The sequence below is a fragment of the Aquimarina aggregata genome (assembly GCF_001632745.1).
GTDB classification, from domain to species: Bacteria; Bacteroidota; Bacteroidia; order Flavobacteriales; family Flavobacteriaceae; genus Aquimarina; species Aquimarina aggregata.
Window position 1 is genome coordinate 115,344 of the sequence record NZ_LQRT01000035.1, and the last position, 57,671, is coordinate 173,014.

Below are 57,671 nucleotides of genomic sequence, written 5' to 3' on the forward strand. Positions count from 1 at the left end.
TTAAAAAAAATCATTCTGTAGTATTCATAAAAAATCTTAAAACTAATTATGAAAATGCTATATTTGCTTTTAGTTCTTGTAAGAGGTATTTAATGAATCACGAATTAAAAAAAGACGGAAAATTTAGTTATCTAGACATAGGAGAAGGGTCGCCGCTAATCATTTTACATGGTTTAATGGGTGGTTTAAGCAACTTTGAGGGCGTTAGTTCCTACTTTCCTGTAGAAGGTTATAAAGTATTAATTCCTGAACTTCCTGTCTATACTTTACCATTGTTAAAAACCAAGGTAAGCACCTATGCTAAATACCTTAAAGATTTTATAGATCATTTAGGATATGGAGACAAGGAAGTGATTCTTTTGGGTAATTCACTTGGGGGACATATTGCATTGCTATGTACAAAAATGTATCCTGAAAAAGTAAAAGGACTTGTAATTACTGGAAGTTCTGGATTATATGAAAGCGCAATGGGCGAAAGTTATCCTAAAAGAGGGGATTATGAATACATTAGAGCTAAAGCTGAAAGTGTGTTTTATGACCCTGCAATTGCCACAAAAGAAATTGTAGATGAAGTTTATTCAACCGTTAACGACCGTAATAAATTAATTCGAACTCTTGCTATTGCAAAAAGTGCTATCCGGCATAATATGGCAAAAGATTTACCAAAAATGAATACGCCTACCTGCATTATATGGGGTAAAAATGATACTGTTACGCCACCAGAAGTAGCCGATGATTTTAACAGATTGCTTCCTGATTCTGATTTATATTGGATAGACAAATGTGGTCATGCAGCAATGATGGAACATCCGGACGAATTCAACAAAATACTGCACAGTTGGTTAGTGCAACGCAATTTCTAAATCATAATAAATTTTACTATGAAAATTAGTAGCGCTGAATTTGTAATGAGTAACAGCGACGTAGCTAAATGTCCAAAAGACAAGCTGCCAGAATACGCCTTTATTGGCAGGTCAAATGTTGGTAAATCATCATTAATCAACATGTTAACAGATCGCAAAAGCTTAGCAAAAACGTCAGGAAAACCTGGTAAAACTCAGTTAATCAATCACTTTATCATTAACAAAAACTGGTTTTTAGTAGATTTACCTGGATATGGATATGCCAAAGTATCTAAATCTGCAAAAAGAGTATTTCAAAAATTCATAACTGCTTACTTTTCAAAACGCACACAACTAGTTAGTGCATTTGTGCTTGTTGATTGCCGACATGAACCTCAAAAAATAGACCTTGAATTCATGCAATGGCTTGGAGAAAATCAAATTCCTTTTTCTATTATTTTCACTAAAGCCGATAAACTTACTAAAACCAAGTTACCTATCCAGATAGATGTTTATATTAAAGAAATGCTGAATTACTGGGAAGAAATGCCGAATTATTTTATTACCTCTTCGTCTTCTGGTTTAGGTAAAGACGACGTTTTAAATTATATTAACGAAATTAACCAACAACTAAAGAATTCTTAACCCATGTTTAGGCATCGATAATTAACCAAACAACAATAGAAACATTCTTTCTTTGATAAAGAATGTTTCTATTATTTACCCAACTTCTCTGCTAAGCTCTTCAACCAAACTTTCAACAGATTTTAGAGTTGTCAATTTTTCTGAATCAAAAATCAATTCAAGTTTTTTTTTGTTTTCTTCAAAAATAACAGGGAAGCTATACTCGTCGAGATTAGGATATGTTTCAAGAAAATCATTTTTATACATAAAAACGAATTCATGATCGGTATTCTCTCTAAAAATTCTCCACTCTTCTTTTTCAGAAAAGTTTCCATGAGTAAGACTACATAGACCACAAGCATATGTGCTGGGACTTATAATCTTATGAACCAAATCTATATATTTACTAAAAATATCAGACTTTGCATTGTACACAAAAATTATTTTTTTCTTCAATCTTCTAATTTATGTACTTAGTCTAGAATACTATAAAAACCTATCAATTATTGTTGTTTCAGTTCTAGTTTTTCTGCGAAATAATCACAGAAATCTTTCATTGTAGCTGTCATTTTTTCATCCTGAGTAGCTCTATGAAATGTATCACTCATTGCTACCAGTGTTTGATGAAAGAAAATTTTCATTTCGTCTACTGGCATATCTTTAGTCCATAAATCAATACGCAGGCTTTCTTTATTTTTACTATCCCAAACCGACAACAGCATCGCTTTAGTTTCTTCATCTTCTACACCTCCATCCTTAGCTGTCCATTTCAATTTTTCAGGAATGCGGTTTTCATCTAATGCGATATCTATTTTGATTTCAGATTTATGTTCAATTGCCATTATCTTGCTGGTTTATATTTTGAAGTATTAAAAATTGTTTCGGCATCGGCCAATAATAATTGTCGCAAAGATACATTGTTATTTTGCATATATGAAGTCACAATTCTCCAACCGATAAATTGCCCTACTCGATCTGGTGCTTCTTTATCAATTTCTTCTAAATAAAACTTTGAAAATGGCGCAGGATATAAAAATCTAGGCATTAATTCACTATCTGTGCTATACAAAAGTTGCTTATCTATAAAATATCTCCAGATTTGCTCTTCGTTAGCCATAACCCACTCATATTGTTCTTCTGTATATCCCATTTTTCTAGCTGCATCAGCTTTTGGCAATAGTAAATCCTTTAAATACAACTCTTTCCCAAAAGATATCAGGTTTCCTAAAAACGATCTATCTCTTATAGGTCCCACAAGGTTTTTAGCATAAGCCGAGGCTACATCGGGTACTATTTGATCTCTTTCAAAATTTTGTTTTAAATATTTTTGTATTGCCTCATAAAAATGATGATCCTTGCCCAAGTATGTATCTAAAGAGATAATCAATAGTCCTTTTGAAACTACTATTTTATTGCGATAATCTACATCTGAAGCTATTGTAATTATTCTTGGATCTTTTATTTCAGGAAAATAATATTTAAGATGCTGAAAAAGTGAATACAGCTCTTCTTTTTCCTTAGAAAGATCCGAAAATTTAGCACTTAATTCTTTATTAACTTCTAACTGAACAGTATCTTTTGTTCTATTAAGCCATATACTATCAGCATACTTTTCTGAAAACAGAAAAGGATATTCTTTCTTTAAATCGGGTAAATTCTCTTGCGTTAACCCGGCAAACAATTCATCAAAACGTTCAATTTCTAATTCGACTGGGATTTTAGCAATTTTCTTTTCAATTTCATTTTCTTTACCACATGAGTAAAAAACACAAAAAAGTATAATAAATTTTAATAATCTAGCACTATTCATTCTTAAAATATAATATGTCTCTAAATAATTTTTACATTTATAAAACGGCATCTTTTTTTATTAATTTTATAATTACAAAGATACTATATCGAGTTACGAATTACGAATTACAAATTGTCAATTACAAAACCACGAAGTAAATAATCTATTACAATATAAATCAATACATTAATAGAGATTCTTAAATTTCAAATCAGATACATTTGTCTTTCACTTTAGATAAAGAAATATTAAAAAATACAATATGCAGGTAGAAAAAACAGTCGATCATATCACCAATTGGTTAAAAGAATACGCAAACAATGCCAATATAGATGGTTTTGTTGTTGGTGTAAGTGGCGGAATTGATAGTGCAGTCACTTCTTCATTATGCGCAAATACAGGTTTAAAAGTACTTTGTGTAGAAATGCCAATACACCAGGCTCAAAGTCAAGTTAACAGAGCACAAGAACATATTGCGCAATTAAAACAGCGCTTTCCTAATGTTTCAGATGTTAGAGTAGATCTTACGTCTGTTTTTGAAGAATTCAAAAGTGTTGTTCCTAAAGTAGATTCGAGTGCACAACTTGATTTATCATTAGCCAATACCAGAGCCAGATTAAGAATGTCTACCCTATATTATTTTGCAGGTTTACATAAATATTTAGTTGCAGGTACTGGTAATAAAGTCGAAGATTTCGGGGTAGGTTTTTATACTAAATATGGAGATGGTGGTGTAGACTTAAGTCCAATTGCAGATTTATTGAAAAGTGAAGTATACGCTTTAGGAAAATCCCTTAACGTTCCCGAATCGATACAAGTTGCCCCACCAACAGATGGTTTGTTTGGTGATAGTCGAAGTGATGAAGATCAAATTGGTGCCAGTTATGATGAATTAGAATGGGCCATGAAAATGAAGGATGAAGGAAAAAATAGCAATGACTTTACAGGAAGAGAACAAGAAGTATTTAAAATTTTTATTCGTTTAAATACCGTAAATCAGCATAAAATGAAACCCATACCTGTCTGTAAAATACCCGTTGATCTATTATAATCAACATTTTATCGAGAAATTAATAAAAAAAAGTTTACAAGGATTAGTTCTTAGTAATTTTGCAGCAAGATTTAAAAATTACCCCTAACCGAGAAATGTTAAAACAAAAAAAGAAAAACTAACATTAACAATCGTAAACAAGAATGACAACCGTATTAATCGCTGATCATCATCCAATTACTAGGAAGGGGATCGTTTCTTTATTTCGCCACTCAGAAGATTATGAGATTACTGGTAAAGTAAGTAACGGTAACGAGATGTATGACATCTTAAAAGATAATACTCCAGATGTACTTATTATGGAGTTAGATCTGCCCCAAATTAATGGGATCATGGCATTAAGAACCATCAAAAAGGAATTTGCAGGAATAAAAGTTATTATTTTTAGTTCTCATCCAGAAGAAATGTACGCATTAAGTGCTATTAAAGCCGGTGCATCTGCATATTTATCTAAAACTGTCCCAACAAAAACGTTAAAAAAAGCAATAGAGCGTGTTGCTCGAGGAGGAATTTATTTAAATGACAATCTTACTCAACAATTAGCAAATGGTAATGCTAATGAAAATAATATGGTTGTTAAATACAAAAAATTATCCTCTAGAGAAATCGAAGTATTAAACCTTTTATCCTCTGGAAAGAGAAATAAGGATATTGCTACCACATTGTCAATTAACGAAAAGACGGTAAGTACATACAAGACAAGATTACTAAAAAAATTAAAAGTGGACAATCTTGCTGATTTAATCCATCAATCTAGATTATTGCATATTAGCTAGATCACTCGATTTAGTTTCCTGTATAGTAACTTTTTAAGAATTTGATAATCACGAATATCTTCTAAGACATTCATGTTATTTTCAATATTTTGAGCTTTCACTTCTTGTGAAAGCTCTTGTATTTTTTGATCGATTAGAAATCCTCTTAGGCTCAATATTGTAGTATTTACATATTCTGCTATAGTTTCTGTCTTTTGCTTTACATGTATTTCCATGTCTGCCCATCTATGCAACTCATAGCGTTCTTCATTCATCATAATTTCAGTAATCTCAGAAGCTATTTCTGGTGGGATTTTATTTATAAAATTCTCAACTTTAAATTCGTCAACTTGATTTAATTCTTCGATCAAAATAGCATAAACATCTTTAAAAACTTGATCTGTAAACTCAACTTCGTCATCCTGCAAGTCAAGATAGATTTTTTCAAAAACCTTTATCTTATGGATTTCAGGTTCTAAGACAAGTTCTCCTTCTTCATTTTCTTTCATTATCAGATCTTCAAACTCTTCTTCTTGAACACCGTACATTAATAAAGCCTTAATTAAGTGACGTTCTAAAACGTATTGCCTGTTTACTTTAGGTTGTTTTGGAGTTTCAGTTTTTACAACCTCAAGAGATTTTTGTTCCTTTTTTTGTTGTTTTCGCTGATCTTTTTCGCCTACATTACGTATTTGTGCTAAAGTATCAAATAGCACATCTTCAGAAATATCCATAATACGAGAACATTCTCGTACATAAATTTCTCGTTTAATAACATCTGGAATTTTTGAAATACTAGTCACCATATCCCTAATCAATTCGGCTTTCTTGATTGGGTCATTTTTTGATTCTTTCTGTAACAAGGATGCCTTAAAACTTATAAAATCTTGACTATGTTCTTCTAAATATGATGTTAATTCTTCTAATGTATTTTGTTTTGCAAAACTATCAGGGTCTTCTCCTTCAGGAAAGCTACATACTTTTACATTCATACCCTGTTCTAGAATGAGATCTATCCCACGAATAGATGCTCTCATACCAGCGGCATCACTATCAAAAAGTACTGTAATATTTTTTGTAAGTCTGTTGATTAATCGAATTTGATCACTTGTAAGTGCTGTCCCCGAAGATGAAACTACATTGCTTACTCCCGTTTGATTAAACTGAATAACATCTGTATATCCTTCTACCAAAAAGCAATTATCTTCTTTAGCAATTGCTTGCTTGGCATGATAAATACCGTACAAAACTTTACTTTTATGATAGATATCGCTCTCTGGAGAGTTAAGATATTTTGCTGCTTTTTTTTCATTGGTTAAAATCCTACCACCAAAACCGAGCACACGCCCCGACATAGATTGTATTGGAAACATGACTCTACCCTTAAAACGATCGAACTGTTTTTCTTCTTTTACAATAGTCAATCCCGTTTTTTCCAGATATTCTAACTTATATCCTTTTTTAATAGCTTCTGCCGTAAATGCATCCCATACGTCTGGTGAATATCCTAATCCAAACTTTTTAATAGTTTCATCTGTAAAACCACGTTCTTTAAAATAGGTCAGTCCAATAGCTTTACCTTTTTCTGTTTTATGTAAAGAGTTTTGAAAAAACGTATTTGCAAACTCGCTAACCAAGTACATACTCTCACGCTCATCGGCTTGTTGTTTCTGTTCATCGGTCTGCTCTGTTTCTTCAATTTCAATATTATATTTCTTAGCTAAATATTTAATTGCTTCTGGATAAGTAAAGTGCTCATGCTCCATCAAAAATGCTACAGCATTACCACCTTTACCACTAGAAAAATCTTTCCATATTTGTTTTACAGGAGATACCATAAAAGAAGGAGTTCTTTCTTCACTAAATGGACTTAATCCTTTAAAATTACTTCCTGATTTCTTTAACTGAACAAAATCACCTATTACCTCTTCTAATCGAACAGCCTCAAAAACAGCATCTATTGTAGATTTATGAATCATTTTCCAGTTACCTTTTTTATTCTTTTACCACCTTTAAAGGTTTTACTTGTATACTTCCAAATCAATTTTAAGATTAAGATTAAATTTTTATTCCTACTCTAAAACGAGTAAAATTATCATCTCTTAAAAAAGCATTTCATATGCGTTCTCAATACAAAAGTAGCATAATCAATAATAGTAGGCTAAACTACAATTTTCAATCAAAAAACACCTCATTTATGTATTGATAAGATTCACTTTTATCACTTTTTCATAGAAACAACTAATTATCATCAAAATAGAACAAAACCAAACATACTGTGGGATTCTTTACTATTTGATCGAAAAAATCTCACGAATTTGAAGTCGAAATATTCCTCTTTAAAGCCTTTTTTTCCTCTTCACATAGATTTAATTTAAAAACACGGTTTCCTGTCTTTTATTTGCTCAAAAATTAATCATATAAACATTAAACATAAAAAAATTGTTATGAAAAAGTTGAATTATTTATTTGTACTGGCTCTTATATTTATTGGGTGTAGTGAAGATGACTATAACTCTGACACTCCTTCAGAACCAAATCCTATAGCGAATGCTATTCAGTTAAAAAATGACGCTACCTTTGGGAGCATCATTACCGATAAAGATGGTAATTCTTTATATTTCTTCTCTCAAGACACTAAAAGTACTTCGAACTGTAGTGGTGGATGTATTAACGCATGGCCAGTTTTTTATACTGAAACCGTAACTCTAGATAGTGGATTGGACGCTGCTGACTTTGGAGAGATTACTCGTGAAGATGGTGCAAAACAAACAACTTATAAAGGTTGGCCACTATACTTTTTTGCAAATGACAATGCCGCTGGCGATACGAATGGAGATGGAGTCGGAAGCAATTGGTACATTGCAAAACCAGATTATTCTCTTATGATCGCTCAAGCTCAGTTAGTAGGGAGAGATGCTGCAGGAAACACAACAAATCTTACAAGTGATTTTACACCTGGAGACGAATTGACCTTTTACATCACAGACTCAAGAGGGAATACATTATATAAATTTGCAAATGACACAAGAGACAATAACAATTTCACCGCTGATGATTTTTCTAACAATGGTGTATGGCCAATATATAATACTGATCTAAATAGATTACCAAGTATTTTAAATGCTAGTGATTTTGGAACTATCGATGTCTTCGGAAGAACACAAATGACATTTAGAGGATCTCCTTTGTATAAATTTGGACAAGATGCTCAAAGAGGTGATAACTTTGGAGTAGGGTTTCCATCTGCTGGTGTATGGCCAACTGTAAATCAAAATACAGAACCTGCTCCAGAACCAGTTGCAAACGCAATCCAATTAGCAGAAGACGCCACTTTTGGAAAAATACTTACTGACAAAGATGGTAATTCTTTATATTTCTTTTCACAAGATGCTAAAGGTACTTCTAACTGTAGTGGTGGATGTATCACAGCGTGGCCAGTTTTTTATACTGAAGATGTAACCCTTGATAGTGGATTAGATGCCGCAGATTTCGCAGTAATTACTCGCGAAGATGGAGCAAAACAAACTACTTACAAAGGTTGGCCACTTTACTTTTTTGCAAATGATGCTACTGCAGGAGACACTAATGGAGATGGTGTTGGAAACAACTGGTACATCGCAAAACCAGATTACTCTCTTATGATTGCTCAAGCTCAATTAGTAGGGAGAGATGCGGCTGGAAACACAACAAATCTTACAAGTGATTTTACTCCTGGAGATGGATTAACATTTTATATCACAGATTCAAGAGGAAATACTTTATATAAGTTTTCAAATGATACAAGAGATACCAATAACTTCACTGCAAATGATTTTTCTAACAATGGTGTATGGCCAATATACAATACTGAATTAGTTAAATTACCAAGTATTTTAAATGCCAGCGATTTTGGAACTATTGATGTATTTGGGAGAACGCAAATGACATTTAAAGGATTCCCTTTATATAAATTTGGCCAAGATGAAAATAGAGGTGATAACTTTGGAGTAGGGTTTCCGTCTGCTGGTGTATGGCCAACAGTTAATCAAGACACAGAACCTGCTCCTGCAGCAGGTCTAAGTACAGATACTTATACAGGATATTAATAAACATCGTCGAGATTATTTTACCTGATTATTTATTATGTTAACTTAACATAAAAAGAAGAGGCTGTCTTTTTTAAGACAGCCTCTTCATATACTAATTAATATATACTATTTTAATTATTTACTCTTTACTAAACATTCTAGTTACAAAAGTCTCATCTTTTCCTGTAATTCTTGCAAAATATGTTCCTGTTGGGAAGGAACTAACATTAATTTGTGCTTCAGCTCCCTCATATACACGTTGACCATACATAGAGAAAATTTCTACATTTTGAATAGATTTCTTACCTACAGAAATATTTAATATATTCTTAGCTGGAACAGGATATATCTTAAAGGCATTATTCCCCGCATCAAGATCACTTAATGCATATGTTTCTAATCTCACTGTAGACGCTTCTACACAAAATGATGTAGCTTCGCTAGTAGTAAATTCACCACCAGAAACAATTTCTCCAGCACTGCTTGATAATGTATAAGATCCATTACCAAATGAGCAACAAATACCATCTCCAAAAGAATCAGAAATTGTAAATGTATAAGTTCCTGCTGCTAAACCAGAAATAGTTTCAGAAACTGTAGATCCATCAGGATTAGCTGTAGAATAGCTTTCAGATGCTACTGTTGTTCCTCCTGCATCAGTTACTGCCCAAGAAGTTTCTTGAGGGTAATTATCAAAAGTAACACTTAATGTTAAATCTCCTGAAGCACAATCTGATCCACCTGGTCCTCCAGCAGCCGTAAGAGAGATACTATCTATTGCCGCATCAGCTCGCCATGTGTTCCCGGTTACTCGATTAAATCGTAATTGAATTCCTGATCCTACATAAGCAGCTAAATCAACAGTACCTGTTTGCCATGAATTTCCTTGATTTCCATTTCTAGTCCAAAGACTTGTCCAAGTAGCACCTTCATCATTACTAACTTCAACATCTAACGAACCAAAATTTCCTGCTCCAAACATATGATATCTAAAAGAGAAAACAGCCGTAGTAGCACTATTAAGATCAAAACATGGAGAAGTAAGAATTGCACGTTTATTAGGGAATCCTGTACCATTTCCTGATGCTTCTACATAAACATATGTTGATCCATCATCGGCACTTGACGGTCCCGTATTGTTTGATGGAGTACCATTTGCATCTCTGGTCCAATCAAGATCATCACCTGTATCTTGAGTCCAACCTCCAAAGTCTGCTTCAAAACTTTCACTATATGGAAGTTCTGCTCCATTTAAACAGCCTGGTCCATTATCTAATGTAGTGATACGAATACTATCACTAGCTGCAGATGTATTTCCTGCCGCATCTTTTGCTGCAACGGTAAAAGTATATGTAGTTTGTGGAGACAATCCAGTAATCGTTGCTGTTGTTTCTGTTACGGTTGCTACAACTACACCGTCTTGAGACACATCATACTCTGCAACACCTACATTGTCTGTAGAAGCATCCCAACTTAATATGGTTTGTGTATTTGTAGTACCTGAAGCAGTCAAGTTAGCTGGAATTGATGGTGCTGTTGTATCTGGAGCATCAGTAGTAACGTTAATAGAATTACTTGCTGCCGACTCATTTCCTGCAGCATCTTTTGCTACCACAGAAAATGCATACGTAGTTTCTGCGGTTAACCCTGTTATTGTAGCTGTTGTTGTTGCTACGGTTGCTACCACAACACCATCCTGAGAAACATCGTATGCCGTAACACCTATATTATCTGTAGATGCATCCCATGTTAACGTAGTTTCCATATCTGTAGTACCAGATGCCACTAAGTTTGCAGGTGCAGTTGGTGCTTCAGTATCTGGAGTATCAGGCATTAATTTAAAAGCTACTACATGACTTTTTCTTACGCCAGCTCCACCACTTCTCATATACTCACCTATGTGCCAGAAAGTCATATCATCTAACGGATCTATTGTCATTTGAGCATAATCTCCAAAACGATTACCAGGTACTTGACTATCGCCATTTACAGAAACTTTCTCAGCAAGAGTCATCGTTCCTAATGGATCATTTGCCAATCGCCCAGTATATCTAATTGAAGCAAATACACTAGTACTAACTACATTATACGCAAGTCCAATATTACCTTGAGCATCTTGAGCAATACTACCACAAAAGGCGCTTAACCCATCTGGTTGCGCATAAGTTCCTTCTTGATAGATTGTCCAAGGTTGTCCATCACCAGTTTGTCGTAATTCGTACCAACGAATTCCAGCCAAATCATCATTTCCATCAAGATCTACTACAAAATTCATTACTACAGAGTTATGTGTACCAAAACGTCTGTAATTAGTCATATACATCACTGTAGCCTGTAATGCATCTATGTCTTGTCCACCTCCTGGTTGTGATAAATTAGAAAAACTTCCATTATCAAATACACTATCAAAAGGAGTTGTAGGAATCTCTATAGGTTGTGAAATTGTAGAACTACCTGGGTTTGCCCAATTAATATTGGTATTCCACATTTTTAAATGATCATTAGAAACTCCTGCCCAAGCATCATCCTGTAGGTAAATAATAGAATTCGAAGTTCCCACTGGAGGTAAAGTAGCCCCAGTAGAGTTAAAACTTGCAGGGCTATAGAAACCACTTGATGCAGCTCCAGCAAGTTGAAATCCAACAAATCCCGCATTAGGATCCCCTGTAAGCATCTTATCTCTTTCGGCAACATAAACTGTTTCTAAAGTTCCTAAACCACCACTTGGTGCTTTATTAGTTGTAAGATAATATCCATCACTCCATATAGAAAGTTTTTCATAATCAGGAAATTCATTAGTATTAAATCTATATGTGAACCATCCATCATTTACAGGATCTGGTCCTTGCCCCACAGCAATAAGGATACTGTTAGGAGTATTACTGAACTCCATGATAATAAAACGATCAGCATAATTATCATATACCACTATCGGGTCTCCAAGGTCTTCACCGGGAAATATTGTAGTTAGAGACGCTTCTGGTAATAATACATTACCTGCTCTATCTAAAATTCCGAATCCACGGTTAAATGCATATACATAATGATTCGGTCCTATAGCTCCCGTAGGGTCATTTAAAGGAGACCCCCCGAGGTGTGCATCAAAAGAAGCAACTTCTTCACTAAGTGTTGCTCTTATGGTATTATTTTTTTGTTTCGCCATTAAAGGATCACTCTGACCTGCAGCTGGCAAACCTTTACCTGGTATTACAGTATTACGACCGCTTCTTCTTACTGGTGCTGGTTGGTGTGCCATATTTTTAGCTGATAAAATATTATCCATCTGCGATAATGGAGGAATATTTTTAACATAAGCCGCCTTAGAAACTAAACTAGCTTTTTGAGGTGCTTTTTGAGCAATAAGCCCAAAACTACAAAACGTAAGTAGTGTTAAATAAATGAGTTTTGTTTTCATTTTGTGTGAAATTTTGGTTAATAGATTCTATTGTTTATATATAATTAGTATTAAGTTTAGTCTAGCTATTATTTTGTAGTAAAACACATGAATATTTTTACTTAATCTACAGGAAAGAACTACATTTATACAATAGACTAAATATAGAGCATTTGATCTGAAAATAAAAGTTCAAAATTCCTACAAATCATTAAAAACCAAATGATTACGTCTTAACCATAAAAATATTATGGATTTTTTATTCACCTATATATCTAACGGTAATTGATTTTTTGTAAAGTATTTAACAAGATTACGTTATACCCGTATTAAGTATATCGTATTTATAGGGTACTCATTATAATGCAAGGAAATCGCAATAATCATTAAAAAAAATGAAGTTATTTTCGAACCAAAAAGAGCTGCATATGTATGCAGCTCTCTTGGCTAAAATAAAAAAATAACACCTAATAATTGTATTGAAAACAGTTATATTAATTTTTTGTTAAAATTAACATCTTTGGTAATTCAGAGATCATCATAAGTCAAAACGTAGTCCAAGTGACACATTATTTTGTTCTATTATTGCATTTCTAAAAATTGGAGATAAATCATATTTGGCATATAACGTCATATCACCAAAACCTACATACGAACTTAAACCATAAATTAAGTCACTTGTATTATAATCTCTCTTAATTTTGTCTTTAATACGATTACCGTTTTCTTTAAATTTCAATTTCTGACGAGTACTTATGTTTACTCCTAAATAACCTCCAAATCCAATTCTAAATTTACGTGAAGTATCATATCTGATACTATTCTCTGTCTTTCTAACTTTTGATGCACCTAACTCTAAATGAACAGGGATAACCAAATTATCCATTCTAAACTTTGATTTATCTAACTCTACTCCAAATGTTTCTAAATTCGTTTGGTCTCCGTTTTCGACAAAGTATCGATTCTCGGTAGGTTTTAGTCCGTTTGATGTATATGAAATCCCATATTTAAACCGTAGAAGATTAGAGTTCTTAAACACTCTGGTTTTCCAAGCCCAGCCAAGTTCAAAAAATCTACTACCCCCAATTTTGTAATCCGAATCGTCTAATGACTGCCCCTCTACTATTGCGTTATTAAGTCCTACAGCTAGCACAATATTTGAAGTAGTTCTTTTATCATATTTTATCTTTCTCTCTTTTCCTGTATTTATTTTTAATCCAAGAAGAACATCTGCATTATCTTCTTCTGTAGTAAGCCCAATTACTATTCTTGGATCTTCCGTATTTATATTTTCTACACCATTACGTTCTAATAAAGCGATCTTATTATCTATTATCGCCAACCTATTTTCTATATTTAAAGCATGATTTTGAGCAGAAGCTTCTTTACGTTTTTGAGCCTCTTCTATTGTAATTTGATTTGCAGCTAATTTTTCATTTATTATTTCTACTTCTTTTTTCAATGCTTCTTTTTCGGTTGTAATTATACGTTCTTTTTGCCCTTTTAGTTTTTCAACTGCTCGATTAGTATCTTGTTCCTGAGCATTTAACAATTGGGCAATACATGTCATGGCCACAAATGCAGCAATTTTTGCTAATAACTTCATGTTTTTTTGATTTTTATTTGCAACCTTCCTCCTTTTTTGGAGGAAAATTGCAAGTGATGATTGATTGATGAATATTTTTAATTATCTCTTTCTACTACAGCTGTTCTAACTTTTTGGAAACCTTTTTTAAGTGCATCGAATACTCGTTGTTTAAAGCTTTCATCAAGTTCATTTTCGACATCTTGTAAGAGAGCCGAAGCACTTACTGCGCTAGATTTTATTATTTTACTGGTCGCTATTTCGCGTTGTGCATTCATTAATAGTTGATCAATTTCTGCATCAGTTACTTTTATATTATTTTTTTCCAGATCCTTAATTTGCGCTACTACAGTTGCTACCTTATCCTGAATTATTAAAGAATCAATTGGCAATACATTATCTGCTATACTTATAATGTCTTTATCATCTTGTCGTATTACTTCTTTTAATCGTACCTGATCATCGAGGGCGCTATTAATAGCTGTGTTACTTGAAGCCACATCACTAGAAGGTCTTACACTCTTAGAGCTAGTTCTTTCTTTATGTTTTTCTTTTGAAACGGTACTAGTTTTATTATCCTTGACTTGATTTGATAGCGTTGGTTTTTTTTCTTTTAGCAAATTTTCTTGAGTACTTTCGTTAACAATCCCGTTAATGTTTTCATTTTTAATTAACTCTTCATTATTTTCTACTATTTGCAGTTCGGGCTGCACTAATCCTATGGGTCTTTGATTTATAAATATAGAGGTTAGTAAGATTCCCACAAAAATAGCTGCAGCGCTGTATAGCCAAATCTTTTTACTTTGTTTTTTTTTGTGTTGAACGTTATCTAGCTCATTTGCTAAACGGTCCCACGAATCTTTAGAAGGTATTATAGCGCGTTGCTCTAGCTTTTCCTTCATCTTATCTTCAAATTTCAATGGCGCCATTATTTATATTATTTTGTTCGTTTAATTTTTGTTGCAATAGTTTTCTAGCTTTAAATAGTTGCGATTTTGATGTGCTTTCCGAAATCCCAAATGTTTTTGCTATCTCGCTATGTTTGTATCCTTCTATTGCATATAACACAAACACCATTCTATATCCTTCTGGTAAACTATCGATTAACATCTGAATTTGATCTACTTCTAATTCTGTATTAATATTATTCCACGATGCTTCTTGATAACCTGATATATCTTCTGTAAAAAAAATTTGTTTTTCTTTTCTTAAAAAAGAAATCGATTCATTGACCATAATCCTGCGTACCCATCCTTCAAAACTTCCTTCAAACTTAAAATTCTTTAAATTCGTAAAGACTTTTAAAAACCCACTAAGCATCACTTCTTCTGCAAAATGCACATCTTTAATATACCTTCTACATACACCTAGCATTTTTGGTGCATATGTAGTGTACAACTGTTGTTGTGCTTCTCGATGTTGCTTTGCCGCCTTTTTAATGAGTTGCGTTTCGCTTTTATAAAATTGAATAACTTTCAATATAAATAATTAAGTGATTAGATCTTCTATTAGCATAGACGATATAAAAAACAAAATAGTTGCCTAGAGGTTAAAAAAAATAAAGTTTTTATCTTTTTATCCAGTGATTACTATTATTTCTTTCTATCAATTACATAGTCGACCATCATTGTTAATGAAGATTTATAGTCTGAATCTGGGTATTCTGACAAAATTGATAGTGCTTCGTTTTTGAATTGATGCATAACGGTAATAGCGTAGTCTAGTCCTCCACTATTTTTTACAAATGCTATTACTTCTTTAACCCTTTTTTTATCTTTATTGTGGTTTTTTACAGAATTAATAAGCCATTTCCTTTTATCTTTAGATGCATGATTTAAGGTATAGATCAAAGGAAGTGTCATTTTTTGTTCTTTAATATCTATTCCTGTCGGTTTGCCTATTGCAGTGTCACCGTAGTCAAAAAGGTCATCTTTGATCTGAAATGCCATTCCGATTAATTCTCCAAATTTTCTCATTTTATGAACATCGTCTGAATCGGGTGAAACAGAACATGCTCCTAAACTACAACAGGCTGCAATTAAAGTTGCTGTTTTTTGACGAATAATTTCGTAGTAAACATCTTCAGTTATATCAAGGTTCCTAGCCTTTTCTATTTGTAAAAGCTCACCTTCGCTCATCTCTCTTACTGCAACAGAAATGATTTTTAAAAGATCAAAATCACCATGATCAATAGATAGTAATAAGCCTTTGGATAGTAAATAATCTCCAACCAATACTGCAATTTTATTTTTCCACAATGCATTGATTGAGAAAAAACCTCTTCGCCTATTAGAATCATCTACTACGTCATCATGAACCAGAGTTGCTGTATGTATTAGTTCTATTACTGAAGCTCCTCTGTAGGTTCTTTCGTTTACCTCACCACCTGAAACCATTTTAGAAACTAAAAACACAAACATAGGTCGCATTTGCTTCCCTTTTCTGTTTACTATATAATGTGTAATTCTATTTAGCAAGGCCACCTTAGAAGACATTGATTGTGAGAACTTCTGTTCAAAAAGTTCCATTTCATCAACAATAGGTAGCTTTATTTGCTCAACGACTTTCAATACGCGATACTAATTCTGATTTCTTACTAGGTGCGAAGATACTATAAATTGTTTTTTTGTAGACGGTTATCCTAGAATTATAGAAGATGAAAAAACGTTTTGGTGTACTATCATGATTTATTTGCCAATTGGCCACAAGCTGCATCAATATCCTTTCCTCTACTTCGGCGAACATTGACAACGATACCTCTTGCTTCTAATCCATTAATATAACTATTTATAGCTGCATCAGAAGCTTGCTGAAAATCTTTATCTCCAATAGCATTATATTCGATCAAATTTACTTTACATGGCACATAAGAACAAAATCTAATAAGTGCATCAATATCTTCTTGACTATCATTAATTCCTTTCCACACTACATATTCATACGTGATTCTACTTTTTGTTTTTAGGTACCAGTATTCTAATGCTTCTTTAAGGTCTTGTAAGGGGAATGTCTCATTAAAAGGCATGATAGATGTTCTTGTATCTTCTATGGCTGAATGTAACGAGACCGCTAGCTTAAACTTAACTTCATCGTCTGCCATCTTTTTTATCATTTTGGGTACACCCGATGTAGACACCGTGATTCTTTTCGGTGACATTCCTAACCCTTCAGAAGAGGTTATTTTATCAATAGCTTTAAGCACGTTATTATAATTCATCAGCGGTTCTCCCATACCCATAAATACGATATTGGATAAGGGCCTATTATGATACAACCTACTTTCTTTATCAATAGCTACCACCTGATCATAAATTTCATCCGGATTTAGGTTTCTCATTCTTTTTAAACGAGCCGTCGCACAAAACTTACAATCAAGACTACAGCCTACCTGTGACGATACACAAGCAGTTGTTCTTGTTGGAGTTGGAATTAATACAGACTCTACGATTAATCCATCGTGTAATCTTACAGCATTTTTTATAGTCCCATCTTTACTTTTTTGCATTTGATCAACCCGAATATGATTAATCACGAAATGTTCTTCGAGCACTTTTCTGGTAGTTAAAGAGATATTTGTCATATCTTCAAAATTATGAGCTCCTTTACTCCAAAGCCATTCATAAACTTGATTACCTCTAAATGCTTTATCTCCTATTTCTTCAAAAAAGGAACGCAATTGTTCTTTGGTTAATGTCCTTATATCTTTTTTCTTAACTTCCATGCTTTTACAAAAGTATAAAGATAATATGGTTCTTCACTGTCCATATACTCTCTTTATAAAAAATTAAAAACCCTGACATGATTATCAGGGTTTTCTTTATCAAGTTAATGACAATATTTTATTATATAAACTATTGTTTATTTCTTTATTCTTTTCCATTGTTGTGTTCCTCCGCTACCTTTATACTTCACATTAAGTATGTCTCGGTTATCAGGATCAATCCACATTTGACAATCAGAAACTTTACCATCTCTTATATTCGTAAATTTCCCGTTTGTATACCTGTCACCTTTTAGCTCTAATCTTTTAATAATTACAAGGCCTTCAATCTTTTTATTTTTATCATCTCCCTGGCATTCGTAACAAACAGCATCTCTTTCTGATTGACGTAACATTCTTTCTATAGCTCCAAACACTTTATTTTTTATAACATACAATTGTATTGTACTAAGAGCTACACCGGTCTTTTTATCTACCATTTTCCATTTTCCTAAGACAGGATTACCTTCGTAAGATGCTAAAAGACTTTCTTTTAATTCTGTATCGACTGGGTTTTCTCCTAACCAAATTTTAAATAGTGCATTTTTAAATTCGGTACTTGTCATTTTACCTAAAAGTTCTTTATTCTTAAATACAGAAAGATTACCTCCTTTTGTGTGTAAGATTCTAAAAATATCAAACTTATTAACTTGAGTAGGTAAAATATTGAGGAAATCTCTAATTTGATTTTCTAAAAGATAACTATTACCATCTGTAGCTACTTCTAATCCGTTTCGCACAATATCCTTAAGTTCTTGACTAGAGATTGATGAAGTAACTTTGATAGTGATAGCCATTGTATCATCTTTTTCTGCTACTTTTAGACCATCTTCTACTCCATTAACTTCAAAATCTAAATATAATGCTACTGCATAAAGTTTATCTCTAGTTCCGGCTCCATTAAGCATTAGCTCACTTTTACCAAACATATCCACGTCATTAAAATAAACACTCCCGACTTTGGTTTGAGAAAAGGAGCTGGCAGTAATAAAAAGTGCCATGTAAAAAATAACTTTTTTCATTGTATAATATAGGTTTAGTTCTTAATATCAATTTGGTTATACAAAAAACGATCCAATCTTTCAAAATATATGCTTAGTTGCACAATTTTAGTTGATTTTATCGATAAAAAACATTATTTACCGACATGTAACGTTTTGTATGTTACGGTTTACCCGTAATTTTTTTCGAATGCGAAAATAGCACTTTTTTAGAAAAAAAATAACTTAAATGCCTAATTTTTAGAAAATTATCATAAAAATCCCATTTAACAGCTAGCTAAATAGGATTTTCATATTTATGCGGGTTTCTTTACTTAATTCTTAGATAATTAACATTGCATCACCATAAGAATAAAATTTATACTTTTCTTTAACAGCTTCTTCATATGCTTTTTTCAGAAAATCATGTCCTGCAAAAGCTGAAACCATCATTAATAAAGTAGATTTTGGTGTATGGAAATTTGTAATCATGCAATTTGCAATACTAAAATCATACGGTGGAAAAATAAACTTATTAGTCCATCCTCTAAATTCATTTAGTGTATGTTCTGAAGACACAGAACTCTCTAAGGCTCTCATAACTGTAGTACCTACAGCGCATATTTTTCTCTTTTGAGTAATCCCATTGTTAATGATATTAGTTGCATGAGCAGTTATATACGCTTCTTCACTATCCATTTTATGTTTTGATAGATCTTCTACTTCTACTGGGTTGAATGTTCCTAAACCAACGTGTAATGTTACTTCTGCAAAATCCACTCCTTTAATTTCCAAACGTTTCATTAAATGCTTAGAAAAATGCAATCCAGCTGTAGGGGCTGCTACTGCTCCTTCATTTTTTGCGTATATTGTTTGATACCTTTCTTCATCTTCTGGCTCTGTATCTCTTTTGATATACTTAGGTAAAGGTGTTTCTCCTAAGTCGGTAAGTTTTTGTCTAAACTCATCGTATGATCCATCATACAGAAAACGTAAGGTACGACCTCTAGATGTAGTATTATCAATAACTTCTGCTACCAAGCTCTCATCATCACCGAAATAAAGCTTATTTCCAATACGGATTTTTCTGGCAGGGTCTACAAGAACATCCCATAGACGTGTTTCTGAATTTAATTCACGAAGTAAGAAAACCTCGATTCTAGCACCAGTTTTTTCTTTATTTCCATATAACCTAGCAGGAAAAACCTTCGTATTATTAACCACCATTACATCGTTGGGCTCGAAATAATCAATAAGGTCTTTAAAATATTTATGTTCAATGGTTTGCTCTTTTCTATTAAGAACCATTAAACGAGCTTCGTCTCTGTTTTCTGCAGGGTATTCTGCTAATAACTCTTGCGGAAGATCAAAATGGAAATGCGATAATTTCATTCGTGTCTGTTTTTTTGAAGGTGCAAATATACAATCTCGTGATAGGGGTTGTCAAGTAAATTGATATATAATTTCAATTCACTTCATTAAATTTCATTTGATTTCGAAACAAATCCACACAAAGAAACGATTATTAACAACCTACAAAACAATAAAACAATCTTTTAATTATGATGTCGTTTGAATGCCTAATCTATTCAAATCTGCCCAAAAATCAGGATACGATTTAGAGACAACATTAGCATCTTCTACATACAACGAAGTTCTAAGTGCTAATGGCGCAAAAGCCATTGCCATACGATGATCATTATAGGTTGCAATAGAAATATCTTTCTTAATTGAATTTGCAGGCATCAACCTAAGCGTATCTTGAGTAATTACAACTTGTCCGCCCATCTTTTCAATTTCTGTTTTTAACGCTTCTAATCTATCGGTCTCCTTAATTTTCAATGTATGAAGACCTGTTAAATAACAACCTATTCCTAATCCGAAACAAGTAACAACGATTGTCTGCGCAATATCAGGAGAATTAGACAAGTCTAACACTTCTGGCAACTTACAAGTGGTGCTTTTTGTATTTTTAAGAGTAATGGTATGGTTTTTAAAAGTGGTTTGAATACCGAGGTGCTTATAGATCTCAATTAATGATGAATCGCCCTGGTAACTTTCTTCTTTAAAGCTTCCTATTGTAATATCTGCATTATCAGATAATGCTGCTATACTATAGAAATAAGAGGCAGAACTCCAATCTGACTCTACGATTACATTTTTTGATAGTGCTTGAAGATTTGGTTGGATTGTAATTACGTTTTCCTCAAAAGTACCTGAGATACCAACATCTTTTAAAAGGTTTAGTGTCATATTAATATATGGTACCGAGGTAACTTTTCCTTCTAAAGTTATGATCAAACCGTCTGGTAAAGAAGCAGCAATCAGCATTAATGCAGAAATATATTGACTACTTACATTAGCTTGTAGTTTGACTTTGTTAGTATTTGGTTTTTTGCCAATAATTCGAATTGGTGGGTACCCCTCTTCTTTTTCATACGTAATTTCGCATCCTAATTGACGTAAAGCTTCTACCAGTATTTTTATAGGTCTTTCTTGCATTCTTTTACTTCCGGTAAGCACAGTTTCTCTTCCTTCTTTGACTGCAAAATAAGCGGTAAGAAATCGCATTGCGGTTCCTGCATGATGAATATCCACAATAGTTTCATTGCTATTTAATGCTTTTTGCATTAATACTGAATCATCACTATTAGAAACATTTTCGATTGTTATATTTGGATATAATGCACGGAGTATTAATAATCTATTGGTTTCACTTTTTGAACCCGTAATCTGTAAGGTAGTATTATCTATTTTAGAAATACTTGGTAATTTCAAATTCATGTTATCGATTTGATTTTCGTTTTCTTAATTCGAGGTAATACCCCATTATCATTCCATACAATAAGCCTCCAACTAGACGAGAAATTAAATATCGCACCCATTTTCCATTCTCGATTCGTTCATCATAAAAGGTATCCAAAGATATTCCGTATTGCATCATATGCTCTATTATACTATAGACTAATATAAAACCTATACCTATAAATCCAACAGTGAGCCAATATTTTTTTGAAAAAAGTATTTCTTTGAACATCTACTTTAATTTCTCATTATTATGATGTCTATCATGGTCTCTCTTAGTTTTAATATCCAACTTCTTATCAAAAGATTCTTGCAAATCAACTCCTGTTTGATTAGCTAAACACAACACAACAAATAAAACATCTGCTAACTCTTCTCCTAAATCTTTGTCTTTATCACTTTCTTTTTCACTTTGCTCTCCATATCGTCTTGCTATGATTCTAGCGACTTCTCCTACCTCTTCGGTAAGTTGCGCCATATTGGTGAGTTCATTAAAATATCTAACTCCATGATTTTTAATCCAATCATCTACAGCTTTTTGAGCATTTTGAATATTCATCTTATATTTTCTTTAAAACTACCTGTTGATTTTCTTTTTCTACAAGTTGATTATAAAACTGCTTTAATGTTAAATAAAAATCGGGAGTAATCACTGCTATATTAATCGTTTCATTAGCAATAATCTGAATAACTCCATTTGCAACATTGGATCTAAAAGTAAAAGCCCCCGTATCTTCTGGTAATTTAAATACTCCAGCCTCTGGTAATTCAGCTACTTGATACCCCTCTGGGATTTTAATATTTAACATATATGCATTGGTAAATCCATGTCCAAAATCAATTGGATAATCTCTTTTATCAGACTTAAATAAATTTTCTTTATCTCTTAAGAATAATAAAGGAGAAAAGTACATTTCATTTTCTATTAATTCTACTTGGTCATATGCTGCAAAGTTAAAACTTTCACTAATTCCTTTACCATATTGATCGATTCCTTTTACAGAATATTCTTCTATCTCATCAATTTCGAATTTTTTCTTGAATCTTTTTACTTTACTTTCATCATCCTTTTCAGAATGCATTACCCTAAAACGATGTGCAAGATAATCCATATGCCTTACATTAAATTTACCTTTTACCTCTCCTTCTCCATTAATTTCACATTGCATACTATATCTAATCAAAGAAGGTTTTTTGGGTCTGAGATCAACCCTTTGAGAAGTATTATTTGCTCCAATAACCCTACCTTCTCCTCTAGTGACTCTATCGGGCAGAATATTGGGTAAACCATATTTATCTGTGGCATCTAAGTAAATTAATTTACCATTTGATAATTTTACTCTGGTGATCACATAGTTAAACCCATCTAATGTTGGGAAAAGAGCAGTTACTCTATTACTTGTACTTACAAGTACTGGATTTGCATCAAGACCAGCAGATGTTAACATAGATGTAAGCATTAAATTGATTTCGGCAGCATTTCCTGTTTTTTCTTTATACGCTTTTTTTACACCAACAGTAGTACCAACTCGATACTTATTATTCCATACCATTCTATTTTTTACATAGTCGAATACTTTACTCATTTTTTCCTCTTCGTCACTTATTCCAGACAAGAGAGTTTTTAAATCTTCTTGGTAATAACTCTTTTTCTTTAATTCATCCCCAAAGTTATTACTAGCATAAATTGTCTTTACAACATCTTCCCAAGTTGTAGAATAATATTTGATGGGTTCACCAGGGAAATTAACAAAAGACAATTCATAACTAATCGCCGAAATATAGTTCTCTACATTTCCTGAAAAAGGTTCAACTACAAAAGCTGGAACATTACGTGAAAAGATTTTACTAGTATTCACAGAAAAATCTAATGAACTTTGAGAGCTCCTACTTTGAGAAGCTGTTCGTCGGCCGTAATTATCAACAGAGCCCCCTCCCGCTGAATTGGTAAAAACAATCCTATCACTTCGTTTGGATTCTTTAAGGTTTACCGGAAGATATCCTGTACTAAACTTTTTAAATGTAAAATACTCCGGAGATTCTACTTTTACATCTAAGCGTTTTATTGGGATCTCTTGTTGTAAATAAATCCTATCTATTCTAGAAAAGAATGGCGAGATAATTTTATACTTATACTCTATCACAGAACCTTCTTTCAATGCTGGCATGGTAAACTTCTGTTGTTCATAATTCTCTGAATATTTACTTTTAAAAATGCCATCTTTCTTAAGCTTTGTTTCTACAATCTTACCTTCTGACAAAGTATATGTAGTTCCTTTCAAATCGGTAATTCGTTCTTCATCACTACCTCTTTTGTATAAAAAAACCTCATCTGATGCATATTCAAATCCATCTTTATTGTAAAGTTTAATTCTTTTTACTACCTCGGTTATTAATTGAAATCCTTGCGATTTGATGTACTTAATATAGATGTTTTTGTTCTCATAAAGGATAGCTGCATTAGCGGTTTTATCCAGAGGGTATGCAGTCTCGGATAGTTCCTCTTTAGAAACTTTCCCAAATTTGTATTCTTGAGCAAAACCAGTTGCGATGAGTAACAAGAACACACCTAACAGTGCATTTTTAAAGTTTTCCATGTTTATTTGTATTATGGTTTTCAATTCTTGGCTTTATGTTGTTAGTTTTTGCAGTTACGACATCAAATGCCGTTTACTCTTTATACTTTTTTAAGCACTACCTGATCACTTTCTTTTTTGATTAATTGTCCATAAAACTCTTTTAATACAGAGTAATATTGTTCTGTTATTAACGGTGAACTTACAGTTTCACTAACAAATAACTGTATCATATCTCCAACAATAGTCATTCGAAACACAAAGCTACCCATCTTTTCTGGTAATTGAAACCCAACATCTTCAGGTTTTTCAGCTACGGTATACCCTTCAGGTATCTTTATATTAACAGAATAACTATTAGAGAATCCATACCTCAAATCTACGGGATATTTTCTTTCGTCAGATTTAAAAACATTCTCTTTATTTCTTAAAAATAGTAAAGGAGAAAAAAACATCTCATCTTCTATAACTTCGATCTCATCAGAAACTTCAAAAGCAAAACTTTCTGAAATTGCCTCACCTATGTTTTCAACATTGTCAACCTTATATTCCGAAATGTTTTGGATCCCATAAATAGACTTTAAACGCTTTATATGTTCTTCTTCTTTTTTGGATGCATTCTGTACTCTAAAATCATGTGCTTCATAAGAGGTATATTTCACTCTTTGTTTTCCCTTTATATTACCATCTTCTTCAATTTGACACAATAGGACATTTTGTTTTAGAGATACTTTAGACGGTCTAAACATTACCATATCAGAATCCCCTCTTTCTGTAATCAACCGTCCTAAACCCTGAACTACTCGATCAGGTAATACATTAGGCTCACCATACTTATCTGTTGCATCTAAGAAATAAACATCTTCATTTACTTTAACTCTGGCTACAACATAATCTAACCCTTGCAGTGTAGGAAATAATGACAATGCTTTATTACTTGAACTCACTAATATTGGTTTTACATTTACCTTTGCATATTTCAACATTGCGATCAGCATTAAGTTAATCTCTGCTGCGGTTCCCACTCTTTCTTCATACACCTTTTTCATGTTTTTTCTGGGCATTACTGCAAATCTATCATTCCAGGTCATTTTCTCTTTTACATAATCATAAATTAAGTTCATTTTCTTCATTGGGTCAGATACTCCAGAAATTAACTGATCAATGTCTTTCTTGAAATATTTTGTAGTATTCATAGCACCACCAAAACGGGAATTTTTAAAAGCCCCTTTGGCAATTCCGCCCCAAGTAGAAGCATAATTCTGTATAGTACTATATGGAAATTGCACAGACTGTAATTCGAAACTTAAGGCCGAAACATAGTTCATATAATTTCCTGAATAAGGTTCTTTTTTAAAGGCTGTAACTTGTTGCGCACTTATATCATATTTTGTTACATTATAATCAACTCTTTGACTATAAATCATATCACTTTGTCTATCTGAAGACTCCCTGATATTAATGGGTAAAAAACCAGCTGTTCTTTTTCTGAACGTATAATACTCAGGAATCGCAAGTGAAACTTTTATTTTTTTAATCGGAATATCATATTGCAACAAAATTCTATCAATACTTCTTGAGAAAGGAGATAATATTTTATACTTATATTCTATAATTGATCCTTTAGTTAAGGCAGGCATTGTAAATGACATTTTTTTTAGAGATCCCGAAACTTCAGTTTTAAAAATACCATCATTTTTTAGTTTTGTTTCTATAACAGATCCATCTTCAGCCAGTGAGTATGTAACACCAGAAAGACCAGAAACCCTCTCAGCTGTCCCATTACTCTGATAAAGGAATAATTCTTCACTAGCATGACCAAAACCATTTTTTGTATACAACTTGATTCTCTTAAAAACTTCTGTCGTTAAGACAAACCCTTGTTTTGGATCATAATCATAGTAAATTTTCTTTTTCTCAAATAACACTGCTGCATTTGCAGATTTATCAAAAGGGTAAGACGTTTCTAGTAATTCTTCTTTGGATACTTCTCCAAATTTATATTCTTGGGCAAAAGATGATATAGCTACCATTAGGATTAACCCTAATAGTAATTTTTTTATTTTTTTCATTTTAATTGTGGTTATTGGTATGCTATGATTGTTTTAGTACTATTCGTGACTTATCTGTTTTTTTAATTGCCGCTCTAAAGTTTCTATATTCTTCATACTTTTCTTTTGGAAAAGTGCCATCAACAATTTTTAGATATCGTTTAAATCTAATCTGATTATCAGTTATTTTTTCGAGCTCATAACTATAGCTCCCAAACTCGGTTTTGATTGTTTTTTTCTCTGGTAAATTTCCTAAAATGTATCCTTTAGGTAAATTGATCACATAGTCATCTGTATTAACATAACCTCTAGAAATTACTAGAGCCGTTTGTCTATTTTTATATTTAGGAAAGTTACTCTGATCACAACTAAAAAGGTTTGGAGCTATTAATAGTCGGCTTCCTGCTTTTTTTCCATATGATGTACAGGATACTTTTATATCTTCTGTGAATTTGACGGTATCCTTATCATCATTTAATTTAATAGAAGTGATTTCTAAATTATTGATATAATCCCAGTATTCTTTATAATGTAATTTTTGATCCTTAGGAGTTTTAAACTGAGTGTTATAATTCCAATCATATTCTAATCCTTGAGATGATCTTTTAATTTCAGCAAACATTGATGCGTCCTCATTAATCGTTATCGTAGCACCGCAATGCTGTAAATTCTCTTCGGGCTTATACTTTTTTGTTCTCTTTATTTCACCACCTTCAGGTTTAATAACAAGCACATTTCTATCATCTGTAAAATCACCAATAAAATTAAACGGAAGTGTTTGACTTGTACATTCTAACCATAAGTCTTCATTATCATCAGGGATATTAAGAATAACATGATTTCCTTGCATTGATGCAAACTCAGGATCGATATCTCTTCTTTCTTTTGCATAAACAACAGTATAATAAGAAGTTATATCTTGACTATCCAAAAGCGCTTTTGTATAATTTGTAAGTGCTTTACAATCTCCGTACCCCAGTCGATCAACATCACTAGCCAGGAATGGCATCCACCCACCAATCCCTAATTGGACACTTATATATCTGGTTTTATCCTGAACATACTCATAAATCAACTTTGCCTTTTCTTTTTTGGTTTTTGCATCTGCAACTAGGGCACTTATTTTTGCTATAGTCTCTGAAGACAATTCATCCCTACCTGCTACCAAATTATCATATTGCCATTTACCAAAAGATTTCCAATCTACACCATATCCTTTTACCTCGGCTAATGAGAAGTTATTTAAAGCCACTTTTACCATGGGTACCATAAGATCATATGATGGACTATTAACTTCTGGTAACCTTGCTGCCACATTTGAGATTTCATATCTAATCTCTTGATCTGTTTTATTTATTACAATAGGATACTCGTCAAAATTCACTTCCTTTAATCTCAATTTAATTCCTGTTGAATTTAGAATCTTATATGATGATTTTTCAACACCTAATCGATAAGCAACTATTGGGTTCCAGGGTTGAATAAATGCTGTTGTTGAACTTTCGACTTCACTTTCAAATACCAAAGTGTACGGATAACTTAAAGGGGTATATTGAAAATACATCATACGATTATCATTCATTAACGAAATCCCATCATAAACACTTCTATCATTGAAATCTTTCTTTTTATACTTTTTTATCTCTTCTCCAGATGAATCATAAACAATCGCTTGGAGTTTTTTAATTTTTGTAGTAGGATCATAAGCCTCATATGAATCTGCATATCCTTTTCCATATTTATTAAATACGGTTACTATTCTTTTAGTTTTTACGGTTACAGAGCTAATAGAATTAATTTCTATAACTACTTCTTCCGATCTTACAACCGCATTGGCATCTTTTGTAAGAGAAGTATCGATTTGCGAAACTTGTAAATTAATCTCGTCTTGAGCATAAATGTCTGTATAAGTAAATAAGACAATTGCTACAAGAAATTGTAGTGCTGTTTTTTGCATATAAATCTAATATTTTGGGTGGGGTAGATTACTCTTTATTTTTGGTATCAACAAGTATAGTGACTGGTCCGTCATTGAGCAAAGATACTTTCATATCGGCTCCAAATATACCCGTCCCTACTTGTTTTCCCAAATCCTTTTCTAGTTGTTTAATAAATGCTTCATATAATGGTATAGCTACATCTGGCTTGGCTGCCTTAATATAACTAGGTCTATTTCCTTTCTTTGTACTTGCATGCAGTGTAAATTGACTTACAACAATAGCATCTCCTTTTATATCAAGAATACTTTTGTTCATAATATCATTTTCATCTCCAAAGATTCTCAGATTAGCTACTTTTTTCGACAACCAACCAACATCTTGATGATCATCATCATCTTCTATTCCAAGAAGAATCAACAATCCTTGATTAATTTCAGAAACAATATCTCCCTTTACTGTTACTGAAGCTTCAGACACTCTCTGAATTACTGCTCTCATATATTCATCTAAATTTTTGCAACAAAAACATCGTGCTTAATGTTTTATATTGCAATTTTAAATAGTTTTAGTTTCATTTTTTGAAACTGAGAAATATTTTTTTGTTTTTATTTATCAGAAAGTATACCAAAAATCACATTTTCTAAACCTGAAATCAATCTTCATCATAAGAATTCTTTCTATAATGCTCTTCTTCTCCTTCAAGAATCTGCAAATAGCTTTTATATCTTGACCAAGCTACCTCCTCATTATCTAAAGCTTCTTTGACTGCACATTTAGGTTCATTAATATGCATACAATTATTAAACTTGCATTTCGATTTTAATTCAAAAAACTCAGGAAAATAGTCCCCTAGCTCCTCTTTATCCATATCAACTATACCGAATCCTTTAATTCCTGGAGTATCAATAATTTTAGCATCAAAACTTAGATCAAACATTTCTGCAAAAGTAGTAGTATGTTGCCCTTGTTGGTGTTGATCACTTATCGCTGCTGTTTTTAAAGATAAATTAGGTTCAATTAAATTTACCAAGGTAGATTTTCCTACACCACTATGCCCAGAGAACATAGATACTTTACCATTCATTAGGGCTTTTACTTGATCAATATTTTTACCTGTTTTGGCTGAAATACCAATACACTCATAACCGATCTCTCTATATAAAGCTGCCAAATATTTTATTTCTAACAACTCATCTTCGTTGTATGTATCTATTTTATTAAAAAGTAACACAGCCTTAATCTCATAAGCTTCTGCAGTAACTAAAAACCGGTCTATAAATGCCGTAAAAGTAGGAGGGTTATTCAAAGTAACTAATAAAAAAACCGTATCTATATTTGCTGCAATAATATGAGTTTGTTTGGATAGGTTTACTGACTTCCTTATAATATAATTTTGGCGTTCCCAGATATTTTCTATCACCCCAGTCTCTTGATCATTTTTGGTTTCTAATTTAAAATCGACTTTATCGCCGACAGATACAGGGTTTGTACTTTTTATTCCTTTTATGCGAAATTTCCCTTTAATACGACACTCGTATACCTTACCATCATTAGTCTTAACGGTATACCAACTCCCAGTAGATTTATAAACAGTACCTGTCATAAGCACAAAGATGCAACTATTAATTTTTTTGTACTCCCTATTTTTCACTTTTATAAAAGTAGGGTATTTTTATTCTTGTTTGTTTTAGATATACAAAGTTAAAAAAGCTTTATGGCACAACTATTGATGAAATGCCTGATATTAATCTTAAAAAACAAACCATAATGAAAAAAATTTTATTATTACTTGCACTTACTTTTATTAGTTTCCAATCTTCTTTTGCACAAGACGTGTATGAATTTCAGATCGTAACCGTTATTGAATCTATAGTACCTAGTGGGCTAGGTAGATCAAGAATGATTACCACTAATGAAACTAGAGATTACAAAGAATTTACTTCTACTCGTACTGGTGAAAAAGACAAGAGAAATAAATCTGATCGTGGAGAAATTCGTGTTAAAGGTTTTGACGAAACTAAATTATTAAACTTTTTTAACCTTGGTGGAATTCGTTTCCAGAACATAGCTGCAAATGATGCGATTGTAACTTCAAAAATTAACGAAATGGCTTCACAAGGATGGGATTTAGCCTTTATTACTAGTGGTGTCGAAAGTTTTGGTGGAAAAGGTGACGGTAATGGTATTTATGTCACTCGTTATACTTTTAAAAGAAAAAAATAAAACCACATAATTAAAACCACCCGTTTGATATACTAACGGGTGGTTTTAATTTATTATCCTCTGGCCACTTTCTCTTGGTGGTTTATAGATTCTTGGTGAATTGCCTTATATATTCTAAGAATAAACTCTTCACTTAGTCCTTTTTCTTCGCCTTCAAGAATCATTTTTCCTAAGATCTCATTCCATCTTTTAGATTGCAGAATTGCTACATTTTGCTTTGCTTTAGCTCGTCCAATTTCATCAGAAATTTTCATTCTTCTTGATAATGTCTCTAGTAATTGATTGTCGGCTATATCAATTTTTGCACGTAATTCTCCTAGTGTTTTTTGATAAGCTTCATCAACACCAACTTCTTTACGAATTTTTAAGTCTTTCATATACTGAATTAATGTATCTGGCGTAATTTGTTGTTTCGCATCACTCCATGCATTGTCAGGATCATAATGAGTTTCTACAATTAATCCATCAAAATTAAGATCTAAAGCTGTTTGAGAAAGATCAAAAATCAGATCTCTTCTTCCTGCAATATGAGATGGATCTAGAATTAATGGTAAATCTGGGAAACGATTTTGTAAATCAATAGGAATTTGCCACTCCGGAATATTACGATATTTAGTTTTCTCATAGGTTGAGAATCCTCTATGAATAACCCCTAGGTTCTTTACATCACATGTATAGAAACGTTCTACCGCTCCTAACCAAAGAGAAAGGTCTGGGTTAATTGGGTTTTTAATAAGTACTGGATTATCTATTCCTTTACAAGCTTCAGCAATATCTTGTACTATAAACGGAGAAACTGTACTTCTGGCACCAATCCAAAGTACATCAACACCATGTTCTAAAGCAAGCTCTACATGATGTGGGTTTGCCACTTCTGTAGCTATTTTTAATCCTGTTTCTTCTTTTGCTCTCTGCAACCATTTTAATCCTAAGGCTCCAACTCCTTCAAAATTACCTGGTCTAGTTCTTGGTTTCCAGATACCTGCTCTTAAGACTGTAGCATCAGAGTCTTTAAGTTGGTGTGCTATTTTGACAACCTGATCTTCTGTCTCGGCACTACAAGGACCTCCGATTACCAAGGGATGATTCAAATTATAATCATCTAACCAGTTTCTAAGTTCTTTCTTATTTTCCATGTCTATATTTAATTCTTTGTTATTGTTATGTCTACTTTATTTTTATTTCTTACTATGAAATTCCTTTTAGAATTGTTTTTATGTGATTTGTGTCTTGCATTTCCTTGTAAATTTCGGTAAAATTATCGTCTTCTATTAACTTCTTAAATTGAGTAAGATTTGCGATATACTCTTCTAATGTTTCTATTACATTTTCTTTATTATGTTTAAAAATTGGCGCCCACATTGCGGGAGAGCTTTTTGCCAAACGAACTGTTGATGCAAACCCACTACCTGCCATGTCAAAAATATCTCTCTCATTTTTTTCTTTCTCAATTACGGTCTTACCCAACATAAAAGAACTTATATGAGATAAATGTGAAACATATGCTATATGTTTATCATGCGAAGCAGAATCCATATATCGTATCCTCATTCCTAAACGTGAGAAAATCTCCATACCTCTTTCTTGCAGCTTAAATGCTGTTTTTTCAACTTCGCAAATAATATTTGTCTTGCCTCTATACAGATTTGCTATTGCAGCTTGAGGTCCCGAAAACTCTGTACCAGCAATAGGATGAGCTGCAAGGTAGTTTCTTCGTTTTTTATGTTCAGAAACAGTTTTGCAAAGTTTTTGTTTTGTAGAACCTACATCAAAGACTAAACAATCATCATTGATTTTATCCAAGATTACTGGCAACATTTGTACTGTAGCATCTACAGGAATAGCCACAATAACTATATCAGCTTTTTCTAACTTATCTAAACTTGATTTATATTGTATCAATCCCAGATCTAAGGCTTTATTCAGATTTTCTTCACTTTCATCAATGCCATAAATTTTTGCATCATCAAAAGCGGCTTTAATATCGATAGCAAAAGACCCTCCTATTAATCCGATTCCTATTATAAATACATTCATGCTTCTACTCGTAATCTTTTAATAGCTTCTTTTATATTTTCTATGGTCACACAAAGTGAAAAACGAATATACCCTTTACCATTACTTCCGAAAATATCCCCTGGAGCAATAAATACGTCATTTTCATATAAGATTGTATCAATAAAAGAAGTAGCCTCTATGCCTTGCGGTAATTTTGCCCAAACAAACATTCCTTTTGCAGTCTTATCAAAAGTACAACCTAAAAGGTTAGCTAGTTCCCATATCATAGTTCTCCTTTCTTCATAAATCTCATTCATTTTCTTGTACCATGTATCAGAAACGTTAAGCGCTGCTATTGCTCCTTTTTGAATTCCTTGAAACATTCCGCTATCCATATTACTTTTTACTTTTAAGACAGCTTCTATTTTTTCTTCACTACCGCTTAGCATACCAACTCGCCATCCCGCCATATTAAATGTTTTACTTAGAGAATTGAGTTCTAATGCTACTTCTTTTGCTCCCGGAACAGACAAAATACTTGTTGGACAATCATTTAAAACAAAACTATAAGGGTTATCATTTACTAATAGGATACTATGTTTTTTTGCAAAATCAATTAGTTTTTTAAATAGCTCTATACTTCCCGAAGCCCCTGTTGGCATATGCGGATAATTCACCCACATAATTTTTACATTATTTAGATCCATTTTTTCAAGACTATGAAAATCAGGTTCCCACGCATTATCTTGAACTAAATTATAAAAAACTGGTTCTGCACCCACCAAATTAGTAACTGAGCTATATGTTGGATACCCTGGATTAGGAATCAACACTTTATCACCTGCATTAAGATAAGCTAAAGAAATATGCATTATACCTTCTTTAGACCCCATAAGTGGCAAAGTTTCTGTATCAGGATTTAATACCACCTCATATTTGGTCTTATAAAAATTCGAAAAAGCTTTTCTTAATTCTGGGATCCCTTGATAACTTTGATACTTATGCGCTCCATCTAGTGTTACTGCCTCTTGCATAGCTAAAATCACTTCTGTAGGCGGATCAAGATCAGGACTACCGATAGCCATATTAAGCACTGGTTTTCCAGAAGCTGCAAGTGCTCTAACTTCTCTTAGTTTTTTTGAGAAATAGTATTCTTCTACAGTATCTAATCTTTTTGCAGTTTGAATGCTCATCTGTTTTGATTTTTATATTCTCCTAATACTTTTAATTCTAAAGCCATTATTTTTAAAATCGACATTGCCTTTTCATAGTCTGCATAGTCTTCAAAAGTTACATCTACAAAAAAAGAATATTTCCAAGGCTTATCTATTAGTGGTAATGATTGAATTTTAGTTAAATTCAAATTGCAATCACTCATCACATTAAGTACAGTAGCCAAGCTTCCTCTTTTGTGGTCTGTAAGAAATTTTAATGAAGCTTTATTTATCTCTTCTTTCTCTACTTTGGCTTCTTCTCTTGCCGTAAGGATAAAAAAACGTGTACTATTTGATTTTATGGTTTGTATTTCTTTTGCTAGAATATCTAATCCATAAATAGCCGCAGCAGTTGCTCCAGCGACGGCAGCAATACCTTTTAACTGTTTTTCATTAATTCTTCTAGCCACATCTGCAGTATCAGCATCTTCTACTAATTTAATATGAGGATAGGACCTAAAAAACTCTTTACATTGCAATAAGGCCATTGGGTGAGAATAGACCTCTTTAATATCTGAAATCTCTTGACCTCGTAATGCCATCAAACAATGATGTATTGGCATATAATATTCACCTTTTATAGTGATATTATGCTCATCAATATAAGCATAGTTAGGAATTATAGAGCCTGCTATAGAATTTTCGATAGCCATTACAGCATCTGTACTTTTATTCCTCTCTAAGCTATGCACCAATTCCTGAAAAGACATACATTCATCAACCACCACGTTTTCTCCAAAATAAGCTTTGGCAACACCATGATGATAAGATCCTTTTATTCCTTGTATAGCTACTTTTAAGCCCGATACATTATCTACAGCAACTGTTTTTGGCTCTATTATATCTTGATTAATGTCTTTCATTTAGTACTATTCACAATTTTATTAGTTAAAAAAACTCTTATTTTAAGTTTTAAAAAAGTGTCAAAAAAAAATCCCGATTTTCATCGGGATTCAAACTATATATTTTAAGTAGTATCTACATAGTAATCCCGCTTCTATCTTTAAAATAAAAGAAGAAGAAATAAAATCGATTCCAAGTAAATACGTTGTTCATTGTCTTAAATTATGATATGGCTAAATTAGGTAAAACTATTCCGCCACAAAATGTTTTTTCATTTTTTTCATTCCTAGAAGGGCATTATCATCAAATTCTAAATAATAACTAGGTATTACTGTAATTATTAAAACAAAACACCTCTTCTTTTGCAAATCTTCTATATTTTTTAGTGCTAACAAACGTTCGTGAGATCATCTATATCAACACTTTACAAAAACATCTACTTCATATAAGATGAAATAAGTATCGATAAAATCAAAAACACAGTCAAACGGGATTATTTTTTTTCTTTTATATAACCCCTAACTCTTTACCAACTTTGGTAAAGGCAGCTACAGCTTTTTCTAAATGAGCTTTATCATGTCCCGCAGAAAGTTGTACTCGTATCCTAGCCTTACCTTTAGGCACAACTGGGTAAAAGAATCCAATCACATAAATTCCTTCATCTAACAATTTAGAGGCAAATTCTTGTGCTAGTTTTGCTTCTTGCAACATTACAGGAACTATAGGATGATCTCCCGGAATAATATCAAAACCTGCTTTGGTCATTTCTGATCTAAAGTACTTGGTATTTTCTTCTAGCTTATCTCGTAACGATGTCGAAGAACTTAGCAGATCTAATACTTTTATGGAAGCCCCAACTATTGATGGCGCTACGGTATTCGAAAAAAGATATGGTCTAGAGCGTTGTCTCAGCATTTCTACTATTTCTTTTCTCGCAGCAGTAAATCCACCAGAAGCTCCTCCTAAAGCTTTGCCGTAAGTACCAGTAATAATATCTATACGTCCCATTACATCTCTGTACTCATGAGTTCCTCTACCTGTTTTACCAAGGAACCCCGTAGAATGGCATTCGTCTATCATTACCATTGCCTCATAAGCATCTGCTAAATCACAAATTTTATCTAATTGAGCTATGGTTCCATCCATAGAAAATGAACCATCTGTAACAATCAAAATTCTTCTGGATCCTTTTGCTGCTTCTAACTGCTTTTCTAGATCAACCATATTATTATGTTCGTATCTAAAACGTTTAGCTTTACATAAACGAACTCCATCTATAATAGATGCATGATTCAAAGCATCAGAAATTATAGCATCTTCGGCACTTAAAATTGGCTCAAACACTCCACCATTAGCATCAAAAGCAGCAGCATACAGAATACAGTCTTCCATACCTAAGAATTCTGCAGTTTTCTGCTCTAATTCTTTATGAATATCTTGAGTACCGCAAATAAAACGTACTGATGATAATCCATACCCATGAGAATCTATTGCATTTTTACCTGCTTCAATAACATCAGGGTGTGAGGAAAGTCCAAGGTAGTTGTTTGCACAGAAATTTAACACATTGGTTGTTTTTGTCGTATTAATTTCTGCTCCTTGAGGTGTTGTAATTATTCTTTCTGATTTATACAATCCTGCTGTGGTAATTTCGTCTAATTCCTTTTGTAATTGATCTTTTATATTTGAAAACATCTTTCGGATTTATTTTTTTATTGCTATTATTGGTCTCTAGCTAAAACTAGATTTTTATATTTTTTTTAATTCCTTAAAACAGTAAAGCTTCAAGGTTTTTTGAACCTGTTTTATATTTTTCTTGTAGTTTTTGAATCATCGTCACCGTGATTCTTTCAAGATCAAATTTTGGTTTCCATCCCCAATCTTTAGTAGCTGCTGAATCATCGATTGATTTTGGCCATCTAGCCGCTATTTCTTGTCTAAAATCAGGATTATATTTTACTTTAAAACCAGGATACAATTTACGAATTTCATGAACTATTTCTGCTGGAGAAAAGCTAGTTCCTGCAATATTATATGAAGTGCGTATAGTAATATCATTTTTTGGAGCATCCATTAATGAAATTGTTGCTCGTATTACATCATCCATAAAAATCATAGGCAACGTAGTGTTTTTATCCAAAAAACAATCAAACTCTTCTTCACATACAGCTTTATGATAGATATCGACTGCATAATCTGTTGTACCCCCTCCTGGCAAAGATTGAAACCCTATCACACCTGGATAACGCAGGGATCGAACATCTAAACCATATCGAAGAAAATAATATTGAGCCCAATTTTCACCAGCTGCTTTACTAATTCCATACACTGTTGCCGGATCTAAGTATGCATCGTTTGGAGTATTTATTGCTTGTGCTCCTTCTCCAAAAACAGCAATTGAACTAGGAAAAAATACTTTGTCTATATTATTTTTTCTAGAGACCTCTAAAACATTAAACAAGGTTTTCATATTAATATCCCAAGTTTTTAAAGGGGTCTCTTCTCCTTTGGCCGATAATATTGCCGCCAAATGATAAATCTGTGTTACCTTATATCTTGTTACTATTTCTTCTATTTTACTCTCATTAGTAGCATCAATAACTTCAAAAATACCATGAAAAGCATTTATTGATTTTAAATCTGAAGCTATAACTCGTTCCAAACCAAACTTCTTTTGAAGCGCTTTTGTTAAAACGGATCCTAACTGACCATTTGCACCTATAACCAAAACTACTGTTTCCATATCCTTCCTCTTAAAATTTTAACACAATACAAAGTATTATTCACTTACTAAATTACAAAAAGAAGATATTATAGCCTTATTTGTAAAATAATTAAGCTATTTTTACTTTTTATACACGATTAAACAGCTATATTTACTTTTACCCATATTAAAACTGTGGTTTTGTAGTAATTTTTTTTGACACCTTATGGAACAATTAGATCAAACTGATATCACTATTCTCAGAATTCTTCAAGAAGATTCTAAAAAAACAGCAAAAGAGATCGCCGGTATTCTTAATCTTACTTCTTCTCCTGTTTATGAGAGAATCCGCCGCCTGGAAAAACAAGGTTTTATCAAGAAGTATGTTGCTATTTTGGATAAAAAATTAATCGACAGATCGGTGACTACCATTTGTCAGGTATCTATGCGTTATCATAATGAGGCTTTTATAGAAAAGTTTGAAGAGCAAATTCAAAATTTAAAAGAAGTACAAGAATGTTATCACATGGCAGGACAGGTTGATTTTGTTTTAAAAATACATACAAAAGGTTTGGAAGAATATCATGATTTTGTAAAAACCAAACTCTCGAAAATAGAAAATATAGGTGTACTTAATAGTACATTCGTATTAAAGGAAATAAAACACACATCAGAGTTTTACATTTGACAAATAAGTTGTTAACCAAATCGCCGTTTTCTTTAATTTACGTTCTAACGTTTTATGATTAAGGCTTACAATACCAAATTTAGGAACATAACCTTCTGCCCATTCAAAATTATCAACAAGCGTCCAAAGTAAAATTCCTTTTAGATTAACATTGTCATTTAATGCTAATTTCATTTCGTCAATGATCTCTGTATAATACTCTATGCGTTTTTCTTCATCTTCATTTTTAGCTAGTGCCATACCACACTCTGTCAGCCATAATGATTTATTACGATCATAGTTAGCAAATCGTTTTAAAAAATAAGATATTCCTTTTGTATACGTCTCCCACCCCATAATAGAGGTTGCTACATTTCTATTTTTCGGTTTTACCTGCATAGCTCCTAAATAGGGAATATACCAAGCTGCTCTAATCACTTCTCTTGTATATGTCTGAATACCCCAAAAGTCAAAATCAGTTTTCATCTGATCCATATCACCATCTTTCACATACTTTTGAATTCGTTTTACTAGAGGAAGATCTGATTCTGGATATCCCATTCCTAAATGCGGTTCTATAAATAATCGATTCATTAGTGCATCTATTCTTTTTGCTGCCCTAACATCTTTTTTGGATTTACTAAAGGGTTCAATTTTTGTACAACTTACTGCTGTACCTACACATAAATTATCCACCTGTTTTAAAACTTTAAATCCTGTAGCCTGAGCCAATAAAAGATGATGAGTTGCTGCGCTAAAGTTTCGAATTCCTCTTTTACCGGGTGCATGAACTCCAAGAAAATATCCTCCACCTATGCATACAATACCTTCATTAATTATGATCCAATTTTTAACACGGTCAGAAAAATGATCTCTTAAAATGGTTACATATTTTTTGTACGCTTCAACTATATCTCTATTAACCCAACCCCCTTTATCTTGTAGTTTTTGAGGTAAATCCCAATGGTACGTTGTTATCCAAGGTTCGATACCTTTTTCTAGACAATAATCGATTACTTTATTATAAAAATCGACTCCTTTTGCATTAATTTCACCTACCCCATCAGGCAGAATCCTTGACCACGCAATCGAAAATCGAAATATTCTTAATCCAATTGCTACGGCAATATCAATATCTTCCTTATATCTATGATAAAAATCTGTAGCAATTTTAGCATTAGAACGGTCTTTAATTTTATATTTTTTTTCGGTAAAAGTATCCCAAATTGACAGTCCTTTTCCGTCCTTATTATAAGCGCCTTCGGTCTGGGCGGCAGCAAGAGTAACACCCCAGGTAAGTTCTTCAATTTTACGCATCAATCAAATTAACGTTCTAAACTCCAAAACACAAGAACATTTAGTGTTTAAACAGTCCTTTTTTTAAAAAAGGAAACAAAATAAGAAAAATGAGTTGTTGTACAAAGCAAACAAGCTTATGCAACATTTGACCAAGTAGTTTTTTTAAATCAGAAAATAACATATTGATTATCTTATATTTATAAAGATAATTTATATTCCATCAGACAGTTTTATCTCAATATTATTTTATTGTTAAGAGGTTTCATATTTTTTTATTCTTATACAATACAATATTTTTTGAATTATGTACTTTTGAATGTAATCAGATATTCTATTATTTATGTCAATTTCAGTATCTAATATTTCTAAATCCTATAAAGATCAAAATGCATTACTTAATATTTCTTTTGAAATAAAGCAAGGAGAAATAGTTGGTTTTTTAGGCCCTAATGGTGCCGGAAAATCAACGATGATGAAAATTCTCACGACCTATCTTAAACCGTCGGAAGGATCAGCATCGGTAAGTGGGTTTGATATCGATACTCAAGCTACTGCCGTGCAAAAAAGTGTTGGATATCTTCCTGAACATAATCCTTTGTATGTTGAAATGTATGTTAGAGAATATTTAACTTTTAATGCACAGGTATACAAAATCCCAAAGACAAGAATTGAAGATGTGATCAAACTTACAGGATTATCATCTGAAGCACATAAAAAGATTAATCAACTCTCAAAAGGATATCAACAACGTGTTGGTTTAGCCTGTGCCCTACTGCATGATCCTGAGGTATTAATTCTAGATGAACCCACTACAGGACTAGACCCTAACCAATTAGTAGAAATAAGAGAGCTTATTAAGACTATTGGAAAACAAAAAACGGTATTTCTGTCTACACATATTATGCAAGAGGTAGAGGCTATGTGCGATAGGGTTATCATTATTAATAAAGGTACTATTGTTGCCGATAAAAATCTAAATTCGTTAATTGAAGAAAACGATCAGATTGTTGAAGTAGAATTTGATTACCGTATTGAGGAGGCTTTTTTATTAAAACTACCAAATACAGTAAATGTAAAAAACATTCACGGATTTGTGTATCAAATCACTTTTAACACTGCTACTGATATGCGACCAAAAGTTTTTGATTTCGCCCATGATCACGAACTTAAAATTTTACAATTATCTCGAAAGAACAAAGACTTAGAAAGTTTATTTAGAGAATTAACTAACCCTTCTAAGCCGTAAGATTGTTCTAAAAAGTTGATTAGCCTGCTTTTTGGATATCATTTAAAATTTCTTTGAGTTTTTGAACAGAAACAGGCTTTACTATATAATCACTAACCTCTTGATAAGACTCTGCTCTTAACACATCTTCTGGGTCAACCGATGAAGAGACGATATAAATTATTATTTTCTTTTTACAAGGAACTTTAATAAACTCTTCTAAAAACTGCCAACCATCAAGTATAGGCATATTTAAGTCTAATAAAATAACATCTGGTAATTTTTCCTCTTGCGAAACAATTGCTTTCAAATTATTTAATGCTTCTTTTCCATTATGAAAGATCATAAAGCTCTTTGAAAAACCGATAAGTTCCATTATTTTTTTTATTCCAAAAATGAAGATAGGGTCATCATCAATAATACAAGCAATATCAATTTTTTTCATATTTCAGATAAATTTTAAATGTGGTTCCTTGATCAACTGTACTATACACTTCTATTTTTCCGCCTATGGCTTCAACCTGATTTTTCGTAATAAACAACCCTATACCTCTAGCATCTTTATTATTATGAAAAGTTTTATACATTCCGAATAACTTAGATCTGTGTCGTTTTAAATCAATCCCTAGGCCATTGTCTTCTATATTTACAACTACATAATCATCCTGTAAATCAGCACTCAAAGTAACGTAGCTATTCCTTTTCGTGGTACTATATTTAATGCCATTGGTAATAAAATTAAGCAAGATACTATCAAGGTACGCAGACACTCCTAAAACATTCAACTTAGGGTCAATATTATTATTTATGATTACTTCATTTTCAATAGCAATCGCCAAAACACTCTCTATTGCTTTGTTAGCTGCTTGCCTTAAGTTTAGCTCTGTTAAATTATCTTTAACTGAGGTATTCATTAAAACCACTTCGTTTAGATGTACGATTGTTTTACTAAGATGGTCTGAAGCCGTTTTGAATAGCTGTATAATCTCGTTATCCTGCATTTCAGGGTTTTCCTGAGCAAATAAATCCAAAAGCATTTCGAAATTACCTGAATGTGATTTTAGGTTATGAGAAACTATATGCGCAAAATTCTTTAGCCTTTTGTTTTGCTTTTCTGCTACTTCTAAGAGAGATTTCAATTCTTGTTCTCTCTTAATTTTGGTGATATCTGAAGTATGAATAATTATTCCTCCAACCTTATTATCATTTGTATACCAGGGTCGAAATTCCCAAGACAACCATTGCACCGATCCATTATCATTCTGTATACGCTCAGCATTATTTTTTATGATCTTACCTGACAAACATTTTTTATGATTGATCTCCCATTTTGTTGCTATTTTAGGAGATATCTCATAGTACGATTTTCCAACTATTTCTTGTTTGTCAATCTTAAAAACATTGAACCATTCTTGAGAAGCCGCAAGATAACACATGCTATTATCAAACATTGCTATTGCACTGGGAGCCTGTTCTATAAAAAGTCTGTTACGTTCATAATCCTTTTTCTTTTTTGTTATTTCTTGATGAGAACCTATCATCCATTCTGGGTTTCCGTTAGTATCCCAACTCACTACTTTACCTCTATCTAAAACCCATATCCAATCACCATTTTTATGTTTCATTCTTGCCTCAAATTCATAAAAAGATGTTTTTCCTTCAAAGTGCTTTTGTAAAACTTGATTTGATTTTTTAAGATCATCAGGGTTTGAATTTTCTACCCAAGTATTTATTGAGATCGGTTCTAATTCTGATAATTTATATCCAATAATTTCTGCCCATCTTTCGTTAAAAATAGTTTCTCCAGTTTGCACGTTCCATTCCCACGTACCAAGATTAGTTCCTTCGATAACATGATGGTACCGATTTACCTGTCTTTGCAGCTGTAATTCTACTTCTTTAAGTTTAGTAATATCAGTATGAGCACCAATCATACGCCTTGGTTTTCCTTTATCATCTCGCAATACTAAGCCTCTACATTGAATCCAAATTGTATGCCCATGTTTATGAGTATATCGTACAACTTGATCATATGGATGTGAAGGGTCTTTACAATGCTTTGCAAAGTTTTGATAAACTAACTTTAAATCATCTTTATTGATAATATCTTGCCAAGCAGATGAAGTATGAGGCATTTCGTTTGGATTATATCCTAAAGTTGTCCAGAATTTAGCATTCATCCATTCATTTTCAGGATTATTTAAATCCCAAAACCAAAGCCCATCGAGTCCTGCTTCTTGAACAAAATCAAAAATCAAATCATCTTTTTTTATAAGCGTATATAACTCTTTTTTTAGATAATTTTGCTTTAAACTCTCTGTACCTTGATCCATATGTGACTTATCCTGAATCATTTTAGAAGTAAAATTTTAAGTGAAACTTTGGGGCCACATAAAGTTATATATTAATTTCAACAAGAAAGATCAAATAGCCTCAATCTTTTTACGGAAATCACCTCCTGTATTTAAGGATTTGAGTATCTAATTAAGTTCTAAAAATACTCTTATAGAAATGTATTTTTATTGAAATAGTAATTTCCCAGTAAAAAACTCAGTAACTTCTATAATTGGCGGTCTATTTACTGAAATTACATCTCCTGTACTGCGAAGTTCGCCTCTTATAGCCTCGATAGGATTTACAATAATTTTATTTGTACCCCTATGAAAAATATTAACATTTTGAGCCTCTAGATTCATCCCTTCAAATCTTCCTGTTCCTGAGAAAAAACTTACCGTTAGATTTTCAACTTTTCCTGAGATAAAAAAAGATGCTATATTATTGCCCGAAACACGAATAGTTTCACTATTTATATCTAGATTAAAAGTACCTGTGGTAGTTCCAGTATTTTCATTAAAATCTTCGGATATTAAACTAACACTTGGATAACTTAAGACCCCATTAGATAATATACCAAACTGAGTAGCACTTCTTATTTCTGTGATGTTTGGTGCGGTAACAAAAACTTTGGTTTGATTAAAGCCTCTAAAAAAAGCACAATCATTAGTATCGCTAAGTATCAATCGATCTCCCTGAACAATTGCAGATACTTCATTTATCAAATTATCACCCGTTTCAATAACCACCGAAGTATCTAATCCTTCTCGGATTATCAATTCTACATTGGGGTTTACTAGAATTCTTGTAAAATCTGATACTGCAACTTCTTCTCTAATAATATCTCCAGTTCTTTGAAAACAATCTGAAGCATCTTCAGAGTTACACCCAAAAACCAAAATAACGCTTAATATGTATCCTATTTTTTTCATAATCTATATCCTACCGAAAACTCCATAGCTTCGGCTTTTGCTGCATGAGATCTAACTGTAAAGGCTCCAAAAATATTTTTTGTAAAATAGTATTGAAGACCAGCTCTAAGATATGTTTGACCCTCAAAATCATATGGATAATATGCATAATAGCCTACTTGGGTCAAAACAGAAGTTCTATGTATTCGCAACTCGTGTCCTAAAAAAACTCCTAGTCTTTTAGAATCCTCGTCTCCTGTAGTACCATCATTAAAAGCGTCTACTGCTCTAAAATCGATAAATCTTTCTAATGCTTTAGAAAAAAACAATTCTGTTCCTAACTGAATAGCACTCTTTTTATTTAGTCTTTTATCCAAAAAAGCACCGAATGTATAAAAAGGCAGTCTACCTGATCCCACCACATCACTTTCATTAATACCACCTCTAAAGACAAAACCATAGCTCAACGGTTCTCCTCCTTTGTATAGTCCTTTTTCTTTTTTTATGTATTCTGGTTCATCTTGATCCAAATTGTATGTTAACCCAGCATTTAATAATAATGTATTTGTACTTTTATTTGGAGCTTTTATATTTCCGTTTGAGTAATGAATAATACCCAAACCTGCTTGCAATCCTAAGCCACTAATAAGATTTTTCTTTTTAAAATTCAACAATGCATATGTTGCACTTACTAAATGACTTCCGTAAGCTATATTTCTGAAGTTGTTATCTTCATCATAGGGTTTAGTTGCGTATGAACCACCTTGCCCAACTCTTAACATTAAAAGCCTATTAAAAAAATAAAAGTTATAATGTATAAATACGCCAAATTGCTCTCCTAAAAATTCATTGTCTAAATCTTGATAGATAAAAGAAAACCCATAATCAGGATGGTTATACAATCTCTGCCACTCTTTTTCTCCATATGTTTTTCGTTGAAAAGAAAAAATCACTCCACTTGGATGTCCTGTGATAAGATGAGAAATATCGGGATTATGTTTTAGAACCGTGCCATAAAAATTATTGACGTCTAAACTATAATTTGCCTTAGTTTCTATTTGGGTATAACCGGTAAAACAAAACAACAATAAGATTACACAAATAGATTTACTCATTTGGCAAATGTAATAATACCTTTTTAAATAATGACATAACTATTTTAACCTATATTAACTTTTTAAGTCATTAACATATTCTACCTTTCAAACGGTATATTGTTTTTGATATTTTATAGAATTATGACTTCTTTTACTTTGGCTTTTGATATTTATGGAACCTTAATCGATACGACATCAATAGAACATTCTGTAAACAAAATTATTGGAGACTCTTCTAAATTGTTTACGCAAACTTGGCGTAATACGCAATTAGAATATTCGTTTAGACGGGGTTTAATGAATTCTTATGTCGATTTTTCAATTTGCACAAAGCAAGCTCTTGACTATACATGTAAGAAACTGAACGAACCTCTTACCAGTCAACAAAAAAACAATTTATTAAATGAATATAAGACACTACCTATTTATCCTGATGTAATACAAGGTTTAAAACTACTTCAAAATACAAATCATAAAATATATGCATTTTCAAACGGTAGTAATCAAGCTATCCAAAATCTAATTAAAACTGCCCAAATTGATCAGTTCATTAATGGATCAGTTAGTGCAGAAGATGTAAAGATATTTAAACCAAGCCCGATTGTTTATCGGTACTTTAATACAAAAACAGATTCAACCAAAAATATGACTTGGCTAATATCAAGTAATCCATTTGATATTATTGGAGCCTCGGCATATGGCATGCGTACAATATGGGTTCGGCGATCTTCAGAATCAGTATTTGACCCTTGGGGTATTATCCCAACCAAAACAATCGGTTCACTTATCGAATTGAAAGAAGTTTTAGATTCTTCTATTTAAAATATAGCACTTGCAATTTTCTTAATATTATCTGATTTACCCATAGAATAATAGTGCAGCACTGGTACTCCAAAATCCATTAATTCTTTAGATTGTTGTATTGCAAACTCAATACCCACTTCTCTTACTTCGACATTATTTTTACACCCTTCGATTGCTCTTACAAGATCATCTGGCATATCTAATTTAAAAACCTGAGGTAATAATTGCAAATGTCTCTTTACCGCAGCTGGTTTAATTCCAGGTATAATAGGGATATTTATACCTGCAGCTCTTGCTTTTTCTACAAATGAAAAATACTTTTTATTATCAAAAAACATTTGAGTCACAACATAATCTGCTCCTGCATCTACTTTTTCCTTTAGTCTACGAATATCTGAGTCCATTGAAGGAGCTTCCATATGTTTTTCTGGATACCCGGCTACTCCTACACAAAAATTGGACTTATTATTTGTCTCAATTACTTCATGGAGATATTGTCCTTTATTCATATTGGCTATTTGTGTAACCAATTCGTTAGCATATTTATGTCCTCCTTTGGTGGGAATAAAATACTTTTCTTCTTTCATAGCATCACCACGCAAAGCCATTACATTATCAATTCCTAAATAATGACAATCCACTAAAAGATACTCTGTCTCTTCTTTAGTAAATCCACCACATAATACATGAGGGATTGTATCTACATTATACTTATGCGTAATAGATGCACAAATCCCTAATGTTCCTGGTCGCATTCTTGTTAGTTTCTTATCCAGTAATCCTTCTCTATCTATATATATAAATTCTTCTCGAGATGTTGTTACATCAATAAAAGGTGGATTAAATTCCATTAAAGGATCAATATTATCATACAATTCTTGAATGCTTCTCCCTTTTTGAGGTGGTATTAATTCAAAAGAAAATAATGTTTTCCCTTTAGCCTTTTCTATATGCTCTGTTACTTTCATCTATTCTTTTATTCTTATTCTTAAATATTGATCCATTCTTTTGCAATAAGTATTTTATCCAAAAAACGAAATCAAAAATTACTTTCTTTACTATTTAATTACTTCTTTAACCTACTATATAACATATTAATCTGTCCCAGATGATACAAATCATGTTGTAGTAAACCTCTTATCATATATTCATTACTATAGTCTTTACCAGCAGCAAACTCATATAACCATGAATCTGGTTTTTCAGATACTAATCGGCATAGTAGTTCTTGAGTTTTTATAAGTTCACCTATACATTTTTCCTTTTCTTCTTGAGTAATTACTGAGCTATTTTTTCTCCAATCTTTTTCAGAATTTAACTCGATACTGAATGTTTCATTATTCTTGACTTTCTCAATAATAAACCAACGCCAATCTATAATATGATAAACAAGTTTTGCGATCGAATTTGAACTATTCTCTAAATTTTTGTTCCAAAATAGCACAGGAATCAACTCCAGAGATTTTAATACTGACGTACCATACCAAGGCTCTCCTTCAAAAACTTCTTCAAGTTGTGTAATACAATCTTCTATATCCATATGCTTTCGATTTTAGGTATCGATCAGGTTAGGGTTAAGCCATTTTTTTGCATACTCGAAATCGATTTTTTTCCTACTTGCAAAATCTTTTACTTGATCTTCTTTTATCTTACCTAGCCCGAAATATCGAGCTTCTGGATTGGCAAAATAATATCCTGATACTGATGCTGCCGGCCACATAGCCAAACTTTCTGTTAGCTCGACATTAATTCGTTCTTTTACCTCTAGTACTTCCCATATTGTTAATTTTTCTAAATGATCAGGGCATGCAGGATACCCGGGCGCAGGTCGAATTCCTTTGTAACTTTCTTTTATCAATTCTAAATTTGTCAGTTTTTCATCGCTAGCATATCCCCAATCTTCTTTACGCACTTTCTCATGTAAATATTCAGCAAAAGCTTCTGCCAATCTATCCGCCAATGCCTTTATCATTATAGCATTATAATCATCATGTTCGGCTTCAAACTTTTCTGCAAGTTCTTTTGTGCCAAATCCGGTCGTAACACAAAAACAACCTATATAATCTTGTATTTCACTTTCTTTTGGTGCTATAAAATCAGATAATGCAAAGTTTGGCTTTCCTGCATGTTTTTTTAGTTGTTGACGTAACGTTCTAAATTTGAAATTACCTTTGTTAGAAGACAGCTCAATATCATCATCATTAACACAATTAGCCTCAAACAATCCATAAACAGCTTTAGCTCCTAAAAGCTTTTGATCAAAAACTTTTTGTAATAGTTCTTGCGCATCTTTAAATAAAGAAGTTGCTTGCTCTCCTACTATTTCATCTGTTAGAATACCAGGGTATTTGCCATGCAAGTCCCAAGATCTAAAAAAAGGAGTCCAATCTATATAAGGTTCAAGTTTTCTAAGTTCTAAATCTTCAATTACTGTACTACCAGTCTTATTGGGTTTTGTAATCTTAGCAATAGACCAATCAATTTTATATTTGTTTTTACGGGCTTCTTTAATGCTTAAGTATTCTTTCTTTTTTGTTCTTTTTAAAAATCCTTCTCTAAATTTTTCATAGTCATCCTTAAGATTTCCTATGTATTTTTGATTGCTCCTTTTATTTAACAAATCTCCTACTACTGTGACTGCTCTTGAAGCATCATTTACATGAACTACTGCATTTTTATATTGTGGATCTATTTTAACTGCCGTGTGTGCTTTAGAAGTTGTTGCACCCCCTATTAATAGCGGAACCTTAAAATTCTTACGCTCCATTTCTTTTGCCAGATACACCATTTCATCCAAAGATGGAGTGATCAAACCACTTAAACCAATAACATCTACTTGTTCATCAATAGCCGTTTGTATAATCTTTTCTGGAGGCACCATTACACCAAGATCTACAATTTCATAATTATTACACCCGAGTACTACTGAAACAATATTTTTTCCAATATCATGAACATCACCTTTTACAGTTGCCATTAATACTTTACCAGCATTTTCCTTCCCGTTAGAAGATGTTGGGTTTTTCTTTTTTTCTTCTTCGATATAAGGTAATAGATGAGCAACTGCTTTTTTCATTACACGAGCAGATTTTACTACCTGAGGTAAAAACATTTTACCTGATCCAAATAAATCACCCACAACGTTCATCCCCACCATTAAGTTTCCTTCTATAACCTCGATGGGTTTATCTGCTTTTTGTCTTGCTTCTTCTACATCTTCTACAATATATTGATCTATACCTTTTACTAATGCTCTTGTAATTCTGTTTTGTAAAGGTTCTTCTCGCCAAGAAAGATCTACGGTCTGTTCTTTTTTTGTTCCTTTTACAGTTTCTGCAAAATCAAGTAATCGTTCTGTTGCGTCATCTCTTCGATCAAGAATCACATCTTCGACATGTTCTAATAAGTCTTTAGGGATATCATCATATACCTCTAGCATTGCGGGATTTACGATCCCCATATTCATCCCAGCTTTAATAGCATGATATAAGAACACTGAATGCATAGCTTCTCGCACAGGATTGTTTCCTCTAAATGAAAAAGAAACGTTACTTACACCACCACTTACACTACAATGGGGGAGATTTTCTCTTACCCATCTCGTAGCTTCTATGAAATCTATAGCATTTTTCCGATGTTCATCCATTCCTGTTGCCACGGGAAAAATATTTAAATCAAATATTATATCCTCGGCTGGGAATTTTACTTTATTTACTAATATATCATACGATCTTTTAGAAATTTCTATACGTCTTTCATAATTATCTGCTTGTCCAACCTCATCAAAAGCCATTATGATTACAGCCGCACCGTATCGTTTAATTGCCTTTGCATGCGCTATAAATTCTTTCTCTCCTTCTTTAAGACTTATTGAGTTGACAACGCATTTTCCTTGTACTACCTGCAAGCCCGCTTCAATAATTTCCCATTTAGAGCTATCGATCATAATAGGCACTCTAGCAATATCGGGTTCGGCCATAATTAGATTAAGAAAACGCACCATGGCCTCTTTACCATCAATTAAACCGTCATCCATATTAATATCGATAACTTGTGCTCCTCCTTCTACCTGATGTCTTGCTATATCAAGAGCTTCATCAAATTTTTCTTCTTTGACCAAGCGTAAAAACTTACGTGATCCAGCCACATTTGTTCGTTCTCCAACATTAATAAAATTAGTGTTAGCCGAAACTATCATAGGTTCTAAACCAGAAAGTTTGAGATATTTTCTTTTTCCTTGCTTACTCATAAACTATGCGATCACACCCACGGTTCTGGGTTTATAATTCTTAGCCAGTTCGGCTATAGCCGAAATATGTTCTGGTGTTGTCCCGCAACATCCTCCTATTATATTGACTAGACTTTTGTCCATATATTCTTTGATCTGTTCTGCCATTTGTTCTGGTGTTTCATCATATTCACCAAAGGCATTTGGTAATCCTGCATTGGGGTGTGCTGATACTGCAAAATCAGCTTTTTGCGCGAGCACTTCTAAATGCGGTGTCAACTGATTTGCACCTAAAGCACAATTAAAACCAATTGATAGCATAGGAATATGTGAAACTGAAATTAAAAAGGCTTCAGCTGTTTGACCAGATAAGGTTCTACCACTGGCATCGGTTATGGTACCACTTACCATAATTGGGATATCTATATTTTTTTCTTCTTTCACTTCTTCAATAGCGAAAAGTGCTGCTTTCGCATTAAGGGTGTCAAAAACAGTTTCAACTAATAAAATATCTGACCCCCCATCTACGAGAGCTTCTACTTGCTGCTTATACGCTTTCCTTAAGTCATCAAAAGTTACTGCTCGATACCCTGGATCATTAACATCGGGCGACATGCTAGCTGTTCTATTTGTAGGACCAATAGATCCTGCAACAAAACGGGGTTTATGTGGCTCTTTTGCCGTAAACTCATCTGCTACTTCTTTAGCAATCTTTGCCGATTGGTAGTTTAATTCATAGACCAAATCTTCCATTTCATAATCGGCCATTGCTATTGTCGTACCCGAAAATGTATTTGTCTCTACAATATCAGCTCCAGCTTCAAAATACAATGCATGTACTTCTTTTATAGCACCGGGTTGAGTAATGCTTAATAAATCATTATTTCCTTGCACAGGAACATGCCAATCTTTAAAGCGTTCTCCTCTAAAATCTTCTTCTGTAAATTTATGTCTTTGCAACATTGTACCCATTGCCCCATCTAGCACAAGGATTCTTTCTTCTAAAATCTTCTTTATATCTTTCATAGTAATTTCTTAGGTTGATTAAAATCAATCCTAATTTTAAAATATAACAATGAAACATCACTACAACATAGGTGTATCATTATCAAAAATTTATTCCCTTAAAAAAGGAGTTAAATTATATCAAGAAAAATAAATGGAAAATATAGCATAGCTATGAATCTTCGTTATCTAGTCCCAGTGGGATAGAATGTAGCACCTTCTTTATTATATAAAGGGTTGCTAAGGCTTCATAGGGTCTATTCCCTCCACCTTTCTTGATAACAGTAAAAATGTATATGAGCTGAACGATTCCTCGTTCTTATTATTAGACCACAAAGAAAAGACATAGTGGTTTGTTGTGCAAGTTTATTTTGAGATTTTATATATAGAACTCATCTTGACTTTTTCTATTTCCTAAGAAATGGCTAAAATTTATACAGATCGCATCTCATTTTCGGTTAAAAACAAAAAGGCAAGATGAGTTCATAAAGAAAAAGACCTTCTTTTGAGAAGATCTTAAATTTTTAGTATTCGAGATATACTATCTCCAGAGTCGTCCTCCGCCAAACCCTCCGGTATTATGACCTAGAGTTATATAATTTGGTCCTTCTACGTGACCTCTAAGAATTCCACCTGCACTATTAGCACTTCCTTTTGGAACATCTATCCAATCTAACCATAACCCTCCGTAAACATTGCTCCCCCAAGCAATGTTAGACCAAGCGGGTTGTCCGTTTCTAAAATTACGTTCACCAAACCATATAATCTGATTATGAATTTGTCTTATGTAATAAATACCTCCATCATCACCAACCCATCTTCCTGTTAGATTATTCTCATCATTGCGAACACCAAATCCTGCAATTCTTGGGCGCGGTAGATTTGTAGGCTTAGTTGTTTTTGTCCAATTGGATCCCCCAAAATTAGCACCAGAAACTTTTGTGAAACCACTACCAAAACATTTAACGGATAACACTAAACTTCCTAATCCTTGAATACTTCCTTTGGGAACATCATAAAAAGCTCCAGTTATTGTTTTTTCTTCTATAGTGCCTCTAAATACATTTGCCCATATCCCAGATGGATGTTCTCCAAACCAATATATCTTGTTCCCAATATGTCTTACATAATAATGTCCTCCATCATTAGCAGAGTAGTAACCCGATAAATTTGGTATAATTGAACACCAGTCTATATCAATAATATCGATATCTATAATATCAATTCCTTTCTCTTCTAAATACTCTATTTTTGCTTGTTTCAGAAAATCATCTTGCTCTGTAATTATAGCCTCTGATTTTGTATCAAGAATTGCTTCTTTTTCACAATTTGTAAATAATAATACACTTGCTAACAGCGTGGCTAAAACAGGATATTTTAACCCAAAAAAGTTTGTTTTCATAATTATTGATTTTTGTTGCACGCCCTAAAACTAAAACAATAACATTCTATAAAACAGAGGAGAATGCCCTATTAACATCTAAGTGTATTACATTAATTTTAAAGGGTTAAAAGACTGAACAAATACCTTAATTTATGATACTAATGAAATGGAACTAGTTTATTATTCTTATGCTAATATCAAAAAAATCGCAGTAATTCTAGAATTACTGCGATTTACATTATAATACTTACGATCTAAAAGTAATTATTACCTTTTAAAGTGAATATTATTATCTAAAATTTAAACGTTCTAATGTTTCTATATCATTCATTTTAACTTTTAAGATATATATACCATTACTAAAACTTTTTGATCTATCAAATAATTTTAAGTCGTGGCTACCGGCTTTAAAAGTTCCTAAATTACTCTTTAGTACTTGTTGTCCTGCGATATTATATAAAGTAACAGCAATTTTGGTTTCTTCTTGTAATTTAAATGACATATTTAGAGCTCCGTTAGCCTTTATTGGATTTGGGTACGTTGTAACTTTACGCTCTAAAGGTGCATTATCTGTAGTAAACTCTTTAGATTTATTAAGTCCGTTAATAACGAACTTCTCCCATGATCCTATTGCATTTCTATTACAATTAATTCCATTATTACTTCCATTCTCATGACTCACGTATTTACCATTATTTCCTCTAATTGCGTAGACATTACCCCCTTGAGGCACTAGGGTAAATTTTTCCCATGCTCCAACAACATTACGGTTGCAGTTCATAGCTTTTTTACCATCTTCTGAGCTCACATATTTACCATTGTTTCCTTTAAAACTTACAGTACCATTACCTTCAGATTTAACTATAAATTTTTCTTGTCCTCCAGCTGAATTGCTTACGGCTCTCATCGATCTATTCCCATTTTCTGAGCTTATAAATTTATTTATTGACTGCCCTTTCATAGTAACTGTTCCACTAGATCCTGGATCTGGGTTACCTCCACAATTAGAATTACAGTCAACTAATTTATAAGAACGCACCCAGTCATAAAGTGTTGTACGATTAGCTGCAGAATCATTCATACCGTCTGCACCTGCCTTAGGAGGGTTCCAGTCATAAGTCTCTACAACCATTCGTAAATACATTGGAAGATTAAAATCTGCAGCAGGGGTTACTTTATTCACAAACTTACCATCTAGATAAAACAATACCTCAGTTTTACTTTTCCACCACACCCCATAGGTGTGATATGCTTGCCAAGATTGTCCACCAAGTGCAGCTTTAGCTCCTTTTATTCCTACAGGAGTACTATTACAAGAAGTACCTCTACTATGCGTATTAGAATTCATGTTTCTAATCGTATTATTCACCCAATTTGCTCCGTTACTATTAACCCCTACAGTTTCTGTAATGTCAAGTTCTGTAGTTCTAAAATCGCAACCTGTAAACTCGTTTCGTTTATTGATTAACCAAAAAGTAGAAGACATGAATGTTTTATTAGCTTTCATTCGCGTTTCGTAATACCCATACAAACTTCTTGTTTTAGCTCTTACAAGTCCACCGCTGTGGGTCCATCCATTAAATGGGTTTGATTTTTTTGATGCTGAAATTTTAAGGTTTCCACCTGAAACGGATACTGAAGATGTTTCAAATCTTGCAGGTCGTCTACCCTCCCACTGTGGATCATTTATTAACCATTTGGAAGTATTCAATGAATTTCCGTTAAATTCATCTGACAAGACGTCTACTTTTTCCCATTTCTTCCCGTTTGGAGGGGTGGGTTGTGCTATTGTTAGTTGGAATCCAACAATACATAATACCAGTAAAATTGTGTGTTTTAAGTTTTTCATAATTGTTAATTTTATGTGTAAAAAGTTGATATACATAAAATTACTACGAACAACCACATATAAACCATAACAAATGGTTAGAAATCAACCATAAATAATCTAAATATTGTTTAAAAAATTAACTAAATTATTGTCATATACTCCAAAAAACCATTCTTTTTATAACGATATCAAAAAACTGTATTTTATACCATTACTTCCAAAAATTTAAGGGTTACAAAAGTGATACATTAAATAGAAAAAAGGATACAAATGGTGTACATTCGACCTATACCTTAACTTCTATATATTACTCACTTTCTTTTCATCCTTATCCTTTTTAATAACTTAATCATATAGATCTTACATACAACCCGCAACATACAAAGGTTATCTAACGTCTTTATTAAAAAAATGAAGTTAATTGATACATATCATTAAAGTATAAATATTAGTCATAATTCTACGGCTTATGAATGAAGTTTCTTATAAAAAAAATTGGTGGAATCGAAATTGGAAATGGGTACTACCTTTACTATTAGTAACAATATTTACATCTACTTTTTTTGTAATGACAGGAAATGCAGCATTTAGATACGGTTCTGTTTTTATACAGCCAAACCTGATAGAACATGCTTTAGAAAAAGCTAGAAAAAATGATCAAGTAATTAATAAATTAGGTGTACTATATCCTCACGATTTTTTTAGACTTCTAGAGGGAGATGTAGCGTACTCAAATGATACTACTAAAGTTGCTATCACTGTAGGTATTAGAGGCCCTAAAGGAAAAGGGAAATTAGATATTATTGCCTACCGAAATGGACAAGAATGGAAATATGAAAAAATAGTGGTACGAATAAAAAAACCTAAAAAAATAAGTATTATGATTCTGGAGCAAGCTCAATCTCTAATCCATCCAAATCAGTAGTAATAGGTATTTGACAACCTAATCTACTATTATCTTCTACATAAAAAGCTTCAGCTAACATTAAATCTTCGTCCTGCCCCATTTCTGGCAGTTGATGATCTGATAAAACATAACATTGACATGAAGCACACATTGCCATACCACCGCAAGTACCTTCGACAGGTAATTCATAAGCTTTACAAACCTCCATTAAATTCATTGCCATATCAGTTGGCGCTTGCAATTCATGCACTACTCCTTCTCTATCTTTTATTTTTATTGTAATATCTGACATATATCAAAATTTCTATTTGCAAATATAATCAAAGACTAAAGTATAGTACTCTTTTTTTATTGTTATTCTCTCTTGGTAAATAACGAACTTCTATTGCTCTTTTGTAACACAATTTTGTATTCAAAACGAAACAAATTTCTTACATTATTTCTATAATATTTTTCTAATACATCTTTGAAATGTTTTTTTGTTACGGCTTCAACATATTTTAACAACGCTTAATCCATATCACTGATTATCAGTGAATTAAAAACAAAACCTTAATCATTCTAATAATCAATAATTTACATTTTTATTCGAAAAATTGGTCGTTTTTCTTGTAAGTCTATTTTCACGTATACGTCTGAATATTCTATTATTAAACCAATTTAAATATATTCACATGAAAAAACTAACTTTTCAAATTTCGCTATTTCTAATAGCGATTTCGACGTATGGCCAATCCACAGCAATTTATGATGTGGTCTTTACCAGTAACTGGGAAGCTCATGGTCCATTACCTGGGTCAAATGCACATTTTACAGAATTAGTTGGTGCTACCCATAATAGTAACATTACTTTTTTAAGAAATGGAGGAATTGCAACACTTGGAGTCGAAAGAGTTGCAGAGACCGGATCAAATGGCACATTTAATGCTGAAGTAAATACTGCTATAACTGCAGGTAATGCAGATCAGTATATCGAAGGCCCTAATCTTTTTTTTAATGGAACCTTAAGAACGATCACTATAAAAGATCTATCTGTTAATAGTGATTATCCTCTTGTATCCTTACTATCTATGATCGCCCCTAGTCCTGATTGGATGATTGCAGTAAATAGTGTTTCTTTATTAGACAGTTCTAACGAATGGATTCAAAGTATATCTTTGGATATATTTCCTTATGATGCTGGTACCGAAGAAGGAACAACTTATTCTTTAAACAACCCTGCTACAGATCCCAAAGAACCAATCTCTAGTCTTAGAGGTATTGCTCCTTTTAATTCTCAAAAAGTAGGCACATTAGTTTTTACACTAACATCTGTAAATGGTGGTGGTTCTAATGAATGTTCCGGAAATGTAAACACTTTTCCTTATGCAGAAAGTTTTGAAAGTTCTATTGGAGACTGGAGTCAAGCAACAACAGGAGATGATTTAGATTGGACCGTTAATACTAACGGAACCCCATCTAATGGTACTGGACCAAACAGTGCTGCAAATGGAACATCTTATATTTATGTGGAAGCCTCAGGAAATGGAAATGGATTTCCTAATAAAAGGGCAATTCTTAATTCGCCTTGTTTAGATTTATCTAATGTATCGACTCCAACATTATCTTTTCAATACCATATGACTGGTTCTGCAATAGGAAATCTGGCCATAGAAGCTAGAACTAATAATGACGGAGCTTGGACTACTGTGTTTAGTAGAACAGGGGCTCAAGGAACAGACTGGAACATAGCAGAAGTAGATTTATCTAGTTATGCTGGGAATTCTAGTGTACAACTACGTCTTAATACTGTTACTGGAAATAGCTGGCAAGGTGATGTTGCAATTGACGATCTTAGTATAACCGAATCAACCGGAGGTGGAAATACCTGTGAAGCTATTAATTTTAATAATTTTACTGTTAATGCATTCTCTAATCAAGATAACGCAGGAAATTCTTCGATTACTGATCAAGGCGCAAGTCTATCTTTATCAAACAATACTTGGAAATTTATTGCAATGGATTATACTGTAACAGCAAATACTATGATGGAATTTGATTTTAGCAGTACATCTGAAGGTGAAATTCATGGAATAGGCTTTGAAAATGACAATCAATTAACCTCTTCCAGATATTTTAAAGTTTATGGAACTCAAAATTATGGCATTACAAATTATGATAATTATACAAGCGGAACCATCACTTATAAAATACCCGTAGGTGATTTTTATACAGGTAATATGGATCGTCTAGTTTTTATTAATGACAATGATGCAGGTAGTGGTAATGGTTCTGTATTTACCAATGTAAAAATTTACGAAGGTTCTTGCGGAACTACATCAACTAAAAGTTTGGCAACAAACTTGCACAAAACATCTATAATTTTAGGAAATGAAGATGAAGACACAGGAATAGAAATAAAGATTACACCTAATCCAACAACAGATCACTTTACACTTCGTATTCCTGATGTAACTGAAGAAGCGACTGTATCAATTTACTCGATTCAGGGCGACATTAAATCACAAATCAATTTAACTTCTGGAATACACACGATATCTACCAAAAACTTAGCTCTTAAACCCGGTATATATCTTGTTAAAGTGGCGCATAAAGGCAAAGACTTAGTAATGCAAAAATTAATAGTACAGTAATATAATTTATGTTGTTACATCAAAGTGCCTCGATAAATATCGAGGCACTTTTTACTTTTTAATTATATATTTAAATAAAAAATGGCACGAATATGTATTCGTGCCATTTTTTGTGTATCAATTTTTAAGTAATAAACAC

General features: G+C 32.7%; 50 protein-coding genes and 1 riboswitch (1 of these 51 only partly in view). Of the genes, 11 read left to right on the plus strand and 39 right to left on the minus strand.

All coding sequences use genetic code 11. The features are described from left to right. Nucleotides 1–92: 92 nt before the first annotated feature. Nucleotides 93–863: an alpha/beta fold hydrolase gene (locus tag AWE51_RS18800; RefSeq protein ID WP_066317787.1), complete on the plus strand. Its 771-nt coding sequence runs from the start codon at nucleotides 93–95 to the stop codon at nucleotides 861–863. A gap of 18 nt (nucleotides 864–881) precedes the next feature. Next, on the plus strand, nucleotides 882–1,487 hold the full coding sequence (gene yihA, locus AWE51_RS18805; protein ID WP_066316716.1) for a ribosome biogenesis GTP-binding protein YihA/YsxC: 606 nt from the start codon (nucleotides 882–884) through the stop codon (nucleotides 1,485–1,487). A gap of 75 nt (nucleotides 1,488–1,562) precedes the next feature. On the opposite strand, the gene AWE51_RS18810 is transcribed toward yihA, so the two are convergent. Genes AWE51_RS18810 through gldB form a run of 3 tightly spaced genes read right to left on the minus strand, consistent with a single transcriptional unit; the run spans nucleotide 1,563 to nucleotide 3,276 of the window. Next, nucleotides 1,563–1,922 (minus strand): hypothetical protein, encoded by a 360-nt coding sequence (locus tag AWE51_RS18810; protein WP_066316718.1) that lies wholly within the window; start codon nucleotides 1,920–1,922, stop codon nucleotides 1,563–1,565. A gap of 47 nt (nucleotides 1,923–1,969) precedes the next feature. After that, on the minus strand, nucleotides 1,970–2,308 hold the full coding sequence (gene gldC, locus AWE51_RS18815; protein ID WP_066316723.1) for a gliding motility protein GldC: 339 nt from the start codon (nucleotides 2,306–2,308) through the stop codon (nucleotides 1,970–1,972). Continuing rightward, a complete protein-coding gene (gene gldB / locus AWE51_RS18820; RefSeq protein WP_066316725.1) occupies nucleotides 2,308–3,276 on the minus strand; it encodes a gliding motility lipoprotein GldB in 969 nt (322 codons plus the stop codon). Before gldB ends, gldC begins: the two co-directional genes overlap by 1 nt. A gap of 244 nt (nucleotides 3,277–3,520) precedes the next feature. On the opposite strand from gldB, the gene nadE reads away from it, so the two are divergent. Both nadE and AWE51_RS18830 read left to right on the plus strand, forming a co-directional pair. Then, on the plus strand, nucleotides 3,521–4,309 hold the full coding sequence (gene nadE, locus AWE51_RS18825; protein WP_066316732.1) for an NAD(+) synthase: 789 nt from the start codon (nucleotides 3,521–3,523) through the stop codon (nucleotides 4,307–4,309). Between the two features lie 143 nt (nucleotides 4,310–4,452). Beyond that, nucleotides 4,453–5,085 carry a response regulator gene (locus AWE51_RS18830; RefSeq protein ID WP_066316736.1) on the plus strand — a complete coding sequence of 211 codons (633 nt, stop codon included), beginning with the start codon at nucleotides 4,453–4,455 and terminating at the stop codon, nucleotides 5,083–5,085. Here AWE51_RS18830 and dnaG read toward each other — a convergent pair. Next, complete coding sequence (gene dnaG, locus AWE51_RS18835; RefSeq protein ID WP_066316738.1) at nucleotides 5,082–7,043, minus strand: DNA primase; 1,962 nt, start codon at nucleotides 7,041–7,043, stop codon at nucleotides 5,082–5,084. The genes AWE51_RS18830 and dnaG overlap by 4 nt on opposite strands. Before the next feature lie 468 nt (nucleotides 7,044–7,511). On the opposite strand from dnaG, the gene AWE51_RS18840 reads away from it, so the two are divergent. Then, nucleotides 7,512–9,152, plus strand: coding sequence for a hypothetical protein (locus tag AWE51_RS18840; RefSeq protein ID WP_066316741.1), 1,641 nt, complete (start codon nucleotides 7,512–7,514; stop codon nucleotides 9,150–9,152). A 121-nt stretch (nucleotides 9,153–9,273) separates the two neighbouring features. Here the strand turns inward: AWE51_RS18840 and AWE51_RS18845 are convergent, their stop codons facing one another. From AWE51_RS18845 to rsgA, 16 genes are all read right to left on the minus strand, one after another. After that, nucleotides 9,274–12,549 carry a fibronectin type III domain-containing protein gene (locus AWE51_RS18845; RefSeq protein WP_066316743.1) on the minus strand — a complete coding sequence of 1,092 codons (3,276 nt, stop codon included), beginning with the start codon at nucleotides 12,547–12,549 and terminating at the stop codon, nucleotides 9,274–9,276. A 517-nt stretch (nucleotides 12,550–13,066) separates the two neighbouring features. Further along, nucleotides 13,067–14,134, minus strand: a complete 1,068-nt coding sequence (locus AWE51_RS18850; RefSeq protein ID WP_066316746.1) for a porin family protein — start codon at nucleotides 14,132–14,134, stop codon at nucleotides 13,067–13,069. Between the two features lie 77 nt (nucleotides 14,135–14,211). Then, complete coding sequence (locus AWE51_RS18855) at nucleotides 14,212–15,042, minus strand: hypothetical protein (protein ID WP_066316747.1); 831 nt, start codon at nucleotides 15,040–15,042, stop codon at nucleotides 14,212–14,214. Continuing rightward, nucleotides 15,023–15,592 carry an RNA polymerase sigma factor gene (locus AWE51_RS18860; protein WP_066316748.1) on the minus strand — a complete coding sequence of 190 codons (570 nt, stop codon included), beginning with the start codon at nucleotides 15,590–15,592 and terminating at the stop codon, nucleotides 15,023–15,025. Before AWE51_RS18860 ends, AWE51_RS18855 begins: the two co-directional genes overlap by 20 nt. Before the next feature lie 113 nt (nucleotides 15,593–15,705). Continuing rightward, on the minus strand, nucleotides 15,706–16,683 hold the full coding sequence (locus tag AWE51_RS18865; RefSeq protein WP_066316754.1) for a polyprenyl synthetase family protein: 978 nt from the start codon (nucleotides 16,681–16,683) through the stop codon (nucleotides 15,706–15,708). Between the two features lie 110 nt (nucleotides 16,684–16,793). Further along, nucleotides 16,794–17,834, minus strand: a complete 1,041-nt coding sequence (rlmN, locus tag AWE51_RS18870; RefSeq protein WP_066316755.1) for a 23S rRNA (adenine(2503)-C(2))-methyltransferase RlmN — start codon at nucleotides 17,832–17,834, stop codon at nucleotides 16,794–16,796. Nucleotides 17,835–17,971: 137 nt separating this feature from the next. Further along, nucleotides 17,972–18,895, minus strand: coding sequence for a chalcone isomerase family protein (locus AWE51_RS18875; protein WP_066316756.1), 924 nt, complete (start codon nucleotides 18,893–18,895; stop codon nucleotides 17,972–17,974). A 300-nt stretch (nucleotides 18,896–19,195) separates the two neighbouring features. After that, entirely contained in the window at nucleotides 19,196–20,245 is a 1,050-nt protein-coding gene (queA, locus tag AWE51_RS18880; RefSeq protein ID WP_066316759.1) for a tRNA preQ1(34) S-adenosylmethionine ribosyltransferase-isomerase QueA, read from the minus strand. A gap of 168 nt (nucleotides 20,246–20,413) precedes the next feature. Next, entirely contained in the window at nucleotides 20,414–21,637 is a 1,224-nt protein-coding gene (locus AWE51_RS18885; RefSeq protein WP_066316761.1) for a 3-phosphoshikimate 1-carboxyvinyltransferase, read from the minus strand. Nucleotide 21,638: 1 nt separating this feature from the next. Then, entirely contained in the window at nucleotides 21,639–21,890 is a 252-nt protein-coding gene (locus AWE51_RS18890; RefSeq protein ID WP_066316764.1) for a hypothetical protein, read from the minus strand. Then, nucleotides 21,891–22,217 carry a nucleotide pyrophosphohydrolase gene (locus tag AWE51_RS18895; RefSeq protein ID WP_066316767.1) on the minus strand — a complete coding sequence of 109 codons (327 nt, stop codon included), beginning with the start codon at nucleotides 22,215–22,217 and terminating at the stop codon, nucleotides 21,891–21,893. 1 nt (nucleotide 22,218) lies between these two features. Continuing rightward, complete coding sequence (locus AWE51_RS18900; RefSeq protein ID WP_066316770.1) at nucleotides 22,219–24,255, minus strand: DUF3857 domain-containing protein; 2,037 nt, start codon at nucleotides 24,253–24,255, stop codon at nucleotides 22,219–22,221. 80 nt (nucleotides 24,256–24,335) lie between these two features. Next, nucleotides 24,336–26,306 carry a DUF3857 domain-containing protein gene (locus AWE51_RS18905; protein ID WP_066316771.1) on the minus strand — a complete coding sequence of 657 codons (1,971 nt, stop codon included), beginning with the start codon at nucleotides 26,304–26,306 and terminating at the stop codon, nucleotides 24,336–24,338. A 22-nt stretch (nucleotides 26,307–26,328) separates the two neighbouring features. Continuing rightward, nucleotides 26,329–28,242: a DUF3857 domain-containing protein gene (locus tag AWE51_RS18910; RefSeq protein ID WP_066316772.1), complete on the minus strand. Its 1,914-nt coding sequence runs from the start codon at nucleotides 28,240–28,242 to the stop codon at nucleotides 26,329–26,331. Between the two features lie 28 nt (nucleotides 28,243–28,270). Continuing rightward, on the minus strand, nucleotides 28,271–28,723 hold the full coding sequence (gene dtd, locus AWE51_RS18915) for a D-aminoacyl-tRNA deacylase (protein ID WP_066316773.1): 453 nt from the start codon (nucleotides 28,721–28,723) through the stop codon (nucleotides 28,271–28,273). Between the two features lie 154 nt (nucleotides 28,724–28,877). Then, complete coding sequence (rsgA, locus tag AWE51_RS18920) at nucleotides 28,878–29,828, minus strand: ribosome small subunit-dependent GTPase A (protein ID WP_066316775.1); 951 nt, start codon at nucleotides 29,826–29,828, stop codon at nucleotides 28,878–28,880. A 164-nt stretch (nucleotides 29,829–29,992) separates the two neighbouring features. Between rsgA and AWE51_RS18925 the strand changes: the two genes are divergently transcribed. Beyond that, complete coding sequence (locus AWE51_RS18925) at nucleotides 29,993–30,448, plus strand: hypothetical protein (RefSeq protein WP_066317789.1); 456 nt, start codon at nucleotides 29,993–29,995, stop codon at nucleotides 30,446–30,448. Between the two features lie 53 nt (nucleotides 30,449–30,501). Here the strand turns inward: AWE51_RS18925 and AWE51_RS18930 are convergent, their stop codons facing one another. The 6 genes from AWE51_RS18930 to AWE51_RS18955 form a co-directional block, all read right to left on the minus strand. Next, nucleotides 30,502–31,584, minus strand: coding sequence for a bifunctional 3-deoxy-7-phosphoheptulonate synthase/chorismate mutase type II (locus AWE51_RS18930; protein ID WP_066316784.1), 1,083 nt, complete (start codon nucleotides 31,582–31,584; stop codon nucleotides 30,502–30,504). A 52-nt stretch (nucleotides 31,585–31,636) separates the two neighbouring features. Further along, on the minus strand, nucleotides 31,637–32,485 hold the full coding sequence (locus AWE51_RS18935) for a prephenate dehydrogenase (RefSeq protein ID WP_066316787.1): 849 nt from the start codon (nucleotides 32,483–32,485) through the stop codon (nucleotides 31,637–31,639). After that, a complete protein-coding gene (locus tag AWE51_RS18940; protein WP_066316790.1) occupies nucleotides 32,482–33,639 on the minus strand; it encodes a pyridoxal phosphate-dependent aminotransferase in 1,158 nt (385 codons plus the stop codon). Before AWE51_RS18940 ends, AWE51_RS18935 begins: the two co-directional genes overlap by 4 nt. Beyond that, entirely contained in the window at nucleotides 33,636–34,523 is an 888-nt protein-coding gene (locus AWE51_RS18945; RefSeq protein WP_082832515.1) for a prephenate dehydratase, read from the minus strand. Before AWE51_RS18945 ends, AWE51_RS18940 begins: the two co-directional genes overlap by 4 nt. A 487-nt stretch (nucleotides 34,524–35,010) precedes the next feature. Further along, complete coding sequence (gene kbl, locus AWE51_RS18950; protein WP_066316793.1) at nucleotides 35,011–36,198, minus strand: glycine C-acetyltransferase; 1,188 nt, start codon at nucleotides 36,196–36,198, stop codon at nucleotides 35,011–35,013. Nucleotides 36,199–36,271: 73 nt separating this feature from the next. Continuing rightward, nucleotides 36,272–37,246, minus strand: a complete 975-nt coding sequence (locus tag AWE51_RS18955; RefSeq protein ID WP_066316796.1) for an NAD-dependent epimerase/dehydratase family protein — start codon at nucleotides 37,244–37,246, stop codon at nucleotides 36,272–36,274. A 187-nt stretch (nucleotides 37,247–37,433) separates the two neighbouring features. On the opposite strand from AWE51_RS18955, the gene AWE51_RS18960 reads away from it, so the two are divergent. Then, nucleotides 37,434–37,895, plus strand: a complete 462-nt coding sequence (locus AWE51_RS18960) for an Lrp/AsnC family transcriptional regulator (protein ID WP_066316803.1) — start codon at nucleotides 37,434–37,436, stop codon at nucleotides 37,893–37,895. Here the strand turns inward: AWE51_RS18960 and AWE51_RS18965 are convergent. Then, nucleotides 37,878–39,191, minus strand: coding sequence for a glycoside hydrolase family 1 protein (locus AWE51_RS18965; RefSeq protein WP_066316806.1), 1,314 nt, complete (start codon nucleotides 39,189–39,191; stop codon nucleotides 37,878–37,880). The two genes, AWE51_RS18960 and AWE51_RS18965, sit on opposite strands and share 18 nt — an antisense overlap. A 322-nt stretch (nucleotides 39,192–39,513) precedes the next feature. Between AWE51_RS18965 and gldA the strand changes: the two genes are divergently transcribed. Beyond that, complete coding sequence (gene gldA / locus AWE51_RS18970; protein WP_066316809.1) at nucleotides 39,514–40,419, plus strand: gliding motility-associated ABC transporter ATP-binding subunit GldA; 906 nt, start codon at nucleotides 39,514–39,516, stop codon at nucleotides 40,417–40,419. A gap of 19 nt (nucleotides 40,420–40,438) precedes the next feature. Here the strand turns inward: gldA and AWE51_RS18975 are convergent, their stop codons facing one another. The 4 genes from AWE51_RS18975 to AWE51_RS18990 all read right to left on the minus strand — a co-directional run bounded on the left by AWE51_RS18975 (nucleotide 40,439) and on the right by AWE51_RS18990 (nucleotide 44,758). Further along, nucleotides 40,439–40,843 (minus strand): response regulator, encoded by a 405-nt coding sequence (locus AWE51_RS18975; RefSeq protein ID WP_066316816.1) that lies wholly within the window; start codon nucleotides 40,841–40,843, stop codon nucleotides 40,439–40,441. Next, nucleotides 40,830–42,752 carry a PAS domain-containing protein gene (locus tag AWE51_RS18980; RefSeq protein ID WP_082832516.1) on the minus strand — a complete coding sequence of 641 codons (1,923 nt, stop codon included), beginning with the start codon at nucleotides 42,750–42,752 and terminating at the stop codon, nucleotides 40,830–40,832. The genes AWE51_RS18975 and AWE51_RS18980 overlap by 14 nt, the downstream gene beginning before the upstream one ends. Before the next feature lie 165 nt (nucleotides 42,753–42,917). Beyond that, nucleotides 42,918–43,664, minus strand: coding sequence for a head GIN domain-containing protein (locus tag AWE51_RS18985; protein ID WP_066316820.1), 747 nt, complete (start codon nucleotides 43,662–43,664; stop codon nucleotides 42,918–42,920). After that, entirely contained in the window at nucleotides 43,661–44,758 is a 1,098-nt protein-coding gene (locus AWE51_RS18990) for an acyloxyacyl hydrolase (RefSeq protein WP_066316822.1), read from the minus strand. Before AWE51_RS18990 ends, AWE51_RS18985 begins: the two co-directional genes overlap by 4 nt. Nucleotides 44,759–44,881: 123 nt before the next feature. On the opposite strand from AWE51_RS18990, the gene AWE51_RS18995 reads away from it, so the two are divergent. After that, nucleotides 44,882–45,562 (plus strand): haloacid dehalogenase type II, encoded by a 681-nt coding sequence (locus tag AWE51_RS18995; RefSeq protein ID WP_066316824.1) that lies wholly within the window; start codon nucleotides 44,882–44,884, stop codon nucleotides 45,560–45,562. Here AWE51_RS18995 and metF read toward each other — a convergent pair. From metF to AWE51_RS19025, 6 genes are all read right to left on the minus strand, one after another. Next, nucleotides 45,559–46,512 carry a methylenetetrahydrofolate reductase [NAD(P)H] gene (metF, locus tag AWE51_RS19000; protein ID WP_066316826.1) on the minus strand — a complete coding sequence of 318 codons (954 nt, stop codon included), beginning with the start codon at nucleotides 46,510–46,512 and terminating at the stop codon, nucleotides 45,559–45,561. The genes AWE51_RS18995 and metF overlap by 4 nt on opposite strands. Before the next feature lie 98 nt (nucleotides 46,513–46,610). Beyond that, nucleotides 46,611–47,084 (minus strand): DinB family protein, encoded by a 474-nt coding sequence (locus AWE51_RS19005; RefSeq protein WP_066316828.1) that lies wholly within the window; start codon nucleotides 47,082–47,084, stop codon nucleotides 46,611–46,613. 12 nt (nucleotides 47,085–47,096) lie between these two features. Continuing rightward, nucleotides 47,097–49,793, minus strand: a complete 2,697-nt coding sequence (metH, locus tag AWE51_RS19010; protein WP_066316830.1) for a methionine synthase — start codon at nucleotides 49,791–49,793, stop codon at nucleotides 47,097–47,099. 3 nt (nucleotides 49,794–49,796) lie between these two features. Further along, nucleotides 49,797–50,798 carry a homocysteine S-methyltransferase family protein gene (locus AWE51_RS19015; protein WP_066316832.1) on the minus strand — a complete coding sequence of 334 codons (1,002 nt, stop codon included), beginning with the start codon at nucleotides 50,796–50,798 and terminating at the stop codon, nucleotides 49,797–49,799. A 161-nt stretch (nucleotides 50,799–50,959) separates the two neighbouring features. After that, nucleotides 50,960–51,062, minus strand: a riboswitch (SAM riboswitch). Nucleotides 51,063–51,318: 256 nt separating this feature from the next. Continuing rightward, a complete protein-coding gene (locus AWE51_RS19020; protein WP_066316833.1) occupies nucleotides 51,319–52,179 on the minus strand; it encodes a hypothetical protein in 861 nt (286 codons plus the stop codon). Nucleotides 52,180–52,450: 271 nt separating this feature from the next. Beyond that, nucleotides 52,451–54,010 (minus strand): family 16 glycosylhydrolase, encoded by a 1,560-nt coding sequence (locus AWE51_RS19025; protein ID WP_066316835.1) that lies wholly within the window; start codon nucleotides 54,008–54,010, stop codon nucleotides 52,451–52,453. A gap of 451 nt (nucleotides 54,011–54,461) precedes the next feature. On the opposite strand from AWE51_RS19025, the gene AWE51_RS19030 reads away from it, so the two are divergent. Then, nucleotides 54,462–54,917, plus strand: a complete 456-nt coding sequence (locus AWE51_RS19030; protein ID WP_066316838.1) for a cytochrome c oxidase assembly factor Coa1 family protein — start codon at nucleotides 54,462–54,464, stop codon at nucleotides 54,915–54,917. On the opposite strand, the gene AWE51_RS19035 is transcribed toward AWE51_RS19030, so the two are convergent. After that, nucleotides 54,871–55,191 carry a 2Fe-2S iron-sulfur cluster-binding protein gene (locus AWE51_RS19035; protein WP_066316840.1) on the minus strand — a complete coding sequence of 107 codons (321 nt, stop codon included), beginning with the start codon at nucleotides 55,189–55,191 and terminating at the stop codon, nucleotides 54,871–54,873. The two genes, AWE51_RS19030 and AWE51_RS19035, sit on opposite strands and share 47 nt — an antisense overlap. Nucleotides 55,192–55,573: 382 nt before the next feature. Here AWE51_RS19035 and AWE51_RS19040 point away from each other — a divergent pair, with 382 nt between their 5' ends. Continuing rightward, complete coding sequence (locus tag AWE51_RS19040; protein WP_066316842.1) at nucleotides 55,574–57,532, plus strand: spondin domain-containing protein; 1,959 nt, start codon at nucleotides 55,574–55,576, stop codon at nucleotides 57,530–57,532. 138 nt (nucleotides 57,533–57,670) lie between these two features. On the opposite strand, the gene AWE51_RS19045 is transcribed toward AWE51_RS19040, so the two are convergent. Then, nucleotide 57,671: a 1-nt sliver of an NAD(P)/FAD-dependent oxidoreductase gene (locus AWE51_RS19045; RefSeq protein ID WP_066316844.1), read on the minus strand. The gene runs 1,055 nt beyond the window's last position; only 1 of the gene's 1,056 nt is visible here; the start codon falls outside the window, past its right edge — the gene reads right to left on this strand; the stop codon is cut by the window's right edge — 1 of its three bases falls inside, at nucleotide 57,671.

Coding starts and splice junctions, on each gene's coding strand:
- AWE51_RS18800 (WP_066317787.1), top strand. CDS start 93: ATGAATCACGAATTAAAAAAAGACGGAAAATTTAGTTATCTAGACATA.
- yihA (WP_066316716.1), top strand. CDS start 882: ATGAAAATTAGTAGCGCTGAATTTGTAATGAGTAACAGCGACGTAGCT.
- gldC (WP_066316723.1), bottom strand. CDS start 2,308: ATGGCAATTGAACATAAATCTGAAATCAAAATAGATATCGCATTAGAT.
- gldB (WP_066316725.1), bottom strand. CDS start 3,276: ATGAATAGTGCTAGATTATTAAAATTTATTATACTTTTTTGTGTTTTT.
- nadE (WP_066316732.1), top strand. CDS start 3,521: ATGCAGGTAGAAAAAACAGTCGATCATATCACCAATTGGTTAAAAGAA.
- AWE51_RS18830 (WP_066316736.1), top strand. CDS start 4,453: ATGACAACCGTATTAATCGCTGATCATCATCCAATTACTAGGAAGGGG.
- dnaG (WP_066316738.1), bottom strand. CDS start 7,043: ATGATTCATAAATCTACAATAGATGCTGTTTTTGAGGCTGTTCGATTA.
- AWE51_RS18840 (WP_066316741.1), top strand. CDS start 7,512: ATGAAAAAGTTGAATTATTTATTTGTACTGGCTCTTATATTTATTGGG.
- AWE51_RS18845 (WP_066316743.1), bottom strand. CDS start 12,549: ATGAAAACAAAACTCATTTATTTAACACTACTTACGTTTTGTAGTTTT.
- AWE51_RS18850 (WP_066316746.1), bottom strand. CDS start 14,134: ATGAAGTTATTAGCAAAAATTGCTGCATTTGTGGCCATGACATGTATT.
- AWE51_RS18855 (WP_066316747.1), bottom strand. CDS start 15,042: ATGGCGCCATTGAAATTTGAAGATAAGATGAAGGAAAAGCTAGAGCAA.
- rlmN (WP_066316755.1), bottom strand. CDS start 17,834: ATGGAAGTTAAGAAAAAAGATATAAGGACATTAACCAAAGAACAATTG.
- AWE51_RS18875 (WP_066316756.1), bottom strand. CDS start 18,895: ATGAAAAAAGTTATTTTTTACATGGCACTTTTTATTACTGCCAGCTCC.
- queA (WP_066316759.1), bottom strand. CDS start 20,245: ATGAAATTATCGCATTTCCATTTTGATCTTCCGCAAGAGTTATTAGCA.
- AWE51_RS18885 (WP_066316761.1), bottom strand. CDS start 21,637: ATGAATTTGAAATTACCAAGTATTTCTAAAATAGATAATACTACCTTA.
- AWE51_RS18890 (WP_066316764.1), bottom strand. CDS start 21,890: ATGTTCAAAGAAATACTTTTTTCAAAAAAATATTGGCTCACTGTTGGA.
- AWE51_RS18895 (WP_066316767.1), bottom strand. CDS start 22,217: ATGAATATTCAAAATGCTCAAAAAGCTGTAGATGATTGGATTAAAAAT.
- AWE51_RS18900 (WP_066316770.1), bottom strand. CDS start 24,255: ATGGAAAACTTTAAAAATGCACTGTTAGGTGTGTTCTTGTTACTCATC.
- AWE51_RS18905 (WP_066316771.1), bottom strand. CDS start 26,306: ATGAAAAAAATAAAAAAATTACTATTAGGGTTAATCCTAATGGTAGCT.
- AWE51_RS18910 (WP_066316772.1), bottom strand. CDS start 28,242: ATGCAAAAAACAGCACTACAATTTCTTGTAGCAATTGTCTTATTTACT.
- dtd (WP_066316773.1), bottom strand. CDS start 28,723: ATGAGAGCAGTAATTCAGAGAGTGTCTGAAGCTTCAGTAACAGTAAAG.
- rsgA (WP_066316775.1), bottom strand. CDS start 29,828: ATGACAGGTACTGTTTATAAATCTACTGGGAGTTGGTATACCGTTAAG.
- AWE51_RS18925 (WP_066317789.1), top strand. CDS start 29,993: ATGAAAAAAATTTTATTATTACTTGCACTTACTTTTATTAGTTTCCAA.
- AWE51_RS18930 (WP_066316784.1), bottom strand. CDS start 31,584: ATGGAAAATAAGAAAGAACTTAGAAACTGGTTAGATGATTATAATTTG.
- AWE51_RS18935 (WP_066316787.1), bottom strand. CDS start 32,485: ATGAATGTATTTATAATAGGAATCGGATTAATAGGAGGGTCTTTTGCT.
- AWE51_RS18940 (WP_066316790.1), bottom strand. CDS start 33,639: ATGAGCATTCAAACTGCAAAAAGATTAGATACTGTAGAAGAATACTAT.
- AWE51_RS18945 (WP_082832515.1), bottom strand. CDS start 34,523: ATGAAAGACATTAATCAAGATATAATAGAGCCAAAAACAGTTGCTGTA.
- kbl (WP_066316793.1), bottom strand. CDS start 36,198: ATGTTTTCAAATATAAAAGATCAATTACAAAAGGAATTAGACGAAATT.
- AWE51_RS18955 (WP_066316796.1), bottom strand. CDS start 37,246: ATGGAAACAGTAGTTTTGGTTATAGGTGCAAATGGTCAGTTAGGATCC.
- AWE51_RS18960 (WP_066316803.1), top strand. CDS start 37,434: ATGGAACAATTAGATCAAACTGATATCACTATTCTCAGAATTCTTCAA.
- AWE51_RS18965 (WP_066316806.1), bottom strand. CDS start 39,191: ATGCGTAAAATTGAAGAACTTACCTGGGGTGTTACTCTTGCTGCCGCC.
- gldA (WP_066316809.1), top strand. CDS start 39,514: ATGTCAATTTCAGTATCTAATATTTCTAAATCCTATAAAGATCAAAAT.
- AWE51_RS18975 (WP_066316816.1), bottom strand. CDS start 40,843: ATGAAAAAAATTGATATTGCTTGTATTATTGATGATGACCCTATCTTC.
- AWE51_RS18980 (WP_082832516.1), bottom strand. CDS start 42,752: ATGATTCAGGATAAGTCACATATGGATCAAGGTACAGAGAGTTTAAAG.
- AWE51_RS18985 (WP_066316820.1), bottom strand. CDS start 43,664: ATGAAAAAAATAGGATACATATTAAGCGTTATTTTGGTTTTTGGGTGT.
- AWE51_RS18990 (WP_066316822.1), bottom strand. CDS start 44,758: ATGAGTAAATCTATTTGTGTAATCTTATTGTTGTTTTGTTTTACCGGT.
- AWE51_RS18995 (WP_066316824.1), top strand. CDS start 44,882: ATGACTTCTTTTACTTTGGCTTTTGATATTTATGGAACCTTAATCGAT.
- metF (WP_066316826.1), bottom strand. CDS start 46,512: ATGAAAGTAACAGAGCATATAGAAAAGGCTAAAGGGAAAACATTATTT.
- AWE51_RS19005 (WP_066316828.1), bottom strand. CDS start 47,084: ATGGATATAGAAGATTGTATTACACAACTTGAAGAAGTTTTTGAAGGA.
- metH (WP_066316830.1), bottom strand. CDS start 49,793: ATGAGTAAGCAAGGAAAAAGAAAATATCTCAAACTTTCTGGTTTAGAA.
- AWE51_RS19015 (WP_066316832.1), bottom strand. CDS start 50,798: ATGAAAGATATAAAGAAGATTTTAGAAGAAAGAATCCTTGTGCTAGAT.
- AWE51_RS19020 (WP_066316833.1), bottom strand. CDS start 52,179: ATGAAAACAAACTTTTTTGGGTTAAAATATCCTGTTTTAGCCACGCTG.
- AWE51_RS19025 (WP_066316835.1), bottom strand. CDS start 54,010: ATGAAAAACTTAAAACACACAATTTTACTGGTATTATGTATTGTTGGA.
- AWE51_RS19030 (WP_066316838.1), top strand. CDS start 54,462: ATGAATGAAGTTTCTTATAAAAAAAATTGGTGGAATCGAAATTGGAAA.
- AWE51_RS19035 (WP_066316840.1), bottom strand. CDS start 55,191: ATGTCAGATATTACAATAAAAATAAAAGATAGAGAAGGAGTAGTGCAT.
- AWE51_RS19040 (WP_066316842.1), top strand. CDS start 55,574: ATGAAAAAACTAACTTTTCAAATTTCGCTATTTCTAATAGCGATTTCG.